The sequence below is a fragment of the Xanthomonas sp. A1809 genome, from assembly GCF_017746015.1.
In the GTDB taxonomy this organism is placed as follows: Bacteria; Pseudomonadota; Gammaproteobacteria; order Xanthomonadales; family Xanthomonadaceae; genus Xanthomonas; species Xanthomonas euvesicatoria.
This window is the reverse complement of sequence record NZ_JAGHWZ010000023.1, coordinates 57672-114398: the sequence shown is the minus strand read 5'-3', so window position 1 is coordinate 114398 and position 56727 is coordinate 57672. Positions and strand designations below refer to the sequence as shown.

Genomic DNA, 56727 nt, shown 5'->3' with positions numbered 1-56727 from the left:
AAGTTTACGGGGAGTCGACACCGCGCCCCTGTAACTCCTAGTTACCATGAAGCCAACAGACACGCAAGATTTATTTTCAAAATCTGACGGAGTTTTTGGCTCGCCTGAACGCTGGAAACTATGCCCTTTGAACTATATTAGTTATTTAAAAATCACATTATTACCATAACGACCGTATTTCCAGTCCACTTAGTCTCGTCGTCTGTTAGCGAATCATCCAGAAGCATCAGCCAAATAGTTACCCCGAATCCTCGCAAGTCCAAACTTGGCGCGAAATTTAGTGAGTTCTTTGCATCCCTACGCCAATCCTCAGGAAGGACGAGACGCTACTTCTCCCGCCGCCAGTTCACCGACCCCTTGGTCTCGATGGTGCTCGATTCGGCTTCGATATCGAAGCCGCGGCTGAGCAGGTACTTGAGCGTCAATACCGAGCCGCCGCCGACCATCGACACGCCGTAGCCGACGTAGAGTTTGGGCGAGAGATATTTGCCGAAACCCACCACCGAACCCAACGTGCTGGATTGACTGACGCCGGCTTCGTCCAGGCCGAGCTTGGCGCCGATCTGCGAGGCGATCAGGCTGCTGCCGGCCGACAGGGCCGCCGAGGCGGCGCTGACCTGCTGGGTTTCGTCGCTGCTGGCAGTGGACAGGCCGCGGCCGAGGACCAGGTACGAGAGCGCCTCCGATTGCGACATCGCCGGTTCAGACCACACATCGGCACGCGGCGATTCGGCGCGGCCGCTGACGTCGATGCCGGCGGTGACATCGCCGATCTTGCGTTCGGCGCGCAGGCTCACGCGCGGGTCGGAGACGATGTTGTTGTTCCAGGTCAGCTGGCCACGGGTGATGGTGAGATCCTGGCCATAGGCCTTGTAGCGCCCACGCACATCCAGCCCGCCATTGGCGGTCATTTCGCGGCCAGGGCGCGCGCGGATCTGCATCTGCCCGCTCAGTCCACCCTTGAGGCCGAAGCCGCTCATGTTGACCTTGTCGCCGAGCACGATGGCCAGGTCCATGTCCAATGGCGATGCGGGCGTTTGTTCCGGGTCCACCGGGTCCAGCACCACCACGTCTTCGGACACCGAGGTGCCACGGTCCAGGCGTTCCAGGTCGATGTCCGCTTCGGGCACGGTGACCTTGCCGCGCAACTGCATGGTGTTGTCGGTAATGCCGAACTGCATGTCCGGGTTGGCGATGATGCGCAACTCGCTGGTGTTGTAGGCCAGCACGTTGTCGCCGCGGATATTGAGCAGCAACGGGGTGCTGGTTCCGAACCACGACAACCCACCATCGACGGTGAGCGTGCCGGGGCCGGACTTGGCCGAGGCGGTGATCTTGGCCGAGCCGTCCGGCAGCGCATCGAAGCGGCCCTTGCCCTCGCTCAGCGTCAAACCCATCGACGGGTATTCGGCAGTGAAATCGCTCAAGGTGGCATCGCCGCCGAGCAGCGGTTTGTCGCGGGTGCCGCGCAGGCTCACGTGGCCCTCGACCAGCCCCTTCGGCCGCACCACGTCGGCAATCACCAGCTCCAGCCAGTACAGCCGCGACATGTTCAGATACAGCTCGCCGTTGAGCGGCGCGTACGCATCCCAGCCGGTATTGAACTTGGCATCGACAAAGCCGGCGCCCTGGAAACCGATACCGAGCTTGCCCTGGATCTGTTGCTGGGTGAAATCGGCCTGCACGCTGAATTGGTCGTAGCGCAGCAACTCGCCGCGATTGGGATTGCCGGCCACTGCCGCGTAGCGGGTTTCGCCCAAGCGAATGCCGCCTTCGGGCGAGGCGATGCGCAGGCTGCCTTCCCAGGCGTTGCCGCGCGGCTTGAAGCTGCCGTCCAGCGACAGTTCGCCGCGCAGATAGATCTGCCGACCTTCCTGCTTGGGCAGCCACGGCTGCACCAGCGACAGCGGCAACGCGTCGCCGTGCACCACCATGCCCTCGCGCGGCCAGTTGGCGCTGGCGCACAGCGCGCCGCCAGTGGCCGCGCCCAGGCAGGTGTCGGACAAGGTAAACGCGGCGCCATCGGTGCTGAACTGCGCCGGTTTGCGCAGCGCCCAGGCATCGCCCTTGGCCGGTGCGATGCGCAGCGTGGCGACCTGCCCCTGCCAGCGCTCGCCGTTGCGCCGCACATTGCCCTGCAGGGCGACGCTGGCCATGCTGTTGGCGATGTCCGCATCCAGTCGCAAGGCCTCCACCGCGCCGCGCGCCTGCACGCGCACGCTATCCAGCGCCACACCGGCTTCGATGGCGGTGCCTTGCAGGGCCAGTTGCCCGTCGCTGCCGCGCCACGGCAACCGGCCACGCAGGCTGATGCTCTGCGCGCTATAGGTGTCCCAACGCAGGCCGTTGCCGGCAATGTCGGCGGTGATGTCGGGTGCGTCGCGCTTGCCGCTGACCTGCAGTTGCCCGCGCACGATGCCGGTGGCGCCAGGCAGCACGTCGTCCAGCTGCAACGGCTGCAGCTGCGCGGCGATATCGAGCTGGTCGCCCACCTTGCCCTTGGCGTTGATGCGGCTATTGCCCAGCGCCAGTTGCAATTCGCCTTCGCCCTGTTCGCCGCGCAACGCGAACTTGCCGTTGCCCGACAGCGCGCGTTGACGCAGCTGCCCGGTCAGGCTGGGTATCTCTGCAGTGGCCTCGAACCCCGGCGAGACACCGCCGGCAGGTGCCGGCAATTGGCGACCCTTGGACGCGATCTTGCCGGACAGGTTGCCGTTCCAACCCGGCGCGAAATAGCCCGGGTCGAACTTGGCCAGTTGCGCGCTGACATCCCATTGCAGCTCCGGCGCCCAGGCCACTTCACCGGTGAGATCCAGCGCGCCGCCCGGCGTTTTTGCCTGCACCTGCTTGAGCTGTGCACGTTGGTCATTGCCGCGGCTGTCGAAGACCAGCTCGGCCTGCTGACCATCGCGCTCCAGGGAGGCGCGGCCGATCGCGGCCCAGGCCTTCAAGGTGCCGGCCACGCCCAGGCGTGCGTCTTGCAACTCCACCGGCACCAGCGGCGCGTCCGGCGTGGCCGGATCCGCGGCCGGGGTGAAGCGCAGGCCGTTGGCGTTGACCGCAAACCGGAAACTCGGATTCTGGGTGTCGCGGAAATCGGCGGTGCCACGCAGTTGCGTGCGGCCTTCGAAGGTGTCGATCACCAACGGTTCGACAGTGAGGACCTGCTCGGCCAGGCGGACATGCGAGGGTTGCAGCGTGGCGCTCAGCTCTCCTTGCTTGAGGCTGCCGTGCAGATCGGCGTTGCCGCCCTTGCCGGACGCCTGCAGGTTCAGCGCGATCGGCGTGGCCGGCGGGTTGGCTTGCCCCTCCGCGGCCGGAATCAACAGCGAGGTATCCAGCGCCTGGGTCACGGCCTTGAATGCCCAGGTCGGGTCATCGCGGCCGGTGAACACCAGGCTGGCCTGCAGCGGCGCCGGCGCCCGGCCGGCAATGGCCACTTCCATCTTGTCCAGATCCCCGCGTGCCACCAGCCCCAGGCTGGCCGGGGTGCGCCCGCGTGCGGCAGGCAGCACGGCAGTGGCAGTCAGATCGGCACGGTAGTCGTCGTTGGGCAGGTAATCGCCGTGCAGGCGGAAGTCGCCCATGTCGGTGTCGATCACCAGATCGCGCGTGCGCAGCTCGCCGGTGGCGACCTCGAGCCCGCCCTGCACCTTGTGCAGCACGATCATCGGCTGCTGCAGCTGGGTGATGCGCAGGTTCTGCACATCGATCCTGTCGGCCTGGATCGCCAGCGGCACGTTGATCTGCGGCAGCGACTCGGGCCAGCTGGGCAGGGTGAACGGTTCCTCGCTCTTGCCCAGGTTCAACGTGGCATTGCTGACCTGCACCGCGTCCAGCTGCAGCTTGCGCCCCAGCAGCGGGCGCAGGTCCGGCTCCAGATACACGCGTTCTGCAGTGAAGTGGATGTCCTGATAATGGAAGTCCACATCGCGCAAGGTCAGCGGGCCGGCCACCGGGCCTTCGACGGTGCCGTAGGTAAACGTGGCGCCCACCGGCAGGCGCGCCACGACCTGCGCCAGCAACACGTCGCGCCCGGCCACGGTCTGCAGCAGCCAATAGACCGCGATCAAGGCCAGCAACACCAGCCCGAGCACGGTCAGGCCCGAGCCCACCCAGAACCGGCGCCGGCGATAAAAGCGCGGACGCGGTGCCGGCGGCGTAGGGGAAGGTGCGCTCACAGGTTGGCCCCGATATCGATGTAGAGCTGAAACTGCGAGTCGGGATCGTTCAAGCCATGTGCGATATCCACCCGCACCGGGCCCACCGGCGAGCGCCAGCGCAGACCAAAGCCGACGCCGGTATGCCAGTCGGGCCGGTCATCGAAGGCGCTGCCGCCATCGACGAACACTGCCCCGCCCCAGGGGCCGCCCTTGAGGTAATGCTCGTACTCGGCACTGGCGGTGACCACGTTCTTGGCACCCAGCGCGAATTCGTCGGGCTTGGGCGTACGCGGGCCGACTTCGCGAAACGCATAACCGCGGATGCTGTTCGCGCCACCGGCGAAGAAGCGCAGGCTCGGCGGCATCGCCACCAGGTCGCTGGTCCAGGTGGTGCCACCTTCGCCGCGCAGGATCAACCGGCTGTTGTCGCCGGCGCCCAGAAACCAGCGCAGCTGGCCATACAGCTGGCCGAAGTTGGTATCGGAGCCGGCACCTTCGGCGCCGCCGCGGATGAACATCTGCGCCGACACGCCGCTGCGCGGAAACAGCCGGTCGTCGACATTGACGTAGTTGGCCTGCAACTGCGGATAGATCAGGGTGGAGGTCTCGTACACCGCGCCTTCGAAATCGTCGCCGCTGCTGAAACGCCACCGCTCGCGCAAGGCGTTGATCGAGGCGATCGCGCTCCAACGCTCGTTGATCTGGCCGCTGCGGCTGCCGGTGAGTTTGACGTTGCGCAGGTCGATGTAATCGGTCTGCTCGTCGTACAGCCGCGCCGAGGCGGTGTACCAGCCATCCAGCCAACGGAACGCCGGCACGCGATAACTTGTCGTCAGGCTCTTGCGGTTCTGCGCGTAATCCAGCTGCGTGTCCATCTTGTGGCCGCGCGAGTTCACGTAACGCCGCTCCACGCCACCGCGCACACCGGCACCGCTTTCGCTGCCGTAGCTCAAGCCGGCGGTGTAGACCGTGCGCTTGGCGCGGGTAAGTTTGACGTCCACCGGCACGCGGCCCTGGTCGTCGGCCTCTTCGGGCTTGGGCTGGATATCGATGGTGCTGAAGTAATCCAGCTTGGTCAGCGACTCGCGTAGCCGATCCAGCTTGCCTTCGTGGTAGTAGCTGCCCTCCTCCCAGTACACCAGCGGGTCGAACAGGCCGTCGCGGAAGTAGTCGTAGTCGAAGCGCACCTTGCCCATGTCGTAGCGGCGGCCGCTGTCCCAGTTCAGATCGATGTCGGCCGCATGCTCGGCACGCGTGATCGCAACGCGGCGCTGGGTGAAGTCGGCATCGAAGTAGCCACGCTCGGCCAGGCGCCGGGTGATGCGCACCTTGCTGGCTTCGTATTGCGGATGGCTGAAGACCTGGCCCTCGCGCGGCTCGAACTGCTTGAGGTCCTGGCCCAGGTAGCGGTCCTGCTCGGCCCAGCCGGTGATCGAGATATGCGAGGTGCGCACCCGCACCGGCTCGCCACGGTCCACCGTGATCACCACGGTCACCCTGTCGCCGGCGCGCGGTGCGGCCAGCGTAATGGTCGGCGAGTAATAGCCAAACGGCTCCAGCGCCTCACGCGTCTGCCGCTCGGCCTGTGCCAACAGATATTCCAGACGCGATTCGCCCTGCTCCTTGCCCACGGCCTCATACAGAGACAGGGAGACCTGGATGTTCTCGATCATCTCGGCGTCGTCGCCGCCGTCCAACCCCTTGATTTCGATCTTGTCGATGGTTGCCCGAGCAACCGCTTGCAGCGGAACGAACAGGGTGCACAGCAAGGAAAGAGCAAACGCGACTTTAAGCATCGTCAAAGGATACCCAGCCTCGGCGTGAAGGGACAAAAAATCTAGGCAAGCGCGACTATACGGGGGCCGAGTGAAGTGGTTACAGTCGGCGTGTTGTTAAGGTTTCGTTGGCATCGATTGCGAGCGGCCCCCCAATTGCTGCTCGCCCGTTTACACCTTGAGAGAGAGGTCCGTTTCATGAAGCGTCGTTTGCTGGTTACCGCCGTATGCACCGCCCTGACGATGCCATCGCTTGCGATGGCACAGGAGCAAGGTGACGTGACCCAGTTGGACAAGGTCACCGTGACAGGTTCGTTGATCCCCCGCTCCCAGATCGAAACCGCGACCCCGGTGTTTTCGATCACTGCCCAGGACATCCAGCGCCGCGGCTTCAAGGACGTCTACGACGTGCTGCGCTCGCAGCCGATGGCCACTGGCTCCGTGCAGGACGGTCAGTTCAGCGGCGGCTTTACTCCGGGCGCCAAGTCGTTGAGCCTGCTCGGACTGGACCCGGGCTTCACCCTGGTGCTCATCGATGGCCGGCCCATGGCCGACTACCCGCTGCTCTATAACGGCCAAAGCAACTTCGTCGATCTGGCCAGCGTGCCGGTCGGCATGGTCGAGCGTATCGACGTGGCACCCGGCAACCAGTCCTCGATCTACGGTTCCAGCGCCATCGCCGGGGTGGTCAACATCATCCTGAAAAAGCGCATGGACGGCGTGCAGATGAACTACCGCATGGGCACCTACGATGGTGGCGGCGGCAACAACCAGCGCTTTCAGCTCACCGGCGGCAACGAGATCGGCGGCGCCAATATCGTGTGGGGGCTGCAGCTCAATAATCAGGACCCGATCTACGGTTTTCAGCGGCGCGATTTCGATTCCACCAACGACAACCCGGACCCGACCCTGCGCTACGGCTCGCGCATCGCGCTGCACAACACACCGCGCACCTACATCGACCCCGGTGCCGACAACTGCGCCGCGCTGGGCGCGCTGTTCAACGGTTCGGTGCAATACGACAACCGTGCCAACCGTGGCAATTTCTGCAGCAGCCGTGCCGAGCCTGGCTATGCCAGCATCCTCAACAAGGAGCGCAGCGCCAGCGGCTATGCCAACCTGAGCTATGCATTCAACGACAACACCGAGCTGTATTCGACCCTGCTGCTCAACCGCACCAAGGTCGAAGTCAACAGTGGCTCGCAGTTCTGGCAGACCTCTTCTGACACCGGCGGTCTGTTCTACAACCAGGACAGCCAGCAGCTGGAAAGCTATCAGCGCATCTTTGCGCCGGAAGAAACCGGCAATCTGAATTTCAACAATCAGCGCCAGACCGCCGATTCCTACAACATCGCAATTGGCCTGAAGGGCGGCCTGGGCGCCAGCAACTGGACCTACGACGCCTATTACGCCCGTTCGGAATACCGCATCGACAGCCGCCAGCAATGGCCGCTGGCCGATCGCATCGAAGACTTCTTCCGCGAACAATTCCTTGGCGCACCGCAAGGCGAGTACTACGGCTACCCGATCTACTCGCCCAACGATGCCAACTTCTATCGCGCGTTGACGCCGGCGCAGTACCGCAGCTTCAACGACGAAATCCGTACCAAGTCCAGAACCTGGACCCAGAACGTCAACCTGCAGCTGACCAACACCGAGCTGTTCAACCTGCCGGCCGGCGCTGTTGGCATCGCCGGCGTGTTGCAGGCAGGCAATCAGTACTGGACCAACCCGACCGACCCGCGTGTCATCGCCGGCGACTTCTATCAGCTGACCGGCACCCAAGGCAGCGGCAAGCGCGACAACTGGGCGGCCGCCTTCGAAACGCGGATCCCGATCCTGAGCACGTTGACCGCCAACCTGTCTGGTCGCTACGACGACTACAAGAACCAGGGGGGCGGTGGGGATTCCAAATTCACCTACAAGGCGGCACTGGAATTCCGCCCGATCGACTCGCTGTTGTTCCGCGGCAACTACGCCACCGCCTTCAAGGCGCCGGACATGGCCTTCAGCTTTGCCGGCGACAGCGGCTTCTTCCAGGGCGTCAACGATTACTACCGTTGCGCGGTGGAAGAACCGGGCGTGCCGATCGCCGATTGCACCTACGCTGGCACCACGATTTCAGGACGCCGGGCCGGCAATCGCGACCTGAAGTCGATCACGGCCAAGTCCTGGGGCGCCGGCGTGGTGTGGTCGCCAAGCGCACGCTTCAGCGTCAATGCCGACTACTACAACATCAAGATCGACCAGAAGGTCAGCGATCTAAGCACCGACAATCTGCTGCAGACTGAATCGGCGTGCCGCCTGGGCAGCCTGGACATCAATTCGCCTACCTGCGTGGATGCGCTTTCGCGGATCGATCGCACCGGGCCCGATGCACCGGTGCCCAATCGCCTGAGCAGCATCCGCATCAATCCGGTGAATATTTCCAACGAGGAAATCTCCGGTGTGCTCAGCAAGGCGACGTACAACCTGGCGACCGAATCCTGGGGCCTGTTCGTGTTCGACGCGCAGTACAACCTGACCCTCAAACACGAAAGCCAGCAGTTCCCGCAGGACCCGGTACGCGACCTGCTCAATGAGCCCTTCTTCTCAACCGAGTTCCACAGCATCACCAATGCCTCGGTCACCTGGCAGAAGGATGCGTGGACGACCACCTTGTTCGGCCAGCGTTACGGCCGCACCCCGAACCTTCTGTCGCAGCAGAGTACCGACGGCTACGCAGTGGAAGGAGCACGCAAGGTCGGCGCGTGGACCACGTTCAATGCAACGCTGGACTACGCGATCAGCGACGATATCTCGCTGACGGCAACGGTCAACAATCTCGCCAATACCCGCCCGCCGCGTGACCGCACCTATACCAGCTACCCGTACTACAACATCTTCAACTACACCGGCTACGGCCGTTCCTACATGCTGGAATTGAACTGGCGCTTCGGCGCGCACTGATTCACTGCACTGTGCATGCGCACCGCCGGCGGCAGCCAATACGGCTGCCGCCGGCGTTTTTGGGCTTGTGACGCAGCTGCGGCACTGTTGCTCGCCTGCATGCCAGCGCATGCGGTGATGACGTTGCGCAAGCAGACCCGGCTGGCGCAACCGCTGTCCATCGGGGCGACTGCTTCGGCGCGCATCGAACTGGAGGCCGATCAAACGTGCTCGCAGCGCGTCTGGTGCGCCGCCCAAGACCTAATGGCTGCTGTCAATGCACGCCAGCATCGATCAGACCCGCCTGCGACAACGCCTGCCGCAAAGGCTCCAGCTGGACTGCATAGCGGCGCCATTCCTCCACGTTGCGGCTGTGCACGCCCTCGCGCACCTGCACGCTGCTCAGCGTGGCCGACGCTGCGGCATTGCGCGTGATGTCGATCTGCCCCGGCTCGATGTCCAGCCCGCAATATGCCATCAACTGCTGCAGCACCGTGGATGGATCGCGCACCATCTGCGCGTAGTCCACATCGATCACCCGACCCGGCAAGGCAGCGCGCCATTGCGCCATCAAGCCGTGATGCGCCCGATAGTGACGCGCCAGTGTGTGCAGGTCGTAACTGTAGGCATACGAATCGCCGAACAGCGCGCGGTAATTGGAAAAACATACCGCCATCGGCTCGCGCACCAGGTGCACGATCAGTGCACCCGGCAGTGCGCGCGCAATCGCGCCGATCGCCACCGCATTGGCCGGCAATTTATCGATATACCAGCGCGCCGATCCGGCACGCCACTGCGTTTGTTGCAGATACCGCGCGCCAATCTGCGCATAATCCAGCGTGGGCAGCGCCTGCAACAGCGGCGCGTCCAGCAGACTGCGCCCGGCCTGATCGGCGCCCCAACGCAACTGATGACCGAAGTCGTTCAATTCGCCGGCCGAAACGACCTGCGAATGATTGCCCAGCATGCGCTCCAGCACCGTGGTGCCCGAGCGCGGCAGGCCGAGCACGAAGATCGGCTGCGGACCTTGTAAGGCACCGGTGCCTTGCGCTGCGAACACGCCCCGCGCAGCCAGGTCACCCAGTTGCGCGTACAGCGCGGCCTCGGCATCGGCATCGTGGCGCAGACGTGCATGCATCACTGCATTGCCGTGCTGCAGCGCGTCCCAGGCGGCAGCGGTGTCGCCCAGGTCCTCCAGCTCCTTGTACAACGCGAAGGCCAGCCCGGCACGATCTTCACTGTCGGGTTTGGCGAGCTGCAATTGCTGACGTAATTGCGCGACATGGTTGCTGCCGGTGGTCTGACGGCGCAGCCGCGCACGCGCGAGCGCTGCACGACCGTAGCCGGGCGACAGCGCCAGGGTCTGCTCCAAGGCCTGCGCCGCCTCATCCAGGCGCCCATTGAACTGCAGTTGCACCGCAAGAAAAAAACGGAAGTCCGGACCATCGAATCCGCACGCCTGTGCGCGCTGCATCATCGCCAGTGCCTCGACGTGTTCGCCCAAGGACTGGTGCACGTGTGCAAGCAAAGCCAAGGTCGCGCCGTCGCGGCACTGCGTCACCGAGGGATGCCGTAGCAGCGCGTGCAGCACGCGATGTTCGCCCACGCGCAACAAGGCCTGCGCCACACGGCAACGCATCGCCACATCGTCGCCCACATCGCGAGCGGCCAGCTGGAGTTGCGTCACGGCCTCGCGCATGCGGCCGTTGGCCAACACGGTGCCGGCCAGCAGCACGCGTGCAGCCACATGCGTCGGTTCCACCCCCAGCAGCGCCTGCAATGCAGACGCTGCCACGCCCAGGTCGCGCCGCGCCAACGCGGCCTGGGCGGCCTGCCAGTGCAGCGCGCCCGCCGACCTGGACATCAGCTGGACAGATGCTCGATGGCGGCGACGCTGCCGAGGCGGTCGCCGAGCTTCTTCAGCAGTGCGAGACGGTTGGCGCGCAGCTGCGGGTCGTCGGCATTGACCATCACGCCGTCGAAGAACGCATCCACCTGCGGGCGCAGGCGTGCCAGGCGTGCGAGCACGGCGACATAGTCATGGCGGTGCAGCGCATCGCCGGTGTCGCCGATGGCCGCTTCCACCGCTTCGGCCAGGGCTTGTTCGGCCGGTTCGCGCAGCAGGCTGGTGTCGATGTCACCGGGGATCTCGCCCTCGACCTTGCGCAGGATATTGCGGATGCGCTTGTTCGCCGCGGCCAATGCGTCGGCTTCGGGCAACGTGGCGAAGATGCCGATGGCGTCGATGCGACGGTCGAAGTCGTAGAGCGATCCGTGGGTCGCGCCCGGGTGCGCTCCTACGCCATGCGATGTAGGCGCGCCCTCGGGCGCGACCGAGAACAACGCAGCGACCGCATTGAAATGCGTTGCCGGAACGCCTTTATCAGCGTAGTAGCCGCGTAGGCGGTCAAGGATGAAGTCAAAGATTTCGGCATCTTGGCCAGACTGTGCCAGCGCCGTGTGTGCTTCCTTCTCGACAGATTTCGGCAAAGCAGCTCCTGCGTCCTTGGCTTTACTTAGCGCAGCTTCTGTCTTGAGTGTTTGCCTGGCACTGGCCTGAACATTGATCTGATTTCTTGCCTCAACAAGCAGCTTCTTCAAATCCAGATCAAACCCACTCTCAATCACCGTCCGCGCCAACCCCAACGCATTACGCCGCAGCGCAAACGGATCCTTGTTGCCGGTCGGCTTCAACCCGGCCGCAAAGCCACCGGCCAAGGTATCCAGACGCTCGGCAATCGCCAGCACCTTGCCCAGCGGCGACAGCGCGATGTCGTCGCCGGCAAAGCGCGGCTGGTAGGCCTCGTCGATGGCCAGCGAAATCTCGCTCGGCTCGCCGGCGGCCTTGGCGTAATGGCGGCCGGCAATGCCCTGCAATTCCGGGAATTCGTTGACCATGCGCGATTGCAGATCGTTCTTGGCCAATTCCGCAGCACGCCGTGCCTGCACCGGGTCGGCACCGACCTGCGGTGCAATCGCCTCGGCCAGCGCCGCCACGCGCGCGACCTTGTCGGCCACGCTGCCCAGCTTGGCCTGATACGTGACGCTGGACAGGCCTTCGCCCATCGCCTGCAGGCCCTGCTTGAGATCTTCGTCGAAGAAGAACTTGGCGTCGGCAAAGCGCGGACGGATCACGCGTTCGTAGCCCTTGGCCACTTCGGCCACGTCCTTGGAGTGGATGTTGGCGATGCCGATGAACTGCTCGGTCAAGGTGCCGCCGTCGTCCAGCACCGGGAAGAATTTCTGGTTGATCTCCATGGTTTCGATCAGCGCTTCCTGCGGCACCGCCAGGAAATCGCGTTCGAAACTGCACAGCACCGCCGCCGGCCATTCGACCAGGTTGACCACCTGCTCCAGGTTGTCGTCGCTGATGCGTGCGCTGCCGCCGGCCTGCCTGGCGGCCGCCTGCACTTCGTCGACGATGCGGGCACGGCGCGCGTCCGGATCCACCAGCACGTGCGCCGCGCGCAGCGCATCGACGTAGTCGCCGGGTGCCGCCAGCGACACTGCGCCCTCATGCATGAAGCGGTGCCCGCGCGTGATGCGGTCGCCGCGTACGCCCAGCAACTCGGCCGGAATCACCTCGCTGCCGAACAACAGCACCAACCATTGCACCGGCCGTGCGAAGGCGTACTCGTGCGCGCCCCAGCGCATCGGCTTGGGGATGGGCATCGCGGCGATGGCCTCGCGCAGGATCTCCGGCAACAAGTCGGCCGTGCGCGCGCCCGGCGTCACTGCGCGATGCACGAAACGCTCGCCCTTGGCGTCGCTGGTGCGTTCCAGCGCGGTCCAGTCGATACCGGCCTTGGCGGCGAAACCGGCCAATGCCTTGGTCGGTTGGCCTTCGGCGTCGAGGGCGATGTTGAGATACGGCCCCAGCACTTCCGAGCGCTGCTCCGGCTGCTCGGTGGCCACGCCCGGCAGCAGCACCGCCAGACGGCGCGGGGTGGACAGCGGCTTGGCATCGCCGCGGGTGACGGCAACGCCGCGCTTTTCCAGGCCGCTCAGCACGCCATCAAAAAAGGCCTGCGCCAGACCCGGCAGCGCCTTGACCGGCAGCTCTTCGGTGCCCAGTTCGATCAGCAGGGGAAGTTGTTCGCTCATATGACATGGACCTTTGCGTAGTCCCTTCTCCCTGCGGGAGAAGGTGCCCCGAAGGGGCGGATGAGGGGACGGGCGAAGCTTTGTGGAAGGTTGGGTGCATGAGGGCTGCGCCTCGTCCCCTCACCCCAACCCCTCTCCCGAGGGGAGAGGGGCTCGCTAGTCCCTTCTCCCTGCGGGACCTTCTCCCCCTTCATGGGGGAGAAGGTCCCGCAGAGGCGGATGAGGGGACGGGCGAAGCCCTGTGGAGGTTGGGTGCATGAGGGCTACGCCCCGACCCTCACCCCACCCCCTCTCCCGGTGGGAGAGGGGCTCTCGGTTATTTCTTCACACCAGGAAATCCCAGCTTCTCGCGTTGGGCGTAGTACGCCTGCGCCACGCCCTGGGCCAGCGCGCGCACGCGCAGGATGTAGCGCTGGCGTTCGGTCACGCTGATCGCGCGGCGCGCATCCAGCAGGTTGAAAGCGTGGCTGGCCTTGGTGACCTGCTCGTACGCCGGCAGCGGCAGGCCGACCTCGACCAGATGCCTGGCTTCGGCTTCGCAGGCGTCGAAGCGATGGAACAGCTCGGCCACATTGGCGTGCTCGAAGTTGTAGGTGCTCTGCTCCACCTCGTTCTGGTGGTACACATCGCCATACGTCACCGCCGCGCCGTCCGGGCCGTAGGTCCACACCAGCTCGTAGACGTTGTCGCAGCTCTGCAGATACATGCACAGCCGTTCCAGGCCGTAGGTAATCTCGCCCAGCACCGGCTTGCACTCGAGCCCGCCGGCCTGCTGGAAGTAGGTGAATTGGGTCACTTCCATGCCGTTGAGCCAGACTTCCCAGCCCAGGCCCCAGGCGCCGAGCGTGGGCGATTCCCAGTTGTCTTCGACAAAGCGCAGGTCGTGCACCAACGGGTCGATGCCCAGCGCCTGCAACGAGCCCAGGTACAGGTCCTGGATGTTGTCCGGGTTGGGCTTCATCGCCACCTGGTACTGGTAATAACGCTGCAGGCGATTGGGATTTTCGCCATAGCGGCCATCGGTGGGACGGCGCGAAGGCTGCACGTACGCCGCATTCCACGGCTCGGGCCCCAGCGCGCGCAGGAACGTGGCCGGATGGAACGTGCCCGCGCCCACTTCCAGGTCCAGCGGCTGGATCAGCACGCAGCCTTGCTCGGCCCAGTACTGGTTGAGGGTCTGGATCAGGCCCTGGAAAGTGATTGGAACGCGCCGGGAATCGGACATGCAGCAAAGGCCGTACGGAAGGGGTGCGCTAGTATACCGGCCGACCCGCGGCGCTTTGCCGCGCAGCACCGCTGCTGGGGAAAACACGCATGGAACAGCGGCGTACCGCCGATCCGGATAACGCCGTGGCACTGCTGCCGCGCGGCCGGCTGATGTTCGACCCGGTGGCCGCGGCCCTGCTGGCCGACGGCATGGTGGTACCGCACGAACACGAGCGCGTGCAGTTCTCCGCCAGCGGCGCGCGCACCGCCAGCGATGTGCATCCGCTGGTGCTGCTGGCCAATCTGAAATTGCACGCCGCGCAGCCGCCGGCCGGCGAGCTGGGCCTGGAACGGCTCACCGAATGGCTGGCCACCCGCACCGGGCTGCGCTATCTGCGCATCGACCCCACCCGCATCGATGTGGCCGCCGTCACCGGCGTGGTCTCGCACGCCTACGCGCGCCGCCACCGCATCCTGCCGCTGGCGTTGGATGCCGAGCGCGTGCTGATCGCCACCAGCGAGCCGTTGGCGCTGGACTGGCTGGCCGACGTGCAACACCTGAGCCGGCGCCGCATCGAGCTGGCGCTGATCAACCCGCTGGATCTGCATCGCTACACGATGGAGTTCTTCGGCGTGACCCAATCGGTGCGCGGCGCGCGTGGCGATGCGCGCAGCACCGAATCAAACGCGGGCCTGCCCAGCTTCGAACAGCTGGTGGAACTGGGCCGCGCCGGCGACGTCAATGCCGACGACCACCACATCGTGCATATCGTCGACTGGCTGCTGCAGTACGCCTACGAACAGCGGGCAAGCGACATCCATCTGGAGCCGCGTCGCGAGGCCGGGCGCATGCGCTTCCGCATCGATGGCGTGCTGCACAAGGTGCTGGAAGTGCCGCCGTCGGTGATGACCGCCGTGGTCAGCCGCATCAAGGTGCTCGGGCGCATGGATCTGGCCGAACGCCGTCGCCCGCAGGATGGCCGCATCAAGACCCGCTCGCCGGGTGGGCGCGAGGTGGAAATGCGCCTGTCCACGATGCCCACCGCCTTCGGCGAGAAGTGCGTGATGCGCATCTTCGACCCGGATTCGGCGTTCAAGAGCATCGAGCAGCTCGGCTTCAGTCCGGAAGAGGCCGCCGGCTGGAGCGCGCTGGTCGAGCGCCCGCACGGCATCGTGCTGGTCACCGGCCCCACCGGCTCGGGTAAGACCACCACGCTGTATTCCACGCTCAAGCGCCTGGCCACGCCGGATGTGAACGTGTGCAGCGTGGAAGACCCGATCGAGATGATCGCGCCGGAATTCAACCAGATGCAGGTGCAGCAGAACATCGACCTGGATTTCGCCAGCGGCGTGCGCACGCTGCTGCGCCAGGACCCGGACATCATCATGATCGGCGAAATCCGCGACCTGGAAACCGCGCAGATGGCGGTGCAGGCCTCGCTCACCGGGCATCTGGTGCTGTCCACGCTGCACACCAACGATGCCGCTTCGGCCATCACCCGTCTGCTCGACCTGGGCGTGCCGCATTACCTGGTGGCCTCCACCCTCAACGGCGTGCTGGCGCAGCGGCTGGTGCGCACGCTGTGCGTGCACTGCAAGCGCCCGCATACGCTCAGCGACGCCGACTGGGCGGCCATCCGCGAGCCCGGCGAAGCGCTGCCGGAACCGCTCAACGTGCACGCACCGGTCGGTTGCCTGGAATGCCGCCGCACCGGTTACCTGGGCCGGGTGGGCCTGTACGAACTGCTACCGGTCAGCCCGCGCCTGCGTACCCTCATCCGCCCCGACACGGAACTTGCCAGCTTCAGCCAGGCTGCCCGCGCCGAAGGCCTGCGCACGCTGCGCCGCACCGGCCTGGAGAAGGTCGCCGCCGGGCTGACCACCATCGAAGAAGTGCTGTCGGTGTTGCCGCCGCGGGAATAGACGCCTCCTTCGTCCTGACGACCACGCCGCTTGCGCGCGCATGATCCGTAGGGGCCTTCGACGCGGCGAGGGGTCGAGGGCAGTGGGATTCGGTTGAAAACTGCTGTGCTGGCGGCAGCACCGATCCCTGCCGGGTGCTCGTGTTCGCTCAGGTGCACGGTTGCGTGGCATGCATGCAGCAACGCCTCCGGAGTGCACGCCGGTCTCGCACACGTCGCGGTCGATCGGCATGACGGCGATCGACGCGTTCGCCCGCGCCTGCGAGCCGCACGCGCGTGATTCCCGCCCCAGTGGCACTCGGCGCTCATGCCTTGAGGGCGGAGATATCGTCCGGCGCACAGCTAAACCCGCTTGAGAGCCGCAGATTCGCCAGGTCTTGCGCGTTGATGGGTCCTCATGCGCGGCCTCCGAGGCGCTCGATGTGGGCGGGCTTGCTCACCCTGGCCGTCATCTCGTGCATCGCCTGTCGGTGCCCTGCGATTTCCTGCGTCAGTCTTGCCTGCCTGACCGGATCGGGCCGGGGTTTTTGCCGCTCCTTGTCGAGGCGTGTCTGCGCCAACTGCATCCGCTTGTAGGACAGATGCGTTTGCGCCTTGGCGTTGAAGCTCTCAGCCGTGTGGAACTGCACTTCGAACGCGTAGCCCTCGGCATCGGTGAAGCTGGCATTGATGCCCCGGTAGGTGCCATCTCCCGAGGTAAAGTAATTCTGCAGCTTCACGCACGTCATCCCTTGCCGACGCAGTGCCTCCTGGGCCGCCTGCACCTTCGCCACGAAACCCTCGGACGGCAACTCAAGCGCATAGCGCAGCGCATCGCCCACGCGTTGCGTGGCCTGTTCTGTTGTCATGCCGGCGCGCTGATGGCGCCGGATCTTGTCCTTGATCGAGGCGACCGATTTCTGGAACGGGTCGTGTTGCACCTGCTCGATCCGGCCCTGGCTGGCGTTGTAGCGCACGTTGCCCCAGAGCCGCGCGCCCAAGCCGTCGGCCAGCATGTCGAGCACCGGCGTCAGCGACGCCTGCTTGCGTGTGGCGGCATGGAACACGCTGTGTGCCGGCGATGCGCCTGTGTTGACGGCGTTCTGTTCGGAGGCAAGCGCCGGCGGCGTGCTTGCCAGCGCCGGTACGGTCTCTTCCTGCCAGTCGTCGATCTCCTCGCACCCCGGCGGCGAGGCCACACGCTTGAAGGCCTCCAGCGCAGGCGCCTGTAGCTTGCGCTGCTCGGCCCGCGATGCGCCGCCAAGCGCCAGCGCATGGGCGTGCTTGTACAGATCGTGGAAGCGCTCCTTCAGCGCGAAGGTCTCCGGGGTGTGGAACTGGATCTCCCACAGCGCACCCTCAGGGCTGCGCAGCGTGACATTGATGGCCTTGAAGACTGGCGGGTATTCAGTAAATTGATTGGTCAGCTTGACCCGTGCATGGCCCTGATCGTCCAGTGCGGCCAGCACGGCGCGCAGGCCGGCGGTAAAGCCCTGCGGTTCCAGCACCACGCTGTAGCGCAGCGCGTCGTTGACGCTGGCTGCCGCCTCGTCCAACGGCTGCTTCTTCAGCGCCATCCGCTGCTTGAGCTTGTCCTGCAACGAGCCGTAGGACTTCAGTTGATGCTGCGTGCCGGCCAGTTGCCCACCATGGCGCGCGGCGATGTTCTGCAGCATGTCGGTGACCTGCGGCTCCATCTGGCGAGCGCGCCTGAGCAAGGCTTGTGCCTTGAGCGCAATGTCCTGCGGCTGCACGTCGCGCAGACGCTCGGCCGGCGGCTGCGACCGGGCGATCCAGCCGGCCTGCTGTAGTGCCTCGAGCGCGTCTTCCATGACGCCGGCGGCCATCGACGGCATGCGCTGCAGCAGCAGCTTGGTCTGTTCGGGATCGAAGCGCCCGTCCTGCATGGCCCGGGCGGTTGCCCTGCTGTAGGGCACGTTGCGGACCCGCTCGGCGAAGCCCCGCTCGGCCCGTTCGCAGGCCTCCACGATCTTGGCGAACAGCGCCGTGCCGGTGTCGGACTTCAGCGCATCGGTGCCGACCTTGATCGCGATGGTGAACAGGTTGCGCATGGTCAGTTCCGGCTCGCCGGGGACGAGCCCGGGTTGCCCGTCCGGGAACTGCGCATGCGACAGCCGGCACACCGGGTAGTTGTCCAGGATGGCGTGGATGCGCGCCTCCACGCCAGCGGCGGACTCGTAGGCCTTGGCCAAACCGGGAAACGCCTCAGCCAGGGCCTCGGGCAACGCCGGCGCGGCGCTGTCGGCGGCCGGGTCCGTCTCAAGCGCAAGCAGCTGCGCGTGCAGCAACGCGGCAGCTTCACGCGCCTCGGGCAGGTGGGCGCGTTCGATCGCCTCGCGCGCCTGCACGCGCAGCGTGGCCAACACCACCGGATCGCGGACCGGCTCTTCGAGCAGCTCGCGCAAACCGTTGCGCAAGCCGCGCTCGATGCCATCGTAGGTGCCGAACATCATGTCGCGCGCCATCGCTTCGCGCAGTTCGTTCGGCTGCCCCATGAAGCGCGCCGCCAGCGTGGCGGCCGCCGAGGTGATGCGCTGACCGCGCTTGAGGGCCATGATTTCCGACAGCCGCCCTGGCTGGTAGTGGCCGCTGACCGGGTCGATGGCCGGCGTGGCCGTCTTCGGCGGCTTGAAGGACTTTTGCCGACCGAGCCTGGCCTTGCGATCCATCACCCGCGAAATCAGCGCAGCCAGCTTGGGATAGCCTGCGTAGATGAAGGCGTCGTCGCCGTCGGTGTCCATGTCGCGTTTGCGCAACTCGTCGATCGGCAGTGCGCCCAGGCGCCCAGGCTCCACGATGTCCTTGAGCCGCAGGCTGCCGGTGCTGAGGATGTCGCGCGGCAAGGCACCGCGGTCACGGCCGTTTGTCCAGCACGACAGCGTCTTCAGATCTTCCTTGGAGCAGGCCAGGTCGGTGTCGCTGAACTCAGCCGGCCACTGCTGATCGGGCACCACCACCAGCATGCCCTTGCTGTGCAGCATCTGCGGATCGACGCCGGAGCGATCATCGAAACCGGTGTAGCTGTACTGGATGCCGAAGCACTGGGAGAGGAACGCGGCGGTGGCGTCGCCCTGGGCCACGGTGGCGATGCGCTGCTCCGGCACCGGCAGCAGATTCTCCTTGTCGTAGGGAGGCTTGCCGAGCAGCAACGGGCCGCCCGCGACGTCGAAGGCCTGGCTGCGCTGCTGCGGCAGATGCACCTTGTCGTCGGCCGACGGCACCGCCCGCACGCGCTGGCCCTGGTAGCCACCGCCGATGAGCGGCCTGTACACCCACAGCGGATCATCGCCTGTCGGCTCCAGTGTCCGCAGCCGGTCCTGCATCGCCGCGTGCGCCTCTTCCAGCGCCGCGGCATCGCGCGGGTAATGCTGCAGCGCCTGCGCCGGCATCATCGAAGGCCCCTTGTCCTTGGCCACCAGCTCGCGCTGCTCCTCGGTGGCCTGGTTTGCCTGCACCGCGTGCCAGGCCTCGTAATGCTTGCGGAAGGCCGGAATGGCCAAGGCCACCTCCAGTTTCAGGAAGCCGCAGCCATCGTTGGGGCACAACGCCAGGGCAGTGCCATCCACGGCCAACGGCTTGAACGGATGCGCAGGGCCCTCGACGTCATCGAATACGCCCAGGCGCAGCGTGCCTTCCACGACATGGTCACTGGGCACCATCTCCAGCAGCGAGCGCTGCATGCGCGACCAGTCCTCGCGTTGCGGAGCGAGCTTGGCCGCCAGATGCATCAGGCTGCTGCCCGGGGCGGTGTCGGCATAACGGAATGCAGGCAACAGCGACGCCGACTCCTTGCGTTGGGACAGCACCAGGCTGTGGCTACCGGATTTGCCGCGCGCCGCGCGGCTGCCGCCGAACATGTCGAAGCGCCAGGGCTCGCCGTTGTAGTTGAACGTCCGCGCGAGCATGAAGGTCGATAGCTCACCAGGCAATTGCACCTCCACCAGCGGCAGCCCGGTCAGGCGTGCAAACAGCGAATACGGCTTGTCCGATTCGGACCGGTTGGTCGACAGCTCCTTGCCCACCAGATCGACCACCACATGGGTCGTGCTGCCGTGGCCGGGCGCCGGCGCCACCGGCCGGCCGGGAACCGAGGCCATGCTCAGGCGCCCACTGTCCAGGTCGAAGCGGGTCGGTGGATGGGCCTGGGTAATGGCCGGCGCGTCCTTGGCCATGCGCAGGTCCAGGGCGTCGAACATCCGGTCGCCGGCCTCGATCTGCGCGATCAGGTTCCAGCTCATCTCGCCCAGGTCCGCCTCGATCGCCTCGCGCGTGCGCGCCAGCGTCAGGTCCACCCACTTCGACAGTTCATCGCGGCGCTGGCGCAGTTGCTTGCGCGGGCCGTCCAGATGGCGCGCTTTCCACTGCCGGCTCACCACCGCGTAGGCCTTGAGCACCTGGTAGAAGGTCAGCGCCGGGCAGCGCGTGGCATGCTGTTCGATGTCGGCCGACGCGCGCGCGCCGTCGCCGCGCAGGTACAGCTCGATCTTGCGCGCGACGATGGGCTGCAACGTATCGAACACGTGCAATGCCTGGCCCCGATGGCGAGGGGCCAACTCCGGACTGCGGATCAGCGGCAACAGTCCCATGCAGAGGCTGCCGATCCCCTCAAGGCTGGTCTGGCGTAATCCATCGTCCCCGATCAGGGCCGACACCCGTTCCAGCGCCGGTTGTCCCAGCGAACGCATCTGGCGCTGCAGCCGCGCCGAGGCAAAGGCCTTGAAGAGCACACCGATATCGCCGGCCGAAGCGGACGCAAAACGCTCGCGGTGCACATCCAGGTGCCCGGCCATCGCCTGCAGCTTGGCGATACCCAGGGTCTGGAACTGCTCATCGTCCTCTTCGTCCAGATGCGACAGCCGGGACATCGCGTTGGCCAACACCGCGATCCCCCGCATCTGGAACTGCCGCCAGGGCAGCTCGGCCGAGCCTGCACGCTCGGCGAGCAGCACGAATGCCGACTGGCACACCGGCCGGGCGAGGCATTTGCTCAGCGCGTTGAGCGCCACGGCCACGCCTTGCGGGTCCAGGGCCTTGCGCAAATCGGGATCGTTGGCCAGCGTCGCCGCCAGGACGTCGATGGCGGTCTCGCAGGCTGGCGTGCCGGGCCATTTGCTCAGGGCATTGAGCGCTTGGCTCACGTTGATAGGGTCGAAGGCACGACGCAAGCCGGCATCGTTGGTCAGCCGCTCGGCCAGCGCGCTGGCGGCGGCCGCGCAGACTGGCTTGTCGGGCCATTTGCTCAGGGCGTTGAGTGCGTTGCCAAGGCCCTGCGCTTCCAGATCCCTGCGCAACCCGGGATCGTTGGCCAGCCGCGCGGCTAGCGCGTCGACGGCGGCCGCACAGACCGGCATCTCGGGCCATTTGCTCATGGCGTTGAGCGCATTGGCCACCCCTAGCGCATCGAGGGCATTGCGCAACTCGGGGTCGTCGACCAATCGCTCGGCCAGCGCGTTGACCACCTCGCCACCGGCCGGCATGTCCGGCCATTTGCTCAGGGCATTGAGCACCTGGGGCAGGTTGGAAGCGTCCAGCGCCTTGCGCAGGTCGGGATCGTCGCTCAGCCACTCGGCCAGCGCACTGGCAGCGGCCGCGCAGACCGGCATGTCCGGCCATTTGCTCAGCGCGTTGAGCGCAGTGGCCACGCCATGCGCGGTCAGAGCGTGGCGTAACTCGGGTTCGTCGGCCAGCCGCTCGGCCAGCGCACCGGCGGCGGCCGCACAGACCGGCACGTTGGGCCACTTGCTCAGGGCGTTGAGCACGGTGGCCACGCCATGGGCGGTCAGGGCGTTGCGTAACTCGGGTTCGTCGGCCAAGCGCTCAGCCAGCGCGCCGGCGGCGGCCGCACAGGCCGCATTGTCGGGCCATTTGCTCAGGGCGTTGAGCACGGTGGCCACCTGCTGTACGTCGAAGGCCACGCGCAACCTGGGATCGTCGGCCACCCGTGCGGCCAGCGCGCTGGCGGCGCCCGCACAGGCCGGCGTGTCGGGCCATTTGCTCAGGGCGTTAAGCGCGTTGGTCATTTCTCGCGGCTTGAGCACGTCGCGCACGTCGGGCTCGCGTCTCAGTCGCTCGGCCAAGGTGTTGGCGGCCGCCGCACAGGCCTGGTTGTCGGGCCATTTGCACAAGGCGTTGAGCACGGTGGCCACTTGCTGCGCGTCGAAGGCCTTGCGCAACCTGGAATCGGCGCCCACCCGTGCGGCCAGTGCGCTGGCAGCGGCCGCACAGACCGGCGTGCCGGGCCATTTGCTCAGGGCATTGAGCGCATTGGCCACGTCCAATGGATTGAGATCCTTGCGTAACTGGGGATCGGCGGCCAGCCGCTCGGCCAGCGCACTGGCGGCGGCGGCACAGACCGGGGTGTCAGGCCATTTGCTCAGGGCATTGAGCGCGTTGGCCACGTCCAGTGCATTGAAGGCCTTGCGTAACAGGGGATCGCCGACCAGGCGCCCTGCCAGCATCCGTGCGGCTTCCGCGCAGACCTCGGTGTCCGGCCATTTACTCAAGGCATTCAGGACGTTGGTCACGTCGACCGGGCCAAGTTCCTTGCGCAGGTCGGGCTCGTCGACCAGCCGCTCGGCCAGCGCGGCGGCGGCCTCAGCACAAACCGCCGTGTCCGGCCATTTGCTCAACGCGTTGAGCACGATGACCACACCTTGCCGGTTCAGGTCCTTGGGCAACTGGGGCTCGTCGGCCAGCCGCTCGGCCAGCGCGCTGGCGGCAACCGCACAGACCGCCTTGTCAGGCCATTTGCTCAAGGCCTTGAGCGTGGTGACAACCTGGTGTGCGTCGAGCGCCTTGCGCAACTGGGGCTCGTCGACCAGCCGCTCGGCCAGCGCGCTGGCGGCCTCCGTGCAGATCGACGTGTCGGGCCATTTGCTCAGGGAATGGAGCGCGGTGACCAGTTCCTGCGGCTTGAGGGCCTTGCGCAGGCTCCTCTCATGGATCAGCCGCTTGGCCAGCGCATTGGCGGCCTGCCCACAGATCGGTGTATCGGGCCATTTGCTCAGCGCTTCCAGCACTTGGGTCACGTTGATCGGGTCCAGGGCCTTGCACAGCTCGGGATCGTGGGCCAGCCGCCGGGCCAGCGCGCTGGCGGCCTGCGCACAGCTCGGTATATCCGGCCATTTGCCCAGCGCGTTGAGCGCGTTGGCCACACCTTGCGGATCCAGATCCTCGCGCAATTGGAGATCGTCGACCACGCGTTCGGCCAGCGCACTGGCGGCGGCGGCACAGACCGGGGTGTCGGGCCATTTGCTCAGCGCGTTGAGCACGTTGGACACGCCCTGCGGGTCCAGGTTCTTGCGCAGCTCGGGGTCGTCGGCGACCCGCTCTGCCAGCGCACTGACGGCAGCCGCACAGACCTGGTCGTCGGGCCATTTGCTCAGGGCGTTGAGCGCATTGGACAGGCCTCGCGCATTCAGGGCCCGGCATAGCTTGGGGTCGTCGGCCAACCGCTCGGCCAGTGCGATGGCGGCGGCCGCACACACCGGTATATCGGCCCATTTGCTCAGCGCGTTGAGCGCCTGACTCACGTTGATCGGGTCCAGGGCCTTGCGCAAGCCGGGATCGTCCACCAACCGTTCGGCCAGCGCACTGGCGGCAGCCGCACAGACCGGGGTGTCGGCCCATTTGCTCAGGGCGTTGAGCGCGTTTCCCAGTTCTTGCGGTTTCAGTTCCTTGCGCAATCTGGACTCGTCGGCCAACCGTTCGGCGAGCGCGCTGACGGCATTCCCGCAGTCCGGCGTGTCGGGCCATTTGCACAGGGCGTTGAGCGCGGTCGCCACGCTCTGGGCATCCATGGCGCAACGCAGGCGCTTGTCGCTGGCGACAAGCGCGGCAAACCAGTGCGCCGTCGCCTGGCACTCCGGGTTATCGGACCACTTGCTGAAGGCATTGAGTGCCAGGCTGATGTTCTGCGCACTCAGCCCCTGTCGTGCGTGGTCGTCACGCCGCAGATGACGTGCCAGACGCGCCACCGCGCGTTCACACCGGCCGCTGTCGAGATTCTTCGAGAAGGCATTCAGAAGCAGAACTGACGGGTAGGCCCCCAGCCCCACCAGATCATCGGCCTGCGTGAGCTCTCCGGCGATCCACGCGATGGCCTCCATGCATGCGGGCTGATTCGGGTGCTTGCTCAGCTTGTTGCCCACATGCGCCAGCTGCGCCAGCGATGCCCCTTCGAACCATCCGGTCCCAAACAGGTATTGCGCCGCGAGCTCGGTGCAACGATCCAGATCGCCGGGCGTCACCCCTGCCCTGGCGCGCCGTGCAGTGCCAATCAACTGAAGATATTTGTCCAGCCGCTGCGCGTTGACTTGCGCGTTGACACTCTCTTCCAGGAAGGGCAACGCCTTCCCGCCACGCATGCGATGCGCCAGCTCGTTGTCATATGCCATCGACACGCACCGGCCCGCGTTGTGGTTCCTCCCGATTCCGTGGGGCTCGCTCAACTGTCGCTGCTGTTGCTGTCGCTGCGCCTGTAGCCGTTTTTTTTCCGCCGGGTCCAGCTGATGTTCGGCCCTGCGGATGTCCTCGGTCGTCAGCCCCATGCCATGGAATGGCCGCTTTGGCTGCCGGGATGGCGCCTGCTCTTCACGTGGTCGCTTTCTGGCGGACCATTCGAACGGTTGTTCGCGCGGCCGAAATGCCCTTGCCTCCACACCATGATGCTGCGACGAGCGTTGTGGCCGATGCTGCGCTGACGACGTGCCGACGTCGTCAGTCGCCATATCCGGGTAGCCCTCGGTTTTGATGCGCGCGTTTTTGACGGCAGCCGGCTGCCACGGCCGAAAGCGCCTGTCCCATGCGCCTTCGCTGGCATCGATTTCCTCTTTCTTTAAGGCGCTTGCCGTAAAGGGCTGCCTGTCGCGCGTCGAGGCCCTTGGGTCATCCGACTCCATCCTCTGCCGTTTTCTAGGCGGCCGTCCAAGCGGTTGCTGCGCGCCGCTGCTGCTGGCTGCTGCCTGATCCTCCGTTAGCCTGGGCTTTTCCTCATGAGCGTAAGACAGGTTTGTGCGTGTCGCGTTTGAATTGGTGGCATGGGTTTTCATGCCCGGAAATTTAGTCAATCTGCCCGCGAGCGACTTCTTCAATACGAAGCGCAGACGACATGTGCGACGCCCGCTGCGCGTTGGGCCAATGGCCCTACTACATTGCATGGATCGAACGCGTGGGATGCAGCACGCCGGCACGGCGACGTGCTCCGCTGGCGTCAAGCGCAGTGTTCTGAAGGGTATGCACGATTCGATGTTTTTCCACACCAATCCCGCCGAACCTTGCGTCAACCTGACCACGGCGACCGCGCAAAGGCACTGTCATTCCAGCCGTGCGTTTGTCTGCCGATATCCAGGACATGCACCAGTCGGCGACCACCGCTACCATCATCGGCATCCCGCCGCGAGGGAATCAGGACATGTCATTCGGCAATGACCCGCAGCGCGCGTCTTGGAGTGCCGCTTGAAAAAAACGCGTCGCTGCCGCCTACAATCGGGGGCATCTGTTGTGTCCGGATCTTTGCGCATGTCCGTTTTGCCGTTCCTGATCATCGAAACCGGGCAGCCCGTGCCGGAGATGAAGCGATACGGCCGTTTTCCGCACTGGATCCGCGTGGCGGCCGGGCTGGCCGAGCAGGAAACGGTGGCCATCGACGTTGCCAATGGCGATGCGCTGCCCGACCCGGCCGACTTTGCCGGCATCATCGTCAGCGGTTCGGCCGCCTTCGTCACCGACCGCGCCGACTGGAGCGAACGCAGTGCCGAATGGCTGCGCCATGCCGCCCATCAGGGCATGCCGCTACTGGGCATCTGCTACGGGCACCAGTTGCTGGCGCACGCGCTGGGCGGCGAGGTCGACTACAACCCGGCCGGGCGCGAATCCGGCACCATCGCGCTGGAGCTGCACCCGCCGGCCGAGCAGGATCCTTTATTCGCAGGGCTTCCGCCGCAGTTCCCGGCCCATGCCACCCATCTGCAGACGGTCGTGCGTGCCCCGGACGGCGCCATCGTGCTGGCGCACTCCCGGCAGGACCGCTGCCATGCCTTCCGCTGGGGCCGGGCCACCTGGGGCGTCCAGTTCCACCCCGAATTCGCCACCCACCACATGCGCGGCTATGTGCAGGCGCGTGCCGACTGCATTGCCCGCCACGGACGTTGCGCCCGCACGGTCGCCCGCGAGGTCACCGCCGCCCCCATCGCCCGCAAGCTGTTGCGCCGCTTCGTGCATCACGCACGCCGGTTGCAAACCGTGAGCGCTCGTCCCGCCGCGCACACGTAAAAGCAGCGATAATCGCGTGACGCCGGATGGTCCGGCGCGCGTATCGATCCGGAATGGGAATGAGCGAAATTCGTAAGGTGCCGGCATCTGCCGGCGCAGAGTGGCTGTTGACCGGTTTCTCGCTGTTGAAGCGGGCGCCGCTGGCGCTTGGCTCGATGGGGGTGATCTGGAGCGTGGCCGCCTCGCTGGTGGTGTCGCTGTCGGTCCTGGTGCCGCTGTTGGGCCCGGCTCTGCAGTTCCTGCTGGTGCTGGCCGGCCCGTTGTTCATGGGCGGCCTGCTGTGGGCCATCCGCGAAGTGGACGAAGGCCGCATCGCCAAACCGTCGCATCTGCTGCATGGCCTGCAGGACGGCCGCGCGCCGCACCTGCTGGTGTCGCTGCTGCCGCAGCTGATCGCCGGCCTGCTGCTGGGCGTGCTGCTGCTGGCGATGATCGGCGCCAGCGGGCTGCAGCAGCTCTCCGAAGTAATGGTCAAGATCAACCAGATCAGCCAGTCCGGCGCGCAGCCGGACCCGGTGCAGATCGAGCAGCTAGCCGCCAGCCTGCCGGCCGGGCGCATCCTGCTGTGGCTGCTGCTGACCATCGCCACCTTCGCGGCGATGACGCTGGCGCTGTTCGTGATGCCGCCGCAGGTCATGTTCGACCGCAGCACCGGCGGCCACGCGCTGCGCGCGAGCCTGCGCGCCAGCCTGCACAACCTGCCGGCGATGCTGGTGTTCTTCGTCCTGGCCTTCATCGCCATTTTCGCGATCTATTTCGCGGTCATGATCGTGGCGCTGATCGTCGGCCTGATTGCCGGCCAGACCGTGGCGATGTGGCTGGCCCAACTGCTGTTGATGGCGGTGCTGATGCCGGTGTTCGCCGGTTCGGTCTACGCCGCGTGGAAGCAGATGTTCACCCACGCCGGCGCCGCCGCCCAACCAGCCCCGCCATCGCGACCGGATGTGTTTGTTGCTTGAATTCGCGCGGCTGTAGGAGCGCACCTGGACGCGACCGGGGCTTCTCGACGTAGGCTTGGTCGCGCCCGGGCGCGCTCCTAACGTGGACCATGGCGTCCGGGGCGACGCCGCGCAGCGACGCATGTGCCCGAAGACGACCGCACCGCGCACCTGCATGGCGGCGCGCTTCGGTGCAGCGACGGCACTAGGCGCTCTTCGGCGCCACCGCACGCGAAGCCATGATGCCCAGCTCGTAGAGCAGGCACATCGGGATGGCCAGCATCAGCTGCGATACGACGTCTGGCGGGGTGAGCACGGCGGCCAGGATGAAGATGCCGACGATGGCGTAGCCACGGCCTTCGCTGAGCTGCTTGGGGCTGACCCAGCCCAGCAGCACCAGGATCACCAAGGCCACCGGCAGTTCGAAACTCGCGCCGAAGGCGAAGAAAATGGCCAGCACGAAATCCAGGTACGAATTGGCATCCGGGGTAATTGCGATCACGTCTGGCTTGAACGTGGTCAGGAAGTGGAACACCGCCGGCAACACCAGGAAATAGGCGAACGCGCAGCCGATATAGAACAGCGCCACCGCCGACGCCAGCAGCGGAAATGCCAGCTTCTTTTCGCGCTGGTACAACCCCGGCGCCACGAACGCCCAGGCCTGATACAACAGCCACGGCACGCTGAAGAACACCGCCACGAAGAAGGTCAGCTTGAGCGGGGCGAAGAACGCGCCGGCCGGATTCATCGCGATCATCGTCTGCCCCAGCGGCAGTTGCGAGATCAGCGGTGCGGCCAGCCACGAATAGATCGCCCGCGAAAACGGCAGCAGCGCCAGCAACACCACGCCCAGACCGATCAGTGCGCGGACCAGGCGGGCGCGTAATTCGACCAGATGCTCGATCAGACTGCTTTCGGCCTGTGCGTCGTCGAACAGGCTCACGGCTGTTTCTCCTGGAGTTTGGCTGGCGCGCCCGGCGTCCACGCGGCCGGTGTGCCCGCATCGACTGGCGCAACGGCGACCGGCTCGGGCGCGCTGGCAAGATGCGCGGCATGCGGCGCGGGCACTATCGTGTCGTGCGGAGCCGGAACCAGGGTTTGATGCGGCGCTGGCGCAATGGGTTGGGCCTGCGCAATCACCGGCGCGGTATGTGCAGCTCCAGCCGCATCGGTTACGCCGGCTGTTGCATCCACATCGGGGCTGGCAGACAAATCCGCATGGGCCAGTTCCAGCGGCGTTGCCACCGGCGTGGCGCTGGCGCGGATGTCGATATCGCGACTGACGTCGTCATGCAGCGTGCGGGCGCCCTGCTCGACCTGCTGCTGCGTGTTGCGCAGCTGGTCTTCGGCCTCGCGCAGCGAGGCCTGCACGTCCTGCAGGCTGCGCTTGAGCTCTTCGGCCTCGAGTTCGCGTTCGAGTTCCTGCTTGACAGAATCCCACTGCATTCGGGCACGGCGCACCCACAATCCGGCAAATCGGGCCGCCTTGGGCAAACGCTCGGGGCCGAGCACCACCAGGGCGACGACCGCAATGAGCGTCAGTTCGCCAACACCTATGTCAAACACCGACGCCGCTCCGGATCAGCGCGCGTCGCGGTCGCGTTCGGCCTGCGCCTCACGCGCCTGCTCGGCAGTGCGGGAGTCGTCGCCGAGCTTGCCGGCCGGCTTGTCGTCGTCGTGCATGCCTTTCTTGAATTCCTTGACCGCGCTGCCGAGATCCTTGGCACCGCTGGTGAGCCGCTTGGTACCGAACACCAGCAACACGATCACCAGCACGATCAGCCAGTGCCAAATGCTGAAACCGCCCATGATCTGCTCGCTTGCTTGAAAGATGGAACGCGCAGGATACCCCAGCGCACCGCGCAGGGGGATGACAGTGCGTTAGCGGTTGCCGTCCAGTGATTCGGTGCGGATTTCGCCCTCCGATACCGGCTGAAAACCTTGCTGGGCGGGCGGCGTGGTGCTGGGCTGCATCGGCACGGTGCTGGCTTCGCTGGCCGGCGGCGGCACATTGGCCGGTTGCTGTGCCTGCACCGGCGGCGGGGTCTGCGGACGCGGTGCCGGCGGCGCGCCATCGGCGGCGGCATCGGTGCTGCGATTGGCGCGCGCGGTGTAGGTCGCCTCTTCCAGCCGGTCGCGGAAAGCGATCACATCGGTGGATGGGCGTTCGTTGGTGCGGCCTTCGAAAATCATGCGCGGGGTTGCGCCGCTGCCGTAGGCATTGAGGTCGGCGGCATCGTCGATCTGCAGCACCGCACCATCCAGGGCGACGCCGGCGAACAGGCCACGGGCACGCGACCACGACCAGATTTCGGCCTTGAGCTGGCCGTCGGTCGCCGCGGCGGCGTTGCGCCCGACCGGACCTGCCGCCACGCCGGCGTCGGCGCCGAGGGTGAACTTGCCGTTGACGATGTTGTCCAGGCTGCGGTCGTTGCGGAACACCAGCACCACGTCGGAGGACTGCACGCCGGCCTGGAAGCCGATGCTGCCGCCGGTGAGCTTGACGAACACCGGTTGCGACCAGCTGCCGTCGGCATTCTTCATCGACATCAGGCCGTGGCCGCGACGGCCGCCGATCACCAGGCCGGCCTTGAGCGTGTCGGGAATGACCACGATGGCGCGCGCCTCGTCGAGCAGTTTGTCCGGAATGGCCTGCTCGGGGATCTTCATGATCTCGGTGAGCACCCGCACCGCATTGCGTGCGCGCTGGTCTTCTTCCGGGCCGGCGACGGCATGGCCGGCGACCAACGTCAGCGACAACAACAGGGCCAGGCGCGACAAACGAGGCATGACAAGCTCCAAGGAAGAATCCGACAAAGATAGCAATGCCGCGACGTTAGTGCCGGCGCAATGAATCGGTGGTGAGCGCAACCGGCGCGGAAGAGACGGCCGATCACAGCGATCGTTGCGCTGCTGTCGGCAGCGGTGCCCGGCTCTGCCAGAATGGTGCGCATGAACACGACACCCGATACCGCCCTGCTGGTCGTCAACCTGGGCACTCCCGAATCGCCGACCGCCCCGGCCGTGCGCCGCTACCTGGCCGAGTTCCTCAGCGACCGCCGCGTGGTCGCGATTCCGCCACTGTTCTGGAAGCCGCTGCTGTACGGGGTGATCCTGCCGATCCGCGGGCCGAAATCGGCCGAAAAATACGCCAAGGTGTGGTTGCCGGAGGGCTCGCCGCTGGCGGTCTACACGCGCCGCCTGGCCGACGGCCTGCAAGCGGTGATGCCCGACTGGCATGTGGAATGGGCCATGCGCTACGGCGAGCCGGCCTTGCGCAAGACGCTGGACGGGCTGCGCGCGCGCGGCATCAGGCGCATCGTGGTGCTGCCGCTGTATCCGCAGTATTCCACCACCACCACCGCCTCGATCCAGGATGTGGTGGAGGCATGGCGCACCAGCGCGCCGGAGATCGCGGTGGAGGTGATCCAGGACTACTGCGAGGACGCCGGCTGGGTGGCCGCGATCGCCGAGTCGATTCGCGCGCACTGGCAGGTGCATGGGCGCAGCGAAAAATTGATGTTTTCCTTCCACGGCCTGCCGCAGCGCGTGGCCAATGCCGGCGACCCGTATCCGCAGCAGTGCGAACGCAGCGCGCAGGCCATTGCGGCAGCGCTGGGGCTGGGCGCGGACGAGTGGCAGATGGGCTATCAGTCGCGCTTCGGCGCCGAACGCTGGCTGCAGCCGTACGCCGAACCCACGCTGTGGGCATTGGCCGAAGGCGGCGTGCGCAGCTTCGACCTGGTCTGCCCGGGCTTTGCCACCGACTGTCTGGAAACGCTGGAAGAAGTGGCGCTGGGTTTTGCCGAAACGTTGGCCGAGCGTGGTGCCACGCTCAGCTACATCCCCTGCCTCAACGCCAGCGATGCGCATGCGCACGCGCTGGCCGCCGTGGCGCGCCGCGCGTGAAGTTGGAGCCGTTTGCGTGCGACCTGGCCATCGGCCGGGTCACCGGATTGCGCAACCAAGATCGCGGCCCGCGCCGGGTGCTGGCCTTGCATGGCTGGCTGGATAACGCGGCCAGCTTCGTGCCGCTGAGCGCGCATCTGCACGCGCAGGAGCTGGATCTGGTGCTGCTGGATCTGCCCGGCCATGGCCACAGCGCTTGGCTGCCGACAGGCGCCGAATACACGCTCAGCAGCGCGATCGCCATGTTGTTGCAGGTCGCCGATGCTCTGGGCTGGGAGCGCTTCACCGTGCTCGGCCACTCGATGGGCGGCGGCATTGCCAGCCTGCTGGCCGCCGCTGCGCCCGAGCGCGTGGAGGCCTTGATCGCCATCGAGGCGCTAGGCGCCCTGGCCGAGCCCGTGGAAAGCACTGCCACACGCCTGCGCGATGCCGTTGCGTCGGCACGCACGCTGGCAGAGCGGCCGCTGCGGGTGTTTCCGTCGATGGAAATGCCGGTACGCGCGCGCATGATGGCCAACCAACTCACCGAACCGGCTGCACGGCTGCTGGTCGAACGCGGCGTACGCGTGGTGGAAGGTGGCTACAGCTGGTGCAGCGATCCGCGCCTGACCCTGCCCACCGCCATCCGCATGACCGAAGCGCAGATCGACGTGCTGCTGGCCTCCATCGCCTGCCCCGCCCAGGCGATCTTCGCCACGCCCGCACAGGCGTATTTCCCGGAAGCATTGCGCGACCACCGCGTGGCGATGATGCGCGACGCACGCCTGCAGCTGCTGCCCGGCACGCACCACGTGCATATGGAAGTGCCGGAAGCAGTCGCGGCGGTGATCAACGGCTTCTTGGATGGTTTGCGTCACGCGTGATACGCAGATGCCAATCGCGCAGGTGAACGTGGCAGATGCCGCCCGTGTCGTGGGCGCACTCGAATCCTTCGATCGGTGGCATGCGCCGTGGACCTTCATCCAGGCGGTGCGCGCCGCTGCCCACCTGGATGCGGGCGATCGCGTCCTGTTGGAGCAGGCATGGGCAGCGGCGTGTCACGCCGACCACTGGATGTCGGCGCGCACCCTGGACGCAGGCGCTGCGGCTGCAGAACACGTCGTGTCAAAACGCTTTGCCTGGCTGTCGCCGCTGGCCTGCCGGCAACTTGCCCGGGCTGCCTCCTACGCGTGGCGCTAGCGGCGTCTTCGCTGCAGCGTTGACCACTCGCCGGTGCCAGCCGCACCGATCGCCTGTTGCTGTTGCCGCACCCGTAGCTGCACCACTGTCGCGAAAGGCACGTCATCGCAGCCGCGCGCTACGCCTGCGTCACTGCACGTGCAGCAACCGGCGCAGTTGCGCCTTGAGCTGGCGGCCGTGTTCGTGGAAGTAACTGCGTTCCTCGCGCCAAGTGGGAAAACGTTGCTCCACTTCGGCCCAGAACGCAGGCGAGTGGTTGGCCTGCACCAGGTGGCAGAGCTCGTGCACCAGCACGTATTCGAACGCGGAAGGGCGACCAAGCACCAGCGCCAGGTCCAACGCCATCGAGCCATCCGGTGCGAGCGAGCCCCACTGCGAGGACATCACCTTCAGCCGCAGTCGCGCCGGTGCGCGCGGCAGGCCGGGCAGATAACCCGGCAACCAGCGGCCGACATCGGCGCGCGCCTGCGCTTCGTAGAATTCCTTCAAGGTGCGGCGCAGGCCGGCATCGCCCAGGCGGGTGGGCACATGGAACTGCGCCCCGTCGTCGGTGATATCGATGCGTGCATAGCGCCCTTCGTGCCAGCTCAACGGCAGCAACGCACCGCGCAATGGCAGCTGCCCGGGCACGCCACGCTCAAGCGCAGGAAACGCATCGACCTGCTGATACCGCGACAGCTGCGTGGTCAGCCAGTCCAGATGCGCATGCAGAAACCGTTCGCCGGACATCAGGCTTGCGCGCAGCGGCAAGGTCAGCCGTGCGCCGCGCTCGTCGACGCTGAGTTTGATGCGTCGCGCACGCGGATCGCGCACGCGCAGCACTGCGATGTCGCGGCCGTCCAGCTGCACGTGCACGCAGTCGCGTTCGACAACCTGCGAGGGCGGAACAATCAGGCGGCGGACGGGCTTGAACATGCGCACAGGATACCGCCGCGATGTGTCAGGCGGTGAGACGCATCGATTGCCGCACTCGGTGACTGCCAGACCGTGATCGGCGTCGTCCCTGGAAGCGATTGGCCAACCGATGGATCAGTGGTGGGGCAGCTGATCTGCGACATTGCTGCCGGGCCCTTGTCCGCCACCGCGCAGGTCACATCGCACGTATGTCCTTCACGAGAGCAGCGGAAGAACGCTTTGGTGCGGTGTTCTCAAGGCCTGCGGGACAGTTGGCGGCATGGATGCCGCCATCGAATCCCCAGCGACGGGTTCACGGCGTGTCCCGCGACGGCGGGCGGGCAAGGACTCGTCGAGTTGGCCGGTGTGCAAGGCCTTCACTAAAACGATCCGCACCTTGTCTGGTGCGGTGCCGTTGCCGCTTGCGGGACCGTGTGGCGACATGGATACCGCCGCCGAGCCTCCACGGATGGATTCACGGCGTGTCCCGCGTGTGTCGAGGGCACCGCGCCCTCGACGCACCGAAAGCGTTTGATTCACGCCACGCATCGCGCCTCAACGCCGCCACCGTGCGACGTTCCGGTTACTCGGCCTTGCTCAACTTCAACGCGGTTTCTAGCAACAGGAACAGCCGGCGGATTTCCGCGCTCATCAACGCAAAGCGTGCGTCGAGTTCGGCACGTGCGCCATCGTCTTCGCTGTGTTCGAGCTGATCCAGGGCGCCGTCGAGGAACTTGAGCTTGCGGATCACCAGATCATCGCCGAGCACGAACGACAGATTGTCGTCCAGCACCAGCGCCAGCTTGGTGACCTGCTTGCCGGCTTCCAGGTGTTTGTCGATCTCGTCGCCGCGCAGTTCCTGGTGCTGGCACTTGACCACCGCGCCGCCTTCGATGGGGTCCTTCATCTCGCACTCTTCGCCCAGGCTGAGGCCTTCGGGCAAGGGTTCGCCGGCGATCCAGCCGGTGAGGATGGCGCGCGGGGCCACTTCGGCATTGAGCGGCAGCGCCGGGAAGCTGCCGAGCGCGCCACGGATCTCGCTCATCACGTTCTCGCCGCTCTTGCGGCTGGAGCTGTTGACCGCGATGTAGCCGTGCTGCAGGTCCAGGATGGCGTCGGTGCGCGAGCTCTTGACGAAGGCGCGCGGCAGCAGCTCATGGATCAAATCGTCCTTGAGGCGCTTGCGTGCCTTGCCACCGGGGCGGCGGCCTTCCTTTTCCTCGATCTCGGCGACTTTGCGCTCGAGCAGGTCGTTGACCACCGCGCCGGGCAGGATCTTGTCCTCGCCGCCGACGGTGAGCCACAGAAAATCTTCCAGACGGTGCGAGAGCACTTCCTGCTCGTCGCGGCCGAACGGGGAAATGAAACCGCGCGAGCTCATTTCCAGCGGGCCGACCGGCTTGAGCTGCACCGGCGGCAGCAAGGTGTCGATCTCGGAGAAATCCAGGGTGGTGGGAAAGCGGAACAGGGTGAGGTTGCGAAAGAACATGCGTTGGACCGAATGAAGAAAAACGTGGAGGGTGGAAGACTGCCGGCAGCCGGAGCGGCGGCGTCAGTCGCTGTCGTGGGTGGCGTGGCTGGCGGACAGCCACGCGCTGGGATCGGGATCAACATCGCTCGGCGCATCGCCGCTGCGGCCCAGCGCCAGGAAATCGAACAACGTGCGATCGGCCAATTGCTCGGGGCGGACATCGCCCAAGGCGCGGGCGATCTGCTCCACGCGGCCGGGGAACTCGCGGTCCCATTGCTGCAACAGCTTGCCGACCTGCTGGCGCTGCAGGTTTTCCTGGCTGCCGCACAGGTTGCACGGAATGATCGGGAACTGCCGCGCCTGCGCGTACGCCGCGATGTCGGCTTCGCGCACATAGGCCAGCGGGCGGATCACCACATGCGCGCCGTCGTCGCTGCGTAGCTTGGGCGCCATCGCCGCCAGCCGCGCGTGGTGAAACAGGTTCATGAAGAAGGTGGCCACGATGTCGTCGCGGTGATGGCCGAGCGCGATCTTGGTCACGCCATGCGTCTGCGCGTAGGCATACAGCGCGCCGCGCCGCAGCCGCGAGCACAGCGAACACATCGTCTTGCCGGCTGGAATCACCCGGCTGACCACCGAATAGGTGTCCTGCTCGACGATATCGAACGGCACCCCCAGCCCGCGCAGGTAGGCCGGCAGCACATGGGCGGGAAAGTCGGGCTGTTTCTGGTCCAGGTTGACCGCCACCAGGCTGAACGGCACCGGCGCCTTGCGCTGCAACTGCAGCAGCATGTCCAACAAGGTGTAGCTGTCCTTGCCGCCGGACAGACAGACCATGACCTTGTCGCCGGGTGCGATCATGCCGAAATCGGCAATCGCCTGGCCGACCTGGCGCTGCAGGCGTTTGCCCAGGCGCAGCTGTTCGCGCTGCAACCGCTGGCGCGGGTCGCGCGGTGCGGGGTCGGCCAGGGGTTGCGGCAGCGGCAGGACAGCGGTCATAAGCTGGCCATTGTAGCTGCCGGGGGCTGGCAGGCGACGGGTTGGCTGCGCGCGGGGGCGGCACGCCGACACGCAGCCCTTGTGACGCATTGGACGTTGACGCGGCAGCGGCACGGACGGCTGCAATGGCGCCGGTCGATGCAGACCTGTTGCCCGCACATGGTGTCCTGCGGCCGTTGCCAGGTAACCACGTGCCGGCAGCCCAGGTTTTTGTCCGCAGATGCATGCAGTCGTCAGCGTGCAATGCGCACGGTAGCTGCGCGCGTTGTTACTTGCGGGCCGCCTCCATTGACCCGCGTTGCCTGGTGCGGTGCCACAGCACAGCTCGTATCTCGCAGCGCAGCAAGCCTTTCTGCGGCAGGCTCGGTACAGTCGGCAGGTCGCTTGACCCGGGACCGGCATGGCATCTTCAGCTTCGCTACAACGCGCGGCTTTTTTCAGTCGCAGTTGTGGTAGCGCTAACATTTTTTGGCTGGATGCCGATGGCAGTCGCGCGGACGCATCGGTTGCCGGTGCCATGCGCGCTGCGCAACGCGTACGTGGCCATCGCCTGTGCGCTGATGCCGATGTCCCGGTGTAACGCTTTCCCTCTCTTCCCTCCCCTGCTGCAGGAGTTCACCCCATGAGCAACACCGTGTACATCGGCGCGAAAGAATATTTCCCCGGCATCGGCAAGATCGGTTTCGAAGGCCGCGATTCGGACAACCCGCTCGCGTTCAAGGTCTACGACGCCAACAAAACCATCGGCGACAAGACCATGGCCGAGCATCTGCGCTTTGCCGTGGCCTACTGGCACAGCTTCTGCGGCAATGGCGCCGACCCGTTCGGCCCGGGCACGCGTGCGTATCCGTGGGATGCGGGCACTACCGCGTTGAACCGTGCCGAAGCCAAGGCCGATGCGGCGTTCGAGTTCTTCACCAAGCTCGGCGTGCCGTATTACTGCTTCCACGACATCGACCTGGCACCGGATGCCGACGACATCGGCGAGTACGAGCGCAACCTCAAGCACATGGTGGGCATCGCCAAGCAGCGTCAGGCCGACACCGGCATCAAGCTGTTGTGGGGCACGGCCAACCTGTTCTCGCATCCGCGCTACATGAATGGCGCATCGACCAACCCGGACTTCAATGTCGTGGCGCGTGCGGCGGTGCAGGTCAAGGCCGCGATCGATGCGACCGTTGAATTGGGCGGCGAAAACTACGTGTTCTGGGGCGGCCGCGAAGGCTATGCCTGCCTGCACAACACGCAGATGAAGCGCGAGCAGGACAACATGGCGCGCTTCCTCACCCTGGCGCGCGACTACGGCCGCGCGATTGGCTTCAAGGGCAATTTCCTGATCGAGCCCAAGCCCATGGAGCCGATGAAGCACCAGTACGATTTCGATAGCGCCACGGTGATCGGCTTCCTGCGCCAGCATGGCCTGGACCAGGATTTCAAGCTCAATATCGAAGCCAATCACGCCACGCTGTCGGGCCACAGCTTCGAGCATGACCTGCAGGTGGCATCCGATGCCGGCCTGCTCGGCAGCATCGATGCCAACCGCGGCAACCCGCAGAACGGCTGGGACACCGACCAGTTCCCGACCGATCTGTACGACACCGTCGGCGCCATGCTGGTGGTGCTGCGGCAGGGCGGGCTGGCACCGGGCGGCTTGAATTTCGATGCCAAGGTGCGTCGCGAATCGTCCGACCCGCAGGACCTGTTCCTGGCCCACATCGGCGGCATGGACGCGTTCGCACGCGGGCTGGAAGTGGCTAACGCGCTGCTGACGGACTCGCCGCTGGAGCAATGGCGCGCCGAGCGTTACGCCAGCTTCGACAGCGGCGCCGGCGCCGACTTTGCCGCAGGCAAGACCACGCTGGCCGATCTGGCCAAGCATGCGGCCGGCAATGCGCCACAGCAGCTCAGCGGCCGCCAGGAAGCGTATGAAAACCTGATCAATCAGTATCTGACGCGTTGAGCATTGCCACTGCACGCGCTTCGCCTCACCTGGCGCGTGCAATGACCGTCTGCATTGCGACGGTGGGCCAGCTACCACTGCGGCGGCCAGCAATGGCTGCCAATGTGATGCGCGGTCACCAGAAACGTGAGCGCACACCGGCAATGCTGGTGTGTTGCATGCAAGCCTGCGAGGCGACCACATCCGGCTTGCGGCATGCAGGGGTCTGATCGCTACGTTGACTCGGCCGCATCGTCCGCTGTCGGTGCGGCCACCGAATCCCGCTTGACCAGCAGGTGCGCGACCACATGATCGACCATCCTTGCCGTACGCTCCTTGGCCCGAATCGTCTTCAGCAAGATGTCCAGCGCGGCATCGGCCATGGCGGCGATGGGCTGCTGCACGGTGGTGATTTCGGGCCACACCGCAGTGGCGGCAGAGGTGTCGTCGAACCCGACCACCGACAGATCGCGCGGCACATCCAGCCCACGCCGGTGCGCGACCGAGATTGCCGCGGCGGCCATGTCGTCGTTGCTGGCGAAGATGGCGCTGGGACGGCGTTTGCGCGCCAGCAGTTTTTCCGCGGCGACCAGGCCGGATTTGTAGGTGTAATCGCCTGGCTGCACCAGGTGCCGATCCAGGCGCAGACCGGCGTCGGCCAGCGCCGCCTGAAAGCCTTCGAAGCGCCGCGTGCTGGCCGACAGGTTCGGATGCCCGGCGATGTAGCCGATGCGCGTATGCCCCTGTGCGATCAGGTGCTCGGTGATCTCTTTGGCAGCAGCGAATTCGTCGATGCGCACACACGCGACATCCGGGCTGAAATGGTTGGAGGCGATCGCCACCACCGGCACCTTGGCGCGCACCAATTCCAGCACTGCGGCCCTGGATTCGCACAAGGGCGGCGGCAGGATCACACCGGCAACGCCTTTGGCGAGCTTGCGCGCGGCCTTGCGTTCGGCATCGGCGTCCAGGTCGTCCCAGCAGTCGATCACCAGCTGGATCGACGTACGCGATGCCACCCGCAGCACGCCCAGCAGCAACTCGCGCAGGTAGGCACCGCTGGGATCGCTGTAGATCAACGCAATCCGCGTGCTCTGCGCGGCCGCCAGTGCGCTGGCGGCAAGATTGGGCGTGTAGCCCAGCTTGTCGACCGCGCGCATGACCCGTTCGCGGGTGGCATCGCGCACGCTGCCGGTGTTGTTGACCACGCGCGAGACCGTCATCGGCGAGACCTTTGCCAGCGCTGCCACCTCGTCGATGGTGGTCGCGCGGCTGGTGCGGCGGACCGATTTCCTGACCTTCTCCAAGCGTGGCCTCTTCAAATGCGTGCAAAAGCTGCGGGATGCACGGGCGCTGCTGCGGTAACGCGGACGCCGGGTGCAGGTATGACGATGCAAGCCATGGTACCGGGAAGCAGGCAGAGCGGCGATATGCGCCTGCATGCGCCGGTGACGCTCGAGCATGCCGCATGAGCCGGTCTGCAATGCAGCGGTACGACACGGGTGTCGGCGCATTTACGCTGCAGGCAGTGATGTGGGCGGCGCTGTTATGCAGTGGCCTGTTGATCGGCGCCAACGCGCATGCCGAGGATGGCTATGATCTATGGTTGCGCTACCAACCGCTGGCCAATGCCGCGCAATTGCGTGACAGTGCCAGTCAATTGGTCGTCGTTGGCGATTCGCCCACCCTGCATGCAGCACGCGATGAACTGGCGCGCGGCCTGCAGGGATTATTGGGACGCACACCGCCGCGCGTGGACGCGGTAACGCAAGATGGCGCCATCGTCCTGGGCGCCGCCAGCGCGCCACAGATTGCCGCCCTGAAGCTCGATACAGGCCAGTTGGGCCGCGACGGCTATCTGATTCGGAGCGCCGAGGTACATGGGCATCGCATCACCGCCATTGTCGGCGGCAGCGATCTCGGGGTGCTATACGGCACCTTCCACCTGTTGCGTCTGCTGCAGACCGGGCAATCGCTCGCAGCGCTGGATGTGCGCGCGTCGCCACGCTTGCAGCTGCGCATGCTCAATCATTGGGACAATCTCGATGGCCTGGTGGAACGTGGCTATGCCGGTGCGTCGCTGTGGAACTGGCAGACGCTGCCTGGCTATCTGGATCCGCGTTACACCGACTACGCACGTGCCAATGCGTCGCTGGGCATCAATGGAACCGTGCTCAACAACGTCAACGCCAAGGCCTGGAGCCTGACGCCGCAATACCTCGACAAGGCGGCCGCCCTGGCGAAGGTGTTTCGTCCGTACGGGATTCGTGTGTTCCTCAGCGCGCGTTTCAGTGCACCGATCGAAATCGGTGGCCTGAAAACCGCCGACCCGCTGGACCCGCAGGTACGGCGCTGGTGGCGCGATACCGCCGACGCCATCTATGCGCGCATTCCGGATTTCGGCGGGTTCCTGGTCAAGGCCAACTCCGAAGGCCAGCCCGGCCCGCAGGACTATGGACGCAGCCACGCCGATGGCGCGAACCTGCTGGCCGATGCCTTGGCGCCGCACGGCGGGGTGGTGATGTGGCGCGCCTTCGTCTATTCGCATGAGCAGCCGGACGACCGCGCCAAGCAGGCCTACAGCGAGTTCGTGCCGCTGGATGGCGCGTTTGCCGACAACGTGATCGTGCAGGTGAAAAACGGGGCCATCGACTTCCAGCCACGCGAGCCGTTTCACCCATTGTTCGGTGCGATGGGCAAGACGCCATTGATGCCGGAGTTTCAGATCACCAAGGAATATCTGGGCTTTTCCACCCATCTGGCCTATCTGGGCCCGCTGTTTTCCGAGACCTTGCAAGCCGACACCTATGCGCGCGGCAAGGGCTCGACCGTTGCAAAGACAGTGGATGGCAGCTTGTTCGCCGAGAGCAAACGCACACGGCTGACCGGGATCGCCGGCGTGGCCAATATCGGCGCCGATCGCAACTGGAGCGGCTCGATCTTCGATCAGGCCAACTGGTACGCGTACGGGCGGCTGGCGTGGGACCCGCAGCTGTCGCCGCAGGCCATTGCGCAGGAATGGACGCGCATGACCTTTTCCAACGATCCGGCGGTGGTCGAGCCGGTGGTCGGCATGATGCTGCGTTCGCGCGAGGCAGTGGTGGACTACATGACTCCGCTCGGCCTGCATCACCTGATGGGGCGCGGCCACCATTACGGCCCGGCGCCGTGGGATGCCGGCAGCGAACGTCCGGACTGGGATCCGGTGTATTACCACCGCGCCGACCGCAACGGGATCGGCTTCGACCGCAGCGCCAGCGGCAGCAATGCCGTTGCGCAATATGCGCCGCCGGTGGCGCGCGAGTTCGGCGATGTGCGGCGCGTGCCCGAGCCGTTGCTGCTGTGGTTCCATCATGTGCCGTGGGATCACCGCATGGCCTCCGGCAGACCGCTGTGGGACGAACTGGTGCGACGTTACGACCATGGCGTGGCCGAGGTCGCTGCGATGCGCACGACCTGGCAGCATCTGGCCGGCAAGATCGATGCACAGCGCTACCAGCAGGTCGCCGATTTTCTGGCGATCCAGCAAGGTGAGGCGCAGTGGTGGCGCGATGCCAGCATCGCCTATTTCCAGAGCGTGTCCGGGCGCCCGCTGCCTGCAGGCGTCAGCCCGCCGGCGCACCCGCTGGCGTATTACCAGGCACTGACATTTCCGTATGCACCGGGGAATCCGAAGTGAGCGCATGTCGCGTAAAGATATTGATCGGCACGCTGTCGGCGTTGCTGTTGCCGCAACTTGCGCGCGCCGCGGATGGGCCGCTGCTGCATCCGGTGTTTCAGGACCATGCGGTGCTGCAACGCGATGCGCCGATCCGCCTGTGGGGCGATACGGCGCCGGGCACGCGTGTGACCGTGCAACTGGACAGTGCGCAGGTGCAGACGCGCGCAGACCGGCAAGGTCACTGGGAGGCGCGCTTGCCCGCGCACGCCGCCGGCGGGCCGTACAGCCTGAAGGCCAGCACTGCCAACGGTGCGATGCAGCAGATCGATGACGTGCTGATCGGCGATGTCTGGCTGTGTTCGGGGCAATCGAACATGGAACTGCAGGTACATCGCACGCTGGATTCGCGCAGCGAGATTGCCGATGCCGACCACCCCAGCATCCGCATGTTCAAGGTGCCCGCGCAATCCAGCCCGACACCGCAACGCGGTTTCGGCGGCGCTGCAACCTGGCAGCGCACCACACCGGAGACGGTGAAGGACTTTTCGGCTGCCTGTTACTACTTCGCACGCGAGTTGCAGAAGCAGGTCGACGTGCCGATGGGGTTGATCAATGCGTCATGGGGCGGGTCGCAACTGCAGGCCTGGATCGGCGACAAGGCCCTGCGTGCGGCCGGCGACGATGGTCCGGCACTGGATGTGCTGGCGCGCTATGCAACCGACCCGGTGGCGGCCGCACCGCGGTGGGCCGCGCTGTGGGAACGCTGGTGGCGTGCCCATGGCGAAGGCGAACCGTGGCAGCCGGATGCGCCTGGCCATTGGCAGGATGCGCCGCCGGCCTTGGGCGCATGGGACGACTGGGGCGTGCCGCAACTGGTCGGCTTCAACGGCATGGTCTGGTACCGCACCAGCGTCGAGCTGACCCCGGCACAGGCCGCACAGGACGCCTCGTTGCGACTCGGGCCGGTGGACGAACTGGACCAGACCTGGGTCAACGGACGCGGCGTGGGCAGCAGCTATGGCGCCGATCAACCACGTCGCTATGCGCTACCGCGCGGACTGCTGCATGCCGGGCGCAACAGCATCGTGCTCAATGTGCTCAATACCTATCGCCGCGGCGGGCTGCTGGGCGACGCGCCATCGCGCGCACTGCAATTTGCAGACGGCAGCACAGTGGCACTGGACGCGCCCTGGCAATACCGCATCGTGCCGCAGGCAGTGGGCACGCCACCGCGCGCACCGTGGTCGTCGGCCGCCGGGCTGACCACCTTGTACAACGGCATGATCGCGCCGCTGGAACACCTGGGCCTGCGCGGCGTGCTGTGGTACCAGGGCGAATCCAATACCGGCGATGCAGCGCGTTATCCGGCCTTGCTCACTGCCTGGCAGCGCGACTGGCGGCAGCGCTTCGGTGCAGGCCTGCCGTTGCTGGTGGTGCAGTTGGCCAATTACGGCGCACCGCCTACCCAGCCGACCGACAGCGGCTGGGCGCAATTGCGCGAGGCGCAGCGACGCTTTGTGGCCAGCGACGCGCACGCAGGATTGGCGGTGGCGATCGATATCGGCGACCGCTACGACATCCATCCGGCCAACAAGCAGGAGCTGGGCCGGCGCCTGGCGCGCGCGGCGCGGCATGTGGTGTATGGCGAGGCGATTGCGCCGTCCGGCCCGGTGCCGCGCAGCGTGCAGCGCGAGCGCGACAGCGTGCGCATCCGCTTCGATGACGTGGACACCACCTTGCTGAGCTATGGCAACGACGCACCGATCGGCTTCGAGCTGTGCGGCGAGGCGTCCGGCACTTGCCGCTATGCCAGCGCCACACTGCAGGGCCACGATGTCAGCGTGCGCATTCCGTCCGGCATGACCGCAACGCGCGTGCGCTACTGCTGGGCCGACAGCCCGGTGTGCACCTTGTACGACCGCAGCGGCCTGCCGGCCGGCCCGTTCGAACTTCCCATCACTGCCACCTCTTCCCCCTGAGCGAGATCACGATGTCACAGACTTCCGACTCCCCTGCACCGCTGCAAGGCTCTGCCCGCGACCGCGAGATCGTCGAGGCGCGCGTCATCGTCACCTGCCCGGGGCGCAATTTCGTCACCTTGAAGATCCGCACGCGTTCGGGCATCACCGGCGTGGGCGATGCCACGCTCAACGGGCGCGAACTGGCGGTGGCCGCGTATCTGCAGGAACACCTGGTGCCGAACCTGATTGGTCGCGATGCCGGGCGCATCGAAGACATCTGGCAGTTCTTCTACCGCGGCGCGTACTGGCGGCGCGGACCGGTGACGATGAGCGCGATTGCCGCAGTGGATGTGGCGTTGTGGGACATCCTGGGCAAGATGGCCGGCATGCCGCTGTATCAGCTGCTTGGCGGGCGCTCGCGCGAAGGTGCGCTGGTGTACGGGCATGCCAACGGGCGCGATATCGCCGAAACCAGCGACGAGGTGGGCCGCTTCCGCGAGATGGGCTTCATCGCGATTCGCGCGCAATGCGGCGTGCCCGGCATCAAGAAGACCTACGGCATTTCTGTCGGCGGCAAACCGTACGAACCGGCCGAAAGCGAGCTGCCCACCGAAACCGTGTGGTCCACGCCGCGCTACCTCGGCGTCGTGCCGCGCCTGTTCGAGCAACTGCGCGCCGACCATGGCGACGCGATCGAGCTGCTGCACGACGCGCATCATCGGCTGACCCCGATCGAAGCCGCCCGGCTGGGTCGCGACCTGGAGCCGTACCGGCTGTTCTGGCTGGAAGATGCCACACCGGCGGAAAACCAGCGTGCGTTCGAGATCGTTCGCCAGCACACCGTGACGCCGCTGGCAGTGGGTGAGGTATTCAACTCAATCTGGGACTGCAAGCACCTGATCGAGCAGCAGCTGATCGACTACATCCGCACCACGATCGTCCACGCTGGCGGCATCACCCATGTGCGCCGGCTGGCCGATTTCGCCGCGCTGCATCAGGTGCGCACCGGCTTCCACGGCGCCACCGACCTTTCGCCGGTGTGCATGGGCGCCGCCCTGCACTTCGACACCTGGGTGCCCAACTTCGGCATCCAGGAATACATGTTCCATTCCGACGAGGCCAATGCGGTGTTCCCGCACGACTACCAATTCCGCGATGGCCGCCTGCACTGCGGCGAGACACCGGGGCATGGCGTGGACATCGACGAAGCGCTTGCAGCGAAGTATCCCTACGTGCCCAAGCAGTTGCCGATCGCGCGACTGGAAGACGGCGCGATGTGGGATTGGTGATGCGCGCGTTTCCTGCCACGTGTGTGGCCCTGCTGATGGCCTTGGCGGTGCCTGCGAACGCGCAGGCGCAGGCCGCTGCCGATGTTGCGTTCGACTGGTTCGAATACCGCGGCGACGATGCGGTGTTCGCCACGCCGCTGCCGGCCGGGCACTACCGCAATCCGGTGCTGGCCGGTTTCTACCCGGACCCCAGCATCACGCGTGTGGGAGAGCGCTATTACCTGGTCAATTCGACGTTTACCTACTTTCCGGCGATCCCGGTGCTGGAGAGCACCGATCTTGTGCATTGGACCCAGATTGGCAACGTGGTCGAACGCCGCGAGCAGCTCGACTACGACGGGCTGCGCATGTCGCGCGGCATGTATGCCGCCAGCATCCGCCATCACGACGGGCGTTTTTACGTGGTGGGTACCTCGGTCGACAGCGGTGGCAATTTCATCGCCAGTGCCAGCAATGCGGCGGGCCCATGGTCGGCATTGACGTGGCTGCCCAGCATCGACGGCATCGACCCGTCCGTGTTCTTCGATACCGATGGCAGCGCGTACCTGCTCAACAACGGCCCGCCGGAAGGCACGCCGTTGTACGACGGGCATCGCGCGATCTGGATGCAGCGCTTCGATATCGCGAAGAATGCGCCTGTCGGCCCGCGCAAGGTGCTGCTCAATGGCGGCGTGGACCTGGCCAGCAAGCCGATCTGGATCGAAGGCCCGCACCTGTATCAACGCGACGGGTGGTACTACCTCTCATGTGCGGAGGGCGGCACCGGGCCGCAGCATTCGCAGGTGGTGTTGCGCAGCCGCAACGTGTGGGGGCCGTATGCACCGGCACCGAACAACCCCATCCTGACCCAACGCGATCTGCCGGCCGGGCGCGCGCATCCGGTCAGCAACGCCGGCCACGTGGACCTGGTCGACACAACGGACGGGCAGTGGTGGGCGGTGTTTCTCGCAAGCCGTCCGTATCGCGGCGATCACTACAACACCGGGCGCGAAACGTTTTTGCTGCCGGTGCAGTGGCGCGATGGCTGGCCCTCGATCCTGCCGGCGGGACAGCCGATTCCTTACATCGCCAAGGCGCCCGCAGGCATGAAGGCAGTTGCCACGCAGGCACCATTGTCGGGCAACTTCGTCTGGCATGACGATTTCGATCAGGCCACGCTGCAACGCGAATGGCTGACCGTGCGCGTGCCAAAGCACGACGTGGCCGACCTGCGTACGCGGGCAGGCTGGTTGACGTTGCATGCCAGCAGCCAGGGGCTGGACGGTACCGGCACGCCCGCGTTTCTCGCACGCCGCCAGCAACATCTGCGTTTCACCGCCAGCACCGCACTGGAGGTCCCGACCCAGGCGGGCATCCGTGCAGGCTTGGCCGCATTTCAGAATTCGACCGCGTGGTATGCACTCGGCGCCCGTCGCGATGGCGATGCCGTCCAGGTGTTTCTGGACAAGCGCGAGGGCGCGGCCACCACCACGCTGGCGCAGACCCGCATCCCGGCCACTGCACAGCTGCGGCTGCAGATCAGCGGCGATGGTGGTGCGTATAGCTTCGCCTTCGATGCCGATGGCCGCGGCTGGCAATGGCTACGCCGCAACGACGACGCCAGCTTTCTCAGCACCGAAAAGGCCGGCGGCTTCGTCGGCAGCGTGATCGGGCCATTCGCCCAATCGCATCCCGACCGCCCTTCACAGGACTGACCATGCCTTCGCATCCGCCCGCCCCGTTTCGTTCGCTCGCGCAGGGTGTCCTGCTCGCACTGGCATGTACCGCAGGCGCTGCCCATGCCGCGCCGCCGCCGTATCTGGATACCCAACGCAGTTTCGAACAACGCGCGGCCGATCTGGTGTCGCGCATGACGCTGGAAGAAAAGGCCGCGCAGATGCAGAACGCTGCGCCGGCGATTCCGCGCCTGGGGGTGCCGGCCTACGATTGGTGGAACGAGGCGCTGCATGGCGTGGCGCGCGCCGGCGGGGCGACGGTGTTCCCACAGGCGATCGGCATGGCCGCCACCTTCGACCTGCCGCTGATGCACGAGGTCGCCACCGCCATCAGCGACGAGGCGCGTGCCAAGCATCATCAGTTCCTGCGCCAGAACCAGCACGCGCGCTATCAGGGGCTGACCTTCTGGTCGCCGAACATCAATATCTTCCGCGATCCACGCTGGGGCCGCGGCCAGGAAACTTACGGCGAAGATCCCTTCCTCACCGCGCGCATGGGCGTGACCTTCGTGCAGGGCCTGCAGGGCGAAGGCGCCGACGCACCGAAGAACGCGCAAGGTGAGCCGTACCGCAAGCTTGACGCCACCGCCAAGCATTTCGCCGTGCACAGCGGCCCGGAAGCCGATCGTCACCACTTCGATGCGCGCCCCTCCCAGCGCGACCTGTACGAGACCTACCTGCTGGCGTTCGAGGCACTGGTCAAGGACGGCAAGGTGGATGCGGTGATGGGTGCCTACAACCGCGTGTACGGCGAGTCGGCCAGTGCCAGCAAGTTCCTGCTGCAGGATGTGCTGCGCCAGCAATGGGGCTTCAAGGGCTACGTGGTGTCCGATTGCTGGGCAATCGTGGATATCTGGAAGCACCACAAGATCGTCGCCACCCGCGAACAAGCCGCCGCGCTGGCGGTCAAGCATGGCACCGAACTGGAATGCGGGGAGGAGTATTCCACCCTGCCGGCGGCGGTCCGCCAGGGCCTGATCGACGAGGCGCAGATCGACACCGCGTTGACGACCTTGATGACCGCGCGCATGCGCCTGGGCATGTTCGATCCGCCCGGGCAGTTGCCGTGGTCGACGATTCCCGCCTCGGTCAACCAGTCGCCGGCGCACGATGCGCTGGCGCGGCGCACCGCGCGCGAATCGCTGGTGCTGCTGAAGAACGATGGCCTGTTGCCGTTGTCGCGGGCCAAGCTCAAGCGCATCGCGGTGATCGGCCCCACCGCCGATGACACCATGGCACTGCTCGGCAACTACTACGGCACGCCGGCCGCGCCGGTCACCGTGCTGCAAGGTATCCGCGCCGCGGCCCCGAATGCGCAGGTGCTGTACGCGCGCGGCGCCGACCTGGTCGAGGGGCGCGACGACCCCGCCGCCACGCCGCTGATCGAACCGCAATACCTGCGGCCGTCGGCCAACTCGCCCGAACGCGGTTTGCGGGGCGAGTATTTTCGCAACCGCGATTTGTCCGGCACGCCGGCCCTGGTGCGCGTGGATGCGCAAATCGGCTTCAAATGGGACCGCGGTTCGCCGACCGACAATCTGCTGGCGCGTGGCGAGGCTGGCCCGAGCGAGGCGGTGCCGGCGGACAACTTCAGCATCCGCTGGAGCGGCCAGCTGGTCCCGCCGACCACCGGCACCTACCACCTGGAAGCAGCCGCCGACGACGGCGTACGCCTGTACCTGGACGGCAAGCCGGTGATCGACCGTTGGAGCACCAGCGACCGCCTGCACGTCGATGGCGTCGACGTGCAGCTGCAGGCCGGCCGTGCCTACCAGGTGCGGCTGGAATACTTCGAAGGCGAGCGCGATGCCGGGGTGCGCCTAGCCTGGCGCCAACCCGGGGCCAAGCCGCCCTTGCAGGAGGCGCTGGACGTGGCGCGCAGCGCCGATGTGGTGGTCTTCGTCGGTGGCCTGACCGGCGATGTCGAAGGCGAAGAGATGAAGGTGAACTACCCCGGATTTGCCGGCGGCGACCGCACCGACCTGCGCCTGCCCAAGCCGCAGCGCGACCTGCTCGAAGCCTTGCAGGCCACCGGCAAGCCGGTGGTGGCGGTGCTGACCACCGGCTCGGCGCTGGCCATCGATTGGGCGCAGCAGCACCTGCCGGCGATCCTGCTGGCCTGGTATCCCGGCCAGCGCGGCGGCACCGCGGTGGCCGACACGCTGTTCGGCGATGCCAACCCGGGCGGCCGCTTGCCGGTGACGTTCTACAAGGAAAGCGAAACCCTGCCGGCGTTCGACGACTACGCCATGCGCGGCCGCACCTACCGCTACTTCGGCGGCACGCCGCTGTATCCGTTCGGCCACGGCCTGTCGTACACGCAGTTCGCCTATTCCGGCCTGCGCCTGGACCGCACCACCATCGCAGCCGATGGCTCGCTTACTGCCACCGTCACGGTGAAGAACACCGGCCAACGCGCAGGCGATGAGGTAGTGCAGCTGTATCTGCATCCGCTCACCCCGCAACGCGAACGTGCCGGCAAGGAATTGCACGGATTTCAACGTATCGCCCTGCAGCCGGGCGAGCAGCGCGCGTTGCATTTCACCCTCGACGCAAAGAACGCGCTGCGCATCTACGACGCGCAGCGCAAGGCGTATGCGGTGGACCCTGGCGCCTATGAAGTGCAGATCGGCGCCTCCAGTGCAGATATCCGCGCCAGGCAGCGCTTTACCGTGACCGACAAGTAACAGCCGCCCACACTCTCGCCATGCGGCCGTGGATCGACAACTCCTTCGGCCACGATTACTGCAAATCCCCTTTCCTTGCGGGAAAGGGGTTGGGGTGAGGGTTCGGCGCAGCCCTTCCTCCAAACACTCCTACCTCACAGGCGACACGATGCAAGCACCACGTCTTTCGCGCGACACCCTGGCCACATTGCCGCCGGTGGTTTCAAGGCCCAGCTATGACCCGGCAAGCCCCACCATCGGCATCGTGCATCTGGGCGCAGGTGCCTTCCACCGTGCTCACCAGGCCGTCTATATCGACGACCTGCTTGCCGAAGACCCCAGCTGGGCCATCAGCGCCGTCTCGCTGCATCGCCCGCACGTGCGCGATGCCTTGCGCCCACAGCATGGTCTGTACACCCTCGCCCTGCTCGACGAACACCCGCACCTGCGTGTCATCGGTGCCATCCGCGAAGTACTGTGCGCCGCAGACGAACACGCCGCCGTGCTCGCGCGCCTTGCCGACCCGGCAGTACGCCTGGTCACGCTGACCATCACCGAGAAAGGCTACTGCCTGGCCGGCGACACGCTCGACCTCTCGCATCCGGACATCGCCCACGACATCGCCCATCCCGCGAGTCCACGCAGTGCCATCGGCTACCTCGTCGCCGGCCTGCAGCAGCGCAGGCACAACGGCACCGCGCCATTCACTGCGTTGAGCTGCGACAACCTCACCGACAACGGCACGCTGCTGCAGCGCGCGGTCGTGCGGCTTGCAGAACAGACCGACCCCGCGCTTGCGCAATGGATCACGCAGCACGCAGCGTTCCCGCGCTCGATGGTCGACAGCATCACGCCCGCCACCGATGACGCGCTGCGCACGCGCGTACACGATCAGCTTGGCGTGGACGATGCCTGGCCGATCCAGCGCGAGCGCTACAGCCAGTGGGTGATCGAAGACCGCTTCAGCAATGGTCGCCCCGCATTCGAGCACGCCGGCGTCACCCTGAGCGAAGACATCGCCGGCTACGCGCGCGCCAAGCTGCGCCTGCTCAACGCGCCGCACTCGGCGCTGGCCTATCTCGGCAGCCTGCTGAACCTGGAAACCGTGGCCGAGGCCATGCGTCACCGCGAACTTGCCGCGTACCTGGAAACGTTGATGCGCGCGGAGATCGCACCCACCCTGCAGGCCATGCAGGGCTTTGATGCGCAACGCTACAGCAGCGCCATCCTTGCCCGTTTTCGCAATCCCGCCATTGGGCACCTGCTCGCCCAGATCGCCTGGGACGGCTCGCAGAAACTCCCGGTGCGCCTGCTCGGCACGATCGGCGACGCACTCGCTACCGGCCGACCGATCCAGCGCCTATGCCTGGCCGTTGCGGCGTGGCTGCATTTCGTCCGCAGGCAGGCGCACAACGGCGTTCCGCTGACCGACCCGTTGAACGATGTCCTCAGCGCGCTTGGCCGCAACGCGACTGGCGATGCAGGTCATGATGTCGCTGATTTTCTGACATTGGAGGCGGTGTTCGGATCGTTGCCCGCAGACGCACGTTTTCGTGCGTCCTTGCAGGCGGCCTATGCAGCGCTCGGCATGGCCACCCCTGCTGAAGTGACACACGCCCTTGGGTCGATGGGTGACGTATAAGACGGTGCACAGCACCATCTCATTGGCGAGCGGTGGAATCAGGCGGGGCGAGCAGTGCAGTCGCCTCGCCCACGCAATGCATCACCCGGACGCGATCACCTGCCCGATCCGCAGCAGATTGCCGCTCTCATCGACGATGGCGAACTCACGCATGCCCCAGGGCTTGTCGCCAACCGGGTCGAGCCGTGGAATGCCTTGCTCGGGCAAGGCGGCAAGCTTCATCGCTGCGTGGACGGCATCCACATCGCCTACCCTGATGTAACAGCCCGCATAACAGCCGGCCGGATCCAGGTCCGGATGCGCGAAGAAGTGCAGCTCCACATCGCCACGTCGCAGGATTGCGTAACCTGCATCATGCGGATGCGCATCGCCGACAAAGCCCAGCTGCCGATAGAACGCCACCGTCTGCGGAATCGAACGGCTCGGCAGGGTCGGGATGGTTTGCGTTTCTACATTGATGCTGGTGTCCATGACCAACCTCCGTGTGTCCAAGCTTCAGAAGCGCTTATGTGAGCAGCTCGATGGAAGTGACAGGCTCGCTCCCCACGCGCCTCAAAAGTCCTGGCGGCGGTTACGGTATCAAACCGTATTCGGTCGCGTGACGCCACGCGTCTCCGACAGACGCATCAGCACCACGATCACCAGGACCAGAAAGCTCAGCTCCCATACGTAGAAGGCTGCGCCTATCCGGTCGATCATCACTTCGTGTCCGGCTTCGTTTTTCAGATAGCGGGTGGCACGAAAGGTATCCATGCCGATCAGGCATGCCGACAGCAGCAGGCCCAATGCCGTCCTATCTGATTTGAAGAGGTAACAGAGCCACGCACTGAAGAACAGCAGGTTGCCTAACCAGGCGACGCATTGGCCGTCGAGCACCTGGATCCAGCCGAACAGGAGCAGGACAACGCCGCTCACGTGCTCGGCACCACCATGCAGTGCAGGAAGGCAGAGTGCGGCAACGTACAAAAGGGCCGACGCGACCAGCAACAATGTTTTCACGCACGTCCTTGTTTGAGAATGTGAGCGTGCCGCCTTGCGATGTCCGAGACGTGCCGCCAAACCGCTTCCTGCGAACTATAACAAAGCGTGCGCGCCGGTCTCCCCGCCCATGTACTGCTGTGTTCTGGGCAGCTGCCTGCATGAAGTCCGAGACGGCATTTTGCAGTGGACCTCGCTATGACATGCTTTGCACCCCCCTGCACCGACACGTGTCCCAGTCCTTCCAGCCTATGGCAACACGCAAAAAACAGGATCTACCGGAGAAGGTCTGCGTGCAATGCGGGCGGCCGTTTCGTTGGCGCAAGAAGTGGGAGCGTGTGTGGGACCAGGTGAAGTACTGCTCGGACCGATGCCGGGGCGACAGCAAGCGCCACCGCTCCACGGCTTAGTCGGCACTGCCTCGGACCGGGGGCATGCCGACAAGAGACGGGCCTGTGCCGCTGCACCTCCGAGCGCAGCACGCACAAACGCGCGTTAACGATACCGCTATTTCTTCCCTGCACGCTGTTTCGTGCCGCCGGACTTGGCCGCACGCTTGCTCGTGCTGCGCTTGCTGGCGACGGCCATGTTGTCCACCAGATTCGGATATGGGCGGCCTGCGGCTTTTGCGCGCTTGCGGGCCTGGGTCTTCTGCGATGCAGACAGTGGCTTGGAGCGCGAAGCGCTCTTTGGGCTGGACGTGCTCCAGGGCGCGGACGTCTTGCCTGCACGCTGTTTCGCAGCTGTGGAGGTGCTCTTCTTCTTGGCCGCAGTGCGCCTTGATGGCGCTTTCTTGGTCGCGCCTTTCTTCTCAGCCGCGCTGCTCCTTGCTGCAGCTTTCTTGCTTGCCTTGCTTGCCTTGCTTGCGACCTTGGACGATGCAGTCTTTCTGGCAGAGGCGCTTGCGGCCGCCGTTTTTTTCGTGGTGCGCTTATTCGGTGCGGTCTTTTTTGCGACTGTCTTTTTTGCTGACTTCTTGGTCGCCGTTTTTTTGGCTGCGGCTTGCCTGGTTGCACTCTTCTTTGCTTTAACCTTCTTTACAGCAGTCTTTTTCGAGCCATTTCCGCTGCTGGCGCCCTTGGTCGCGCTTGCCTGGTGCAGGCGCGCGTACACACGCGCTGCCCAGCGCTGGCCTGCATCGCCGCCCCAGAGCAGCCAGGCGATGTAGCCGGCCGATGGCGCCTTGGCATCCGCCCAACCCTTGCCGCTCTTGTCCACGCTGTGTCGCGCGAAGTACGCATGCATGCGTCCAATGGTCTGTGCAGACAGCGACGTTTGTGCGGAGAGATCGCGCGCACGCGCCACACCAACGGCGGTACCGCCACGGCCGTGCTGCTCGCGCAGGCGCAGTCCACGCGCCGCCGCAGCGGCGACGCTCTTGGGCGGCGTTGTCGCCGAACGGGAAGTTGTCGGGGAACGCGTCACGCAGGTCTCCTGTCATTGCGGTCGCGGTAGTGTTTGCATACGCGGTGCTGTCGGACGTGAAGAGCCGGCGTCTCCCCGGGCACTTGCAAGCAGCAAAGGCGCTGGGCTTGTTGAAGTGCGCTGCGTATCCGGCTGCAACACCGCAATGCAGATGATCGACCACTGCCATCGTCAGCGTGGTGGCAGCGCCGCACTGTTGCGGTCGCTACGCGCGTCGCGGCTCTGTCCGCTTTCTGCTATGGCGGTGCGTCGACAGGTAAGTAGACTGGTCGCTCTTTGCAACCAAGGAACACCGATGCATCGCTTGGCAACGTCGTTCTGCGCGGTGTTCCTGCTCGTGGTGACCGCAAGCATGCCTGTCAGCGGGCAGGCCAATGACCTCGAACCAGCCGGATCGACCAGCAAGCAGCAATGGCGCGCGGTGCAGGCGCAGGGCGAGCCGCACGCACGCCACGAAAACAGCATGGCCGCCATTGGCGAGCGCCTGTATTTGCTCGGCGGTCGCGGCGAACGCCCGCTGGATATCTTCGATACCCGCACCCGGCGCTGGTCGCGCGGCAGCGCACCGCCATTGGCGGTCAACCACGCCCAGGCGGCGGTCTGGGCAGGCAAGCTCTATCTGGTGGGCGGGTTTACCGGCGACTATCCCAACGAAGCGGCATTGACGCATCTGCTGATCTACGACCCGGCCACCGACCGCTGGCAGACGGGCGCGGAGATTCCTGCCGATCGCCGCCGCGGTTCGGCCGGTACCGTCGCGCACGACGGAGTGCTGTATCTGGTGGGCGGCAATACGCGTGGCCACAACAGCGGCTATGTGCCCTGGCTGGACGCCTTCGACACGCGGACCCAGCGCTGGACGCGCCTGCCCGATGCGCCGCATGCGCGCGATCACTTCCAGGCCGTGGTGCTCGACGGCAAGCTCTACGCGGGCGGCGGGCGCCGGTCTTCGCACGACACCGGCGACACGCTGTCGCAAACGATCCCGCAGCTGGATATCTACGATCTGCGGCAGGCCACCTGGTCGGTGGCCGATGCCACGCTGCCCACCCCGCGCGCGGGCGCGGCAACCGTCGCGCATCACGGCCGGGTCATGCTGTTGGGCGGCGAAAGCACGACCCAGGTCGCCGGCCACGCCGAGGTGGAGTCCTACGACCCGGCCACCGCGCGGTGGGAGACCGGTCCGGCCTTGCCGCGCGGCAGGCACGGCACGCAGGCGGCACAGGTGGGCGAGGATCTGTACATCGCCGCAGGCAGCGGCAACCGCGGCGGCGGACCGGAACTGCAGGATCTGCTCATGCTGCCCTCAGTGCCCTGAGCGTTGCATGCGGCGCGGATGTGCTTGCGGCATTCAGCGCCTGCGAGCAGCCGCATTGCACCTGCCAGATGCCTCGGTGCAGGGAAGGCGCGTCCTTCGCAGGCTCTGACGACCGCGCCCGCTGCCGGCCCATCACCCAGCGCGGTTTGAACGCCGTGCCGGTGGCGAACCTCGCCGGCGCTCCACAGCGCTGCCTTTCGGCACATCGGCCGTTGCATCGCGCAACTGCTCGACGTGGCCGGCGATCATCGTGCCGACTGTCTCGGCCACCGCACGGCTGCTCAGTCGCACATCGAACAGCAGCTCCACGGTCGCATAGATCAGGTCCACCACGATGCGGCTGACCAGACGCAGTTGGCGCGGGTCTGCATCGGGAAAGAATTCGGCGAGCATGCGCACCTGCGCCTTGGTGACCTGCGCGTGCGAGTCCAGGCGCACCTGCTGCAAGGCCGGCACCGCACGCAGCGCGCGCAGGATCCAGACACCGCCCTCGGTGGCCTTGGTCACCCGGTAGGTCTCCAGCACCAGGCCGGTCAGCGCCTGCTGCACCTGTTCGCGCGAACCGGACATCGCCTGCGGCGTGATCCACTTGGGCACCAGCGCGTTCTGCCGCTGCATCAGGCGCGTGCCGAGCTCGGACAACAAGGCATATTTGTTGGGAAAGTAGCGGTACAGCGCCGGTGGCGTCAGTCCGGCATGCGCACAGACCAGATTGGTGGACAGCCGTTCCACGCCGACATCGCCGAGCAATTGCGCGGTCACCGCCAGGATATGTTCGTAGGTCTCGGTCGCGCGATGCTGGGCCGGGAGCTTGTTGCCGGTCAGCCTGGGCGCGGGCGCCTTGAGCGGCGCGCGCGGACGGGACTTGGTCGTGGACATGGGCGGGGGATTCCTCGAACACGGAGTGATGCGTCGGCCAGACCACCGCGACTGCACCTGCGCCGTTGCGTCGCTGCTGCATTGCGCCGGCCAGGCGGCGTCCATCGTCTGCAGTAGCGCCATGCCACCGCCAAGCCATGCGCCTGCACGGCCGGTGTTTGCCAGAGCCACATCATACGCGCTGCGTCGCGGGCGATCTGTGCCGTGCGCGTCATCGGCGGGCCAGCCAGGCGGTCAATGCGGTGGCCACGCGGTGCTGCCAGCCCCGATACGGCGGAAAGAAGGCCCGCGCGGTCAGCAGGCGGCCGCCGCGCAATACCGCACGTTCGTGCGAAAACGCCTTGAATCCATGCATGCCATGCGCGCTGCCGATCCCCGACTGGCCAATGCCGCCGAACGGCAAGCCGGTGTGCATGAATTGCTGCAGGCAGTGATTGACCACCACGCTGCCGGAGCTGCTGCGCGCCAGCACGCGGGCGACCTGTGCGGCGTCGTTGCTCCACAGATACAGCGCCAACGGCTTGGCGGCGGCGTCGAGCCCGGCGAGCACGGTGTCGAGATGGTCGAAGGTCACCACCGGCAGCACCGGGCCGAAGATTTCTTCCTGCGCGATGCGCGCGTGTTCCGGAACATCGGCCAATACCGTCGGGGCGATGAAACGCTGCGCCACGTCATGCTCGCCGCCGGCCACCAGCTCGGCACCGGCAGCGCGCGCTTCATCGATCAGGGCCGCCAGGCGCGCCGCATGGCCGACATGGATCATGCGCGCCAGGTCGGGGCTGGCAGCCACCGCCGCCGCGCTGCTGCCGTAGCGCTGCGCCAGCAGTTCGCGGCACCGCTGCAGCAGCGCCGTGCGGACCTCGCGATGCACGAACAGCGTATCGGGCGCGATGCAGGTCTGCCCGGCATTGACCAGCTTGCCCCACACCAGCACCTGCGCGGCGCGTTCCAGGTTGGCGCTGCGGTCGACGATGGCCGGCGATTTGCCGCCCAGCTCCAGCATCACCGAGGCCAGCTGGGCGGCAGCGGCGGCCATGACCTGCCGCCCCACTGCCGGTGAGCCGGTGAAGAACACATGGTCGAACGGGCAGGCAAGCAAGCGCTGCGCAGTGGCCACCCCGCCCTGCACCATCGCCACTTCGGAAGGGTCGAACGCCTCGGCCAGCAGCTCGCGCAGCACCGCGTTGACCTGCGGGGTGAATTCGGACGGCTTGAGGATGGCGGTGTTGCCTGCCGCCAGCGCCGAGACCAGCGGCCCCAGCACGGTGGCAACCGGATAATTCCATGGGCCGATGATCAGGCAGCGGCCCTTGGGCTGATAGCCGATCTGCGCGTGCGTGCCCAGCGTCAGCAAGGTGGGCGACACCTTGCGCGGGCGCATCCAGCGCGGCAGCCCGGCGATGGCGGCGGCGATTTCGTCGACCACCGGCAACAGCTCGCTCAGCTCCACTTCCAGTGCCGGCTTGCCGAAGTCGCCGGCAAAGGCGGCATACA

At 66.1% G+C, this 56727-nt stretch carries 36 protein-coding genes (1 of these 36 cut by a window edge); 18 read left to right on the top strand and 18 right to left on the bottom strand.

The window, feature by feature from the left end:
* Positions 1-326: 326 nt before the first annotated feature.
* Entirely contained in the window at positions 327-4181 is a 3855-nt protein-coding gene (locus J7396_RS21430; protein ID WP_209262077.1) for a translocation/assembly module TamB domain-containing protein, read from the bottom strand.
* Positions 4178-5959: an autotransporter assembly complex family protein gene (locus tag J7396_RS21425; RefSeq protein ID WP_008571752.1), complete on the bottom strand. Its 1782-nt coding sequence runs from the start codon at positions 5957-5959 to the stop codon at positions 4178-4180. Before J7396_RS21425 ends, J7396_RS21430 begins: the two co-directional genes overlap by 4 nt.
* A gap of 237 nt (positions 5960-6196) precedes the next feature.
* On the opposite strand from J7396_RS21425, the gene J7396_RS21420 reads away from it, so the two are divergent.
* Positions 6197-8887, top strand: coding sequence for a TonB-dependent receptor (locus J7396_RS21420; RefSeq protein WP_209262081.1), 2691 nt, complete (start codon positions 6197-6199; stop codon positions 8885-8887).
* A gap of 253 nt (positions 8888-9140) precedes the next feature.
* Here the strand turns inward: J7396_RS21420 and J7396_RS21415 are convergent, their stop codons facing one another.
* From J7396_RS21415 to glyQ, 3 genes are all read right to left on the bottom strand, one after another.
* On the bottom strand, positions 9141-10730 hold the full coding sequence (locus J7396_RS21415) for a sulfotransferase (protein WP_209262076.1): 1590 nt from the start codon (positions 10728-10730) through the stop codon (positions 9141-9143).
* The gene (glyS, locus tag J7396_RS21410; protein WP_209262075.1) at positions 10730-12970 is read right to left on the bottom strand and encodes a glycine--tRNA ligase subunit beta; all 2241 of its coding nucleotides are present in this window, start codon (positions 12968-12970) and stop codon (positions 10730-10732) included. Before glyS ends, J7396_RS21415 begins: the two co-directional genes overlap by 1 nt.
* Before the next feature lie 316 nt (positions 12971-13286).
* Positions 13287-14195, bottom strand: coding sequence for a glycine--tRNA ligase subunit alpha (glyQ, locus tag J7396_RS21405; RefSeq protein ID WP_008577775.1), 909 nt, complete (start codon positions 14193-14195; stop codon positions 13287-13289).
* Positions 14196-14284: 89 nt separating this feature from the next.
* Here glyQ and J7396_RS21400 point away from each other — a divergent pair, with 89 nt between their 5' ends.
* Complete coding sequence (locus J7396_RS21400) at positions 14285-16099, top strand: GspE/PulE family protein (RefSeq protein ID WP_136733713.1); 1815 nt, start codon at positions 14285-14287, stop codon at positions 16097-16099.
* 394 nt (positions 16100-16493) lie between these two features.
* Here J7396_RS21400 and xopAD read toward each other — a convergent pair whose 3' ends face one another.
* Positions 16494-25148, bottom strand: a complete 8655-nt coding sequence (gene xopAD / locus J7396_RS21395) for a XopAD/skwp family type III secretion system effector (RefSeq protein ID WP_209262074.1) — start codon at positions 25146-25148, stop codon at positions 16494-16496.
* A gap of 469 nt (positions 25149-25617) precedes the next feature.
* Between xopAD and J7396_RS21390 the strand changes: the two genes are divergently transcribed.
* Together J7396_RS21390 and J7396_RS21385 are read left to right on the top strand one after the other, a co-directional pair.
* Positions 25618-26370: a glutamine amidotransferase gene (locus J7396_RS21390; RefSeq protein WP_003484963.1), complete on the top strand. Its 753-nt coding sequence runs from the start codon at positions 25618-25620 to the stop codon at positions 26368-26370.
* Positions 26371-26429: 59 nt separating this feature from the next.
* A complete protein-coding gene (locus tag J7396_RS21385; RefSeq protein WP_122272125.1) occupies positions 26430-27329 on the top strand; it encodes a BPSS1780 family membrane protein in 900 nt (299 codons plus the stop codon).
* Positions 27330-27513: 184 nt separating this feature from the next.
* Here J7396_RS21385 and tatC read toward each other — a convergent pair whose 3' ends face one another.
* The 4 genes from tatC to J7396_RS21365 all read right to left on the bottom strand — a co-directional run bounded on the left by tatC (position 27514) and on the right by J7396_RS21365 (position 30098).
* Positions 27514-28251 (bottom strand): twin-arginine translocase subunit TatC, encoded by a 738-nt coding sequence (gene tatC / locus J7396_RS21380; protein ID WP_005923115.1) that lies wholly within the window; start codon positions 28249-28251, stop codon positions 27514-27516.
* Complete coding sequence (tatB, locus tag J7396_RS21375; protein WP_008577765.1) at positions 28248-28874, bottom strand: Sec-independent protein translocase protein TatB; 627 nt, start codon at positions 28872-28874, stop codon at positions 28248-28250. The genes tatC and tatB overlap by 4 nt, the downstream gene beginning before the upstream one ends.
* Positions 28875-28889: 15 nt before the next feature.
* On the bottom strand, positions 28890-29117 hold the full coding sequence (gene tatA / locus J7396_RS21370; RefSeq protein ID WP_003484969.1) for a Sec-independent protein translocase subunit TatA: 228 nt from the start codon (positions 29115-29117) through the stop codon (positions 28890-28892).
* 72 nt (positions 29118-29189) lie between these two features.
* A complete protein-coding gene (locus J7396_RS21365) occupies positions 29190-30098 on the bottom strand; it encodes a YSC84-related protein (protein ID WP_008577761.1) in 909 nt (302 codons plus the stop codon).
* Between the two features lie 153 nt (positions 30099-30251).
* Between J7396_RS21365 and hemH the strand changes: the two genes are divergently transcribed.
* Genes hemH through J7396_RS21350 form a run of 3 tightly spaced genes read left to right on the top strand, consistent with a single transcriptional unit; the run spans position 30252 to position 32396 of the window.
* A complete protein-coding gene (gene hemH / locus J7396_RS21360) occupies positions 30252-31217 on the top strand; it encodes a ferrochelatase (RefSeq protein WP_008577760.1) in 966 nt (321 codons plus the stop codon).
* A gap of 2 nt (positions 31218-31219) precedes the next feature.
* Positions 31220-32080, top strand: a complete 861-nt coding sequence (locus tag J7396_RS21355; RefSeq protein ID WP_033479388.1) for an alpha/beta hydrolase — start codon at positions 31220-31222, stop codon at positions 32078-32080.
* Between the two features lie 7 nt (positions 32081-32087).
* Positions 32088-32396, top strand: a complete 309-nt coding sequence (locus J7396_RS21350) for a hypothetical protein (protein ID WP_008577756.1) — start codon at positions 32088-32090, stop codon at positions 32394-32396.
* Between the two features lie 129 nt (positions 32397-32525).
* Here J7396_RS21350 and J7396_RS21345 read toward each other — a convergent pair whose 3' ends face one another.
* From J7396_RS21345 to ttcA, 3 genes are all read right to left on the bottom strand, one after another.
* Positions 32526-33311, bottom strand: coding sequence for a SprT family zinc-dependent metalloprotease (locus tag J7396_RS21345; protein WP_008577754.1), 786 nt, complete (start codon positions 33309-33311; stop codon positions 32526-32528).
* Positions 33312-33873: 562 nt separating this feature from the next.
* Positions 33874-34779: a recombination-associated protein RdgC gene (locus J7396_RS21340; protein ID WP_008577753.1), complete on the bottom strand. Its 906-nt coding sequence runs from the start codon at positions 34777-34779 to the stop codon at positions 33874-33876.
* Between the two features lie 63 nt (positions 34780-34842).
* Positions 34843-35760, bottom strand: coding sequence for a tRNA 2-thiocytidine(32) synthetase TtcA (gene ttcA, locus J7396_RS21335; protein WP_046932716.1), 918 nt, complete (start codon positions 35758-35760; stop codon positions 34843-34845).
* Between the two features lie 622 nt (positions 35761-36382).
* Between ttcA and xylA the strand changes: the two genes are divergently transcribed.
* A complete protein-coding gene (xylA, locus tag J7396_RS21330) occupies positions 36383-37720 on the top strand; it encodes a xylose isomerase (protein WP_029820765.1) in 1338 nt (445 codons plus the stop codon).
* A gap of 212 nt (positions 37721-37932) precedes the next feature.
* On the opposite strand, the gene J7396_RS21325 is transcribed toward xylA, so the two are convergent.
* The gene (locus J7396_RS21325; RefSeq protein ID WP_233381737.1) at positions 37933-38949 is read right to left on the bottom strand and encodes a LacI family DNA-binding transcriptional regulator; all 1017 of its coding nucleotides are present in this window, start codon (positions 38947-38949) and stop codon (positions 37933-37935) included.
* Here J7396_RS21325 and J7396_RS22815 point away from each other — a divergent pair.
* From J7396_RS22815 to J7396_RS21295, 7 genes are all read left to right on the top strand, one after another.
* A complete protein-coding gene (locus tag J7396_RS22815) occupies positions 38858-39064 on the top strand; it encodes a hypothetical protein (RefSeq protein ID WP_005929711.1) in 207 nt (68 codons plus the stop codon). The two genes, J7396_RS21325 and J7396_RS22815, sit on opposite strands and share 92 nt — an antisense overlap.
* Positions 39065-39182: 118 nt before the next feature.
* Positions 39183-41378 carry an alpha-glucuronidase family glycosyl hydrolase gene (locus J7396_RS21320; protein WP_209262080.1) on the top strand — a complete coding sequence of 732 codons (2196 nt, stop codon included), beginning with the start codon at positions 39183-39185 and terminating at the stop codon, positions 41376-41378.
* Complete coding sequence (locus J7396_RS21315) at positions 41375-43339, top strand: sialate O-acetylesterase (RefSeq protein WP_209262073.1); 1965 nt, start codon at positions 41375-41377, stop codon at positions 43337-43339. Before J7396_RS21320 ends, J7396_RS21315 begins: the two co-directional genes overlap by 4 nt.
* Positions 43340-43350: 11 nt before the next feature.
* Entirely contained in the window at positions 43351-44610 is a 1260-nt protein-coding gene (gene manD, locus J7396_RS21310) for a D-mannonate dehydratase ManD (protein ID WP_209262072.1), read from the top strand.
* A 23-nt stretch (positions 44611-44633) separates the two neighbouring features.
* Positions 44634-46304 (top strand): glycoside hydrolase family 43 protein, encoded by a 1671-nt coding sequence (locus tag J7396_RS21305; RefSeq protein ID WP_209262079.1) that lies wholly within the window; start codon positions 44634-44636, stop codon positions 46302-46304.
* Between the two features lie 2 nt (positions 46305-46306).
* A complete protein-coding gene (locus J7396_RS21300; RefSeq protein ID WP_209262071.1) occupies positions 46307-49012 on the top strand; it encodes a glycoside hydrolase family 3 protein in 2706 nt (901 codons plus the stop codon).
* Positions 49013-49160: 148 nt separating this feature from the next.
* Complete coding sequence (locus J7396_RS21295) at positions 49161-50633, top strand: mannitol dehydrogenase family protein (protein ID WP_209262070.1); 1473 nt, start codon at positions 49161-49163, stop codon at positions 50631-50633.
* A gap of 81 nt (positions 50634-50714) precedes the next feature.
* Here J7396_RS21295 and J7396_RS21290 read toward each other — a convergent pair whose 3' ends face one another.
* Together J7396_RS21290 and J7396_RS21285 are read right to left on the bottom strand one after the other, a co-directional pair.
* A complete protein-coding gene (locus tag J7396_RS21290) occupies positions 50715-51104 on the bottom strand; it encodes a VOC family protein (protein WP_011349093.1) in 390 nt (129 codons plus the stop codon).
* A gap of 108 nt (positions 51105-51212) precedes the next feature.
* The gene (locus J7396_RS21285) at positions 51213-51623 is read right to left on the bottom strand and encodes a hypothetical protein (RefSeq protein WP_008577812.1); all 411 of its coding nucleotides are present in this window, start codon (positions 51621-51623) and stop codon (positions 51213-51215) included.
* 239 nt (positions 51624-51862) lie between these two features.
* On the opposite strand from J7396_RS21285, the gene J7396_RS21280 reads away from it, so the two are divergent.
* The 3 genes from J7396_RS21280 (at position 51863) to J7396_RS21270 (ending at position 54354) form a co-directional block, all read left to right on the top strand.
* A complete protein-coding gene (locus tag J7396_RS21280) occupies positions 51863-52021 on the top strand; it encodes a DUF2256 domain-containing protein (protein ID WP_011349095.1) in 159 nt (52 codons plus the stop codon).
* Between the two features lie 224 nt (positions 52022-52245).
* On the top strand, positions 52246-52779 hold the full coding sequence (locus J7396_RS21275) for a hypothetical protein (protein ID WP_209262078.1): 534 nt from the start codon (positions 52246-52248) through the stop codon (positions 52777-52779).
* Between the two features lie 552 nt (positions 52780-53331).
* Positions 53332-54354, top strand: a complete 1023-nt coding sequence (locus tag J7396_RS21270) for a ring canal kelch (protein WP_008577993.1) — start codon at positions 53332-53334, stop codon at positions 54352-54354.
* A 132-nt stretch (positions 54355-54486) separates the two neighbouring features.
* Here the strand turns inward: J7396_RS21270 and J7396_RS21265 are convergent, their stop codons facing one another.
* Both J7396_RS21265 and J7396_RS21260 read right to left on the bottom strand, forming a co-directional pair.
* Positions 54487-55233 (bottom strand): TetR/AcrR family transcriptional regulator, encoded by a 747-nt coding sequence (locus J7396_RS21265; RefSeq protein ID WP_029820776.1) that lies wholly within the window; start codon positions 55231-55233, stop codon positions 54487-54489.
* Between the two features lie 211 nt (positions 55234-55444).
* On the bottom strand, positions 55445-56727 hold the 3' portion of the coding sequence (locus J7396_RS21260; protein WP_209262069.1) for an aldehyde dehydrogenase family protein. 154 nt of this gene lie beyond the right edge of the window; 1283 of the gene's 1437 nt are visible here — the last part of the coding sequence; its start codon lies beyond the right edge, outside the window; the stop codon is at positions 55445-55447.

Coding starts and splice junctions, on each gene's coding strand:
- J7396_RS21420 (WP_209262081.1), top strand. CDS start 6,197: ATGGCACAGGAGCAAGGTGACGTGACCCAGTTGGACAAGGTCACCGTG.
- J7396_RS21290 (WP_011349093.1), bottom strand. CDS start 51,104: ATGGACACCAGCATCAATGTAGAAACGCAAACCATCCCGACCCTGCCG.
- J7396_RS21295 (WP_209262070.1), top strand. CDS start 49,161: ATGCAAGCACCACGTCTTTCGCGCGACACCCTGGCCACATTGCCGCCG.
- J7396_RS21300 (WP_209262071.1), top strand. CDS start 46,307: ATGCCTTCGCATCCGCCCGCCCCGTTTCGTTCGCTCGCGCAGGGTGTC.
- xopAD (WP_209262074.1), bottom strand. CDS start 25,148: ATGAAAACCCATGCCACCAATTCAAACGCGACACGCACAAACCTGTCT.
- J7396_RS21350 (WP_008577756.1), top strand. CDS start 32,088: ATGCCAATCGCGCAGGTGAACGTGGCAGATGCCGCCCGTGTCGTGGGC.
- glyS (WP_209262075.1), bottom strand. CDS start 12,970: ATGAGCGAACAACTTCCCCTGCTGATCGAACTGGGCACCGAAGAGCTG.
- ttcA (WP_046932716.1), bottom strand. CDS start 35,760: ATGACCGCTGTCCTGCCGCTGCCGCAACCCCTGGCCGACCCCGCACCG.
- J7396_RS21270 (WP_008577993.1), top strand. CDS start 53,332: ATGCATCGCTTGGCAACGTCGTTCTGCGCGGTGTTCCTGCTCGTGGTG.
- J7396_RS21400 (WP_136733713.1), top strand. CDS start 14,285: ATGGAACAGCGGCGTACCGCCGATCCGGATAACGCCGTGGCACTGCTG.
- J7396_RS22815 (WP_005929711.1), top strand. CDS start 38,858: ATGACCCGTTCGCGGGTGGCATCGCGCACGCTGCCGGTGTTGTTGACC.
- J7396_RS21340 (WP_008577753.1), bottom strand. CDS start 34,779: ATGTTCTTTCGCAACCTCACCCTGTTCCGCTTTCCCACCACCCTGGAT.
- tatA (WP_003484969.1), bottom strand. CDS start 29,117: ATGGGCGGTTTCAGCATTTGGCACTGGCTGATCGTGCTGGTGATCGTG.
- manD (WP_209262072.1), top strand. CDS start 43,351: ATGTCACAGACTTCCGACTCCCCTGCACCGCTGCAAGGCTCTGCCCGC.
- J7396_RS21385 (WP_122272125.1), top strand. CDS start 26,430: ATGAGCGAAATTCGTAAGGTGCCGGCATCTGCCGGCGCAGAGTGGCTG.
- xylA (WP_029820765.1), top strand. CDS start 36,383: ATGAGCAACACCGTGTACATCGGCGCGAAAGAATATTTCCCCGGCATC.
- hemH (WP_008577760.1), top strand. CDS start 30,252: ATGGTGCGCATGAACACGACACCCGATACCGCCCTGCTGGTCGTCAAC.
- J7396_RS21425 (WP_008571752.1), bottom strand. CDS start 5,959: ATGCTTAAAGTCGCGTTTGCTCTTTCCTTGCTGTGCACCCTGTTCGTT.
- J7396_RS21280 (WP_011349095.1), top strand. CDS start 51,863: ATGGCAACACGCAAAAAACAGGATCTACCGGAGAAGGTCTGCGTGCAA.
- J7396_RS21415 (WP_209262076.1), bottom strand. CDS start 10,730: ATGTCCAGGTCGGCGGGCGCGCTGCACTGGCAGGCCGCCCAGGCCGCG.
- glyQ (WP_008577775.1), bottom strand. CDS start 14,195: ATGTCCGATTCCCGGCGCGTTCCAATCACTTTCCAGGGCCTGATCCAG.
- J7396_RS21345 (WP_008577754.1), bottom strand. CDS start 33,311: ATGTTCAAGCCCGTCCGCCGCCTGATTGTTCCGCCCTCGCAGGTTGTC.
- J7396_RS21390 (WP_003484963.1), top strand. CDS start 25,618: ATGTCCGTTTTGCCGTTCCTGATCATCGAAACCGGGCAGCCCGTGCCG.
- J7396_RS21265 (WP_029820776.1), bottom strand. CDS start 55,233: ATGTCCACGACCAAGTCCCGTCCGCGCGCGCCGCTCAAGGCGCCCGCG.
- J7396_RS21365 (WP_008577761.1), bottom strand. CDS start 30,098: ATGCCTCGTTTGTCGCGCCTGGCCCTGTTGTTGTCGCTGACGTTGGTC.
- J7396_RS21320 (WP_209262080.1), top strand. CDS start 39,183: ATGCAGCGGTACGACACGGGTGTCGGCGCATTTACGCTGCAGGCAGTG.